Origin of the sequence: Parabacteroides goldsteinii, assembly GCF_020091425.1 — a bacterium.
Lineage (GTDB): Bacteria > Bacteroidota > Bacteroidia > Bacteroidales > Tannerellaceae > Parabacteroides > Parabacteroides goldsteinii.
This window is the reverse complement of the sequence record NZ_CP081906.1, coordinates 4,671,386-4,729,056: the sequence shown is the minus strand read 5'-3', so window position 1 is coordinate 4,729,056 and position 57,671 is coordinate 4,671,386. Positions and strand designations below refer to the sequence as shown.

General features: G+C 45.8%; 44 protein-coding genes and 3 riboswitches (2 of these 47 running past the window's edge). Of the genes, 21 read left to right on the top strand and 23 right to left on the bottom strand.

Annotated features, from left to right (window positions below):
• The 9 genes from K6V26_RS20025 to K6V26_RS19985 all read left to right on the top strand — a co-directional run.
• Positions 1-89, top strand: the final stretch of a protein-coding gene (locus K6V26_RS20025) for an IS110 family RNA-guided transposase (protein WP_010800681.1). It extends 865 nt beyond the left edge of the window; the window shows 89 of its 954 coding nt (coding positions 866-954); its start codon lies beyond the left edge, outside the window; its stop codon occupies positions 87-89.
• Positions 86-394 carry a hypothetical protein gene (locus tag K6V26_RS20020; RefSeq protein WP_007657317.1) on the top strand — a complete coding sequence of 103 codons (309 nt, stop codon included), beginning with the start codon at positions 86-88 and terminating at the stop codon, positions 392-394. The genes K6V26_RS20025 and K6V26_RS20020 overlap by 4 nt, the downstream gene beginning before the upstream one ends.
• A gap of 287 nt (positions 395-681) precedes the next feature.
• Positions 682-2,433, top strand: a complete 1,752-nt coding sequence (locus K6V26_RS20015; RefSeq protein ID WP_129697288.1) for a RagB/SusD family nutrient uptake outer membrane protein — start codon at positions 682-684, stop codon at positions 2,431-2,433.
• A gap of 137 nt (positions 2,434-2,570) precedes the next feature.
• A complete protein-coding gene (locus tag K6V26_RS20010; RefSeq protein WP_224263659.1) occupies positions 2,571-3,533 on the top strand; it encodes a tetratricopeptide repeat protein in 963 nt (320 codons plus the stop codon).
• 177 nt (positions 3,534-3,710) lie between these two features.
• Entirely contained in the window at positions 3,711-3,863 is a 153-nt protein-coding gene (gene rpmH / locus K6V26_RS20005) for a 50S ribosomal protein L34 (RefSeq protein WP_005633099.1), read from the top strand.
• A 117-nt stretch (positions 3,864-3,980) separates the two neighbouring features.
• A complete protein-coding gene (locus K6V26_RS20000; RefSeq protein WP_007655703.1) occupies positions 3,981-4,616 on the top strand; it encodes a PASTA domain-containing protein in 636 nt (211 codons plus the stop codon).
• Between the two features lie 2 nt (positions 4,617-4,618).
• Positions 4,619-5,692: an RluA family pseudouridine synthase gene (locus tag K6V26_RS19995; protein WP_224263658.1), complete on the top strand. Its 1,074-nt coding sequence runs from the start codon at positions 4,619-4,621 to the stop codon at positions 5,690-5,692.
• A 2-nt stretch (positions 5,693-5,694) separates the two neighbouring features.
• A complete protein-coding gene (locus tag K6V26_RS19990; protein ID WP_224263657.1) occupies positions 5,695-6,702 on the top strand; it encodes a D-alanine--D-alanine ligase in 1,008 nt (335 codons plus the stop codon).
• A gap of 11 nt (positions 6,703-6,713) precedes the next feature.
• Entirely contained in the window at positions 6,714-7,874 is a 1,161-nt protein-coding gene (locus K6V26_RS19985; RefSeq protein ID WP_224263656.1) for a 1-acyl-sn-glycerol-3-phosphate acyltransferase, read from the top strand.
• A gap of 766 nt (positions 7,875-8,640) precedes the next feature.
• Here K6V26_RS19985 and K6V26_RS19980 read toward each other — a convergent pair.
• Positions 8,641-12,600, bottom strand: a complete 3,960-nt coding sequence (locus tag K6V26_RS19980; protein ID WP_224263655.1) for a hybrid sensor histidine kinase/response regulator transcription factor — start codon at positions 12,598-12,600, stop codon at positions 8,641-8,643.
• Positions 12,601-12,825: 225 nt separating this feature from the next.
• On the opposite strand from K6V26_RS19980, the gene K6V26_RS19975 reads away from it, so the two are divergent.
• From K6V26_RS19975 to rocF, 3 genes are all read left to right on the top strand, one after another.
• Positions 12,826-14,061 (top strand): MFS transporter, encoded by a 1,236-nt coding sequence (locus K6V26_RS19975; RefSeq protein ID WP_007655681.1) that lies wholly within the window; start codon positions 12,826-12,828, stop codon positions 14,059-14,061.
• Between the two features lie 209 nt (positions 14,062-14,270).
• Positions 14,271-15,479, top strand: coding sequence for an ornithine--oxo-acid transaminase (gene rocD / locus K6V26_RS19970; RefSeq protein WP_224263654.1), 1,209 nt, complete (start codon positions 14,271-14,273; stop codon positions 15,477-15,479).
• Between the two features lie 23 nt (positions 15,480-15,502).
• Complete coding sequence (rocF, locus tag K6V26_RS19965; protein ID WP_007655677.1) at positions 15,503-16,399, top strand: arginase; 897 nt, start codon at positions 15,503-15,505, stop codon at positions 16,397-16,399.
• 147 nt (positions 16,400-16,546) lie between these two features.
• Here the strand turns inward: rocF and K6V26_RS19960 are convergent, their stop codons facing one another.
• Genes K6V26_RS19960 through K6V26_RS19950 form a run of 3 tightly spaced genes read right to left on the bottom strand, consistent with a single transcriptional unit; the run spans position 16,547 to position 22,264 of the window.
• Complete coding sequence (locus tag K6V26_RS19960) at positions 16,547-17,917, bottom strand: TolC family protein (protein ID WP_224263653.1); 1,371 nt, start codon at positions 17,915-17,917, stop codon at positions 16,547-16,549.
• 4 nt (positions 17,918-17,921) lie between these two features.
• Positions 17,922-21,134 carry an efflux RND transporter permease subunit gene (locus K6V26_RS19955; RefSeq protein WP_129697308.1) on the bottom strand — a complete coding sequence of 1,071 codons (3,213 nt, stop codon included), beginning with the start codon at positions 21,132-21,134 and terminating at the stop codon, positions 17,922-17,924.
• A gap of 14 nt (positions 21,135-21,148) precedes the next feature.
• Entirely contained in the window at positions 21,149-22,264 is a 1,116-nt protein-coding gene (locus tag K6V26_RS19950) for an efflux RND transporter periplasmic adaptor subunit (RefSeq protein WP_224263652.1), read from the bottom strand.
• A 296-nt stretch (positions 22,265-22,560) separates the two neighbouring features.
• Between K6V26_RS19950 and K6V26_RS19945 the strand changes: the two genes are divergently transcribed.
• Positions 22,561-23,472, top strand: coding sequence for a helix-turn-helix domain-containing protein (locus K6V26_RS19945; protein ID WP_224263651.1), 912 nt, complete (start codon positions 22,561-22,563; stop codon positions 23,470-23,472).
• 602 nt (positions 23,473-24,074) lie between these two features.
• Here the strand turns inward: K6V26_RS19945 and nrdG are convergent.
• The 5 genes from nrdG to K6V26_RS19920 form a co-directional block, all read right to left on the bottom strand.
• Positions 24,075-24,575, bottom strand: coding sequence for an anaerobic ribonucleoside-triphosphate reductase activating protein (nrdG, locus tag K6V26_RS19940; RefSeq protein ID WP_048315666.1), 501 nt, complete (start codon positions 24,573-24,575; stop codon positions 24,075-24,077).
• Positions 24,576-24,584: 9 nt separating this feature from the next.
• Entirely contained in the window at positions 24,585-26,792 is a 2,208-nt protein-coding gene (locus tag K6V26_RS19935; RefSeq protein WP_007655665.1) for an anaerobic ribonucleoside triphosphate reductase, read from the bottom strand.
• Positions 26,793-27,109: 317 nt separating this feature from the next.
• Positions 27,110-27,838, bottom strand: a complete 729-nt coding sequence (locus tag K6V26_RS19930; RefSeq protein WP_224263650.1) for a DUF6064 family protein — start codon at positions 27,836-27,838, stop codon at positions 27,110-27,112.
• Between the two features lie 24 nt (positions 27,839-27,862).
• Positions 27,863-28,351 carry a threonine/serine exporter family protein gene (locus K6V26_RS19925; RefSeq protein ID WP_007655663.1) on the bottom strand — a complete coding sequence of 163 codons (489 nt, stop codon included), beginning with the start codon at positions 28,349-28,351 and terminating at the stop codon, positions 27,863-27,865.
• Entirely contained in the window at positions 28,348-29,115 is a 768-nt protein-coding gene (locus K6V26_RS19920) for a threonine/serine exporter family protein (RefSeq protein ID WP_007655662.1), read from the bottom strand. The genes K6V26_RS19925 and K6V26_RS19920 overlap by 4 nt, the downstream gene beginning before the upstream one ends.
• 136 nt (positions 29,116-29,251) lie before the next feature.
• A riboswitch (cobalamin riboswitch) is annotated at positions 29,252-29,449 on the top strand.
• A 59-nt stretch (positions 29,450-29,508) separates the two neighbouring features.
• Here K6V26_RS19920 and K6V26_RS19915 point away from each other — a divergent pair.
• The 5 genes from K6V26_RS19915 (at position 29,509) to K6V26_RS19895 (ending at position 35,484) form a co-directional block, all read left to right on the top strand.
• On the top strand, positions 29,509-29,724 hold the full coding sequence (locus tag K6V26_RS19915) for a cysteine-rich CWC family protein (RefSeq protein ID WP_046146438.1): 216 nt from the start codon (positions 29,509-29,511) through the stop codon (positions 29,722-29,724).
• A gap of 1 nt (position 29,725) precedes the next feature.
• Positions 29,726-31,240 carry an acetyl-CoA carboxylase biotin carboxylase subunit gene (gene accC / locus K6V26_RS19910; RefSeq protein ID WP_224263649.1) on the top strand — a complete coding sequence of 505 codons (1,515 nt, stop codon included), beginning with the start codon at positions 29,726-29,728 and terminating at the stop codon, positions 31,238-31,240.
• Between the two features lie 37 nt (positions 31,241-31,277).
• Positions 31,278-31,799, top strand: coding sequence for a biotin/lipoyl-containing protein (locus K6V26_RS19905; protein ID WP_046145584.1), 522 nt, complete (start codon positions 31,278-31,280; stop codon positions 31,797-31,799).
• Position 31,800: 1 nt separating this feature from the next.
• Positions 31,801-33,333 (top strand): acyl-CoA carboxylase subunit beta, encoded by a 1,533-nt coding sequence (locus tag K6V26_RS19900; RefSeq protein ID WP_224263648.1) that lies wholly within the window; start codon positions 31,801-31,803, stop codon positions 33,331-33,333.
• Between the two features lie 155 nt (positions 33,334-33,488).
• A riboswitch (cobalamin riboswitch) is annotated at positions 33,489-33,685 on the top strand.
• A gap of 122 nt (positions 33,686-33,807) precedes the next feature.
• A complete protein-coding gene (locus K6V26_RS19895) occupies positions 33,808-35,484 on the top strand; it encodes a putative transporter (RefSeq protein WP_224263647.1) in 1,677 nt (558 codons plus the stop codon).
• A gap of 102 nt (positions 35,485-35,586) precedes the next feature.
• On the opposite strand, the gene K6V26_RS19890 is transcribed toward K6V26_RS19895, so the two are convergent.
• The 9 genes from K6V26_RS19890 to atpD are packed head-to-tail and all read right to left on the bottom strand — an operon-like array spanning position 35,587 to position 42,669.
• On the bottom strand, positions 35,587-36,444 hold the full coding sequence (locus tag K6V26_RS19890; protein ID WP_007655661.1) for a F0F1 ATP synthase subunit gamma: 858 nt from the start codon (positions 36,442-36,444) through the stop codon (positions 35,587-35,589).
• A 16-nt stretch (positions 36,445-36,460) separates the two neighbouring features.
• Positions 36,461-38,050, bottom strand: a complete 1,590-nt coding sequence (gene atpA / locus K6V26_RS19885; RefSeq protein WP_010801515.1) for a F0F1 ATP synthase subunit alpha — start codon at positions 38,048-38,050, stop codon at positions 36,461-36,463.
• A gap of 13 nt (positions 38,051-38,063) precedes the next feature.
• The gene (locus K6V26_RS19880) at positions 38,064-38,606 is read right to left on the bottom strand and encodes a F0F1 ATP synthase subunit delta (protein ID WP_007655659.1); all 543 of its coding nucleotides are present in this window, start codon (positions 38,604-38,606) and stop codon (positions 38,064-38,066) included.
• A 3-nt stretch (positions 38,607-38,609) separates the two neighbouring features.
• Complete coding sequence (atpF, locus tag K6V26_RS19875; protein WP_007655658.1) at positions 38,610-39,110, bottom strand: F0F1 ATP synthase subunit B; 501 nt, start codon at positions 39,108-39,110, stop codon at positions 38,610-38,612.
• Positions 39,111-39,123: 13 nt separating this feature from the next.
• Entirely contained in the window at positions 39,124-39,378 is a 255-nt protein-coding gene (gene atpE / locus K6V26_RS19870) for an ATP synthase F0 subunit C (protein ID WP_007655657.1), read from the bottom strand.
• 50 nt (positions 39,379-39,428) lie between these two features.
• On the bottom strand, positions 39,429-40,487 hold the full coding sequence (atpB, locus tag K6V26_RS19865) for a F0F1 ATP synthase subunit A (RefSeq protein ID WP_195586442.1): 1,059 nt from the start codon (positions 40,485-40,487) through the stop codon (positions 39,429-39,431).
• Positions 40,468-40,896 carry a hypothetical protein gene (locus K6V26_RS19860; RefSeq protein WP_007655649.1) on the bottom strand — a complete coding sequence of 143 codons (429 nt, stop codon included), beginning with the start codon at positions 40,894-40,896 and terminating at the stop codon, positions 40,468-40,470. Before K6V26_RS19860 ends, atpB begins: the two co-directional genes overlap by 20 nt.
• Positions 40,897-40,908: 12 nt before the next feature.
• Complete coding sequence (locus tag K6V26_RS19855) at positions 40,909-41,145, bottom strand: F0F1 ATP synthase subunit epsilon (RefSeq protein ID WP_007655647.1); 237 nt, start codon at positions 41,143-41,145, stop codon at positions 40,909-40,911.
• A 6-nt stretch (positions 41,146-41,151) separates the two neighbouring features.
• Entirely contained in the window at positions 41,152-42,669 is a 1,518-nt protein-coding gene (atpD, locus tag K6V26_RS19850) for a F0F1 ATP synthase subunit beta (RefSeq protein ID WP_046145577.1), read from the bottom strand.
• A 319-nt stretch (positions 42,670-42,988) separates the two neighbouring features.
• A riboswitch (cobalamin riboswitch) is annotated at positions 42,989-43,194 on the top strand.
• Between the two features lie 34 nt (positions 43,195-43,228).
• Between atpD and K6V26_RS19845 the strand changes: the two genes are divergently transcribed.
• Genes K6V26_RS19845 through K6V26_RS19835 form a run of 3 tightly spaced genes read left to right on the top strand, consistent with a single transcriptional unit; the run spans position 43,229 to position 47,467 of the window.
• Positions 43,229-45,229 carry a TonB-dependent receptor plug domain-containing protein gene (locus tag K6V26_RS19845; RefSeq protein ID WP_195586441.1) on the top strand — a complete coding sequence of 667 codons (2,001 nt, stop codon included), beginning with the start codon at positions 43,229-43,231 and terminating at the stop codon, positions 45,227-45,229.
• Positions 45,230-45,246: 17 nt separating this feature from the next.
• Positions 45,247-46,347, top strand: a complete 1,101-nt coding sequence (locus K6V26_RS19840) for a YncE family protein (RefSeq protein ID WP_195586440.1) — start codon at positions 45,247-45,249, stop codon at positions 46,345-46,347.
• 1 nt (position 46,348) lies between these two features.
• Complete coding sequence (locus K6V26_RS19835) at positions 46,349-47,467, top strand: ABC transporter substrate-binding protein (protein ID WP_224263646.1); 1,119 nt, start codon at positions 46,349-46,351, stop codon at positions 47,465-47,467.
• 327 nt (positions 47,468-47,794) lie between these two features.
• On the opposite strand, the gene K6V26_RS19830 is transcribed toward K6V26_RS19835, so the two are convergent.
• The 5 genes from K6V26_RS19830 to K6V26_RS19810 form a co-directional block, all read right to left on the bottom strand.
• Complete coding sequence (locus K6V26_RS19830) at positions 47,795-49,171, bottom strand: NAD(P)/FAD-dependent oxidoreductase (protein ID WP_224263645.1); 1,377 nt, start codon at positions 49,169-49,171, stop codon at positions 47,795-47,797.
• Positions 49,172-49,374: 203 nt separating this feature from the next.
• Positions 49,375-51,444, bottom strand: coding sequence for a ligand-binding sensor domain-containing protein (locus tag K6V26_RS19825; protein ID WP_224263644.1), 2,070 nt, complete (start codon positions 51,442-51,444; stop codon positions 49,375-49,377).
• Positions 51,445-51,530: 86 nt separating this feature from the next.
• A complete protein-coding gene (gene carB / locus K6V26_RS19820) occupies positions 51,531-54,749 on the bottom strand; it encodes a carbamoyl-phosphate synthase (glutamine-hydrolyzing) large subunit (protein ID WP_007655627.1) in 3,219 nt (1,072 codons plus the stop codon).
• 288 nt (positions 54,750-55,037) lie between these two features.
• Positions 55,038-56,867 (bottom strand): O-antigen ligase family protein, encoded by a 1,830-nt coding sequence (locus K6V26_RS19815; RefSeq protein ID WP_224263643.1) that lies wholly within the window; start codon positions 56,865-56,867, stop codon positions 55,038-55,040.
• A gap of 158 nt (positions 56,868-57,025) precedes the next feature.
• Positions 57,026-57,671, bottom strand: partial view of an efflux RND transporter permease subunit gene (locus K6V26_RS19810; RefSeq protein ID WP_224263642.1) — the final stretch only. 2,600 nt of this gene lie beyond the right edge of the window; the window shows 646 of its 3,246 coding nt (coding positions 2,601-3,246); its start codon lies off the right edge, out of view — the gene reads right to left on this strand; it ends in the stop codon at positions 57,026-57,028.

The following is a 57,671-nucleotide window of genomic DNA, read 5'->3' as shown; positions in this document are numbered from 1 at the left end:
TGGCTTCGTGGGCCGGTGTCTGTCCTGGCAATAACGAGAGCGCAGGTAAAAAAAAAGTGGTAGAACCACCCATGGCAACAAACAGTTGAAAGCCGTAATCACGGAGGCTGCGTGGGCAGCCACCCGTACCAAGAACACCTTTTACAGTGCACGTTATCACCGTTTAGCCGCCCGTCGAGGGAAAAAGAGGGCTTTAGTAGCAGTAGGACACTCGATCCTGAAATCGGTATGGCATGTACTGAAAGAGGCTTGTGAGTATAAGGAACTCGGTGCGGAATATCTCAACCAAAGGATGGAGCAGAAACGGAAAAATTACTTGAAGAAAGAGCTGGAAGCACTTGGCTATAAAGTTAAAATCAGCCGTGATGATGGTCCAATCCCAGAAGTAGGTTAAAAACATAGAGAAGGTCGATTTTTACTGGCTTGTTGTCGTAAGAAACAGCAAGAGGTCGCTCATGAAACTGATCTCAACTGCTAAGCGGTCAAGACTGCGAGTCCTTTAACGCGTGTATGAAATTTTTTTTCTTAGCTGTTGTAAAATTATAAAATGCCCAAAGATAATAGCCAACCGCATTTGTATCTATACAAGTGCTCTCTTTTGTTTTGTCTGAACTCTAAAAAAATCAATTTATTAATGGTTTAAACGGCTCTCTTGAGATAGGGAGCGCAATTTATTTACATATGAAACTAATAAATAAATTTTGCTTGTTAGGCGTATCTATTGTCTTATTAACAGGTTGTCAGAGTGACTTAATGGATTTGAATCCTTATTCTTCTATTGGTTCCGGTAATATGTGGACAACAGAGAATTTGGCTGATATGGGAGTTATGGGTATTTATAATGTGCTCCGTTCTTCAAATGTAGCTGGTGATTTGCATAAATTTGACAGTTATGGTGTGTCGGCTGACTATCGAGATGGAAATTACTCTCTGTTGATGGGGAATGCAACAACCAGCAACGAGTTGTTTTCTGATTATTGGAAGATTCATTACGAAGGAGTGAGCCGCTGTAATGATGCGATAACTAATTTACAGAAAGCTCCTTTGTCGGAATCAAAGTTGGCTCGCTTGATGGCTGAATCGAAGTTTATGCGTGCGTACTTCTATTATAAACTGAACATGGTATATAAAGGCGTTCCTCTTTATCTGGAGCCTGTCGAACTGGAAGACATGGTAAAAGGCCGAAATAGTGAAACTGAAGTATGGAACCAGGTAATTACCGATTTAACAGATGCTATCAATACTTCCGATTTCCCGGATAAATACACCAAAGGAGATGGTGATTACGGTCGTGTGACGAAAGGTGCAGCTTATGCTTTGCGTGGAAAGGTTTACATGTGGATGAACGAATGGACGAAGGCGGAAGCTGATTTTCGTAAAGTCGGTGATTTGGGTTTTGCTTTATTCCAAGGTGAATATAAACAGTTGTTTAAGGAAGAAAATGAGCAATGTGAGGAAATGATCTTTTCTTTGCAATGTATCGGTGAAAGCGGATATGGTAATAACTTTTCTTTTAGGTATGGCTCACGTGGAACCTTTGGTTCTTGTTGGAACACGTATCTGGCAAGTACGGATTTTGTGGAAACTTACGAAGATGCCGATGGCAGACCTTTTGATTGGGATAATTATATTCCGGGTTTTAATTCTATGGATGTTGCAAAAAGAGCAGTTTATTTTCTGCGTGATGGTATGACAGATGAAGAAAAATTGACTATGGAAAAAGCAGGGGCTGATTTATCCAAATATTTGGACAACGAGAATGAAGCCCGTATCAAAACTGCGTATGAACATCGCGATCCACGCCTGATGGCTACAATTATAACCCCGTATTCTGAATATGATGGAGCGGATGGTGTGACGGCTTATACCTATACGCTACGCTGGCCATACAGAGGTTCTAATACGGCCGCTCCATTTGATTTGAAGACTGATACGAATACTAAATTTTATTATTTGTTCCGTAAATTTGTTGCTGAGGGGGCTTCTGAAATTCCGAACCGTGAATATTCTCCAATCGATATTCCTATTATCCGCTATGCGGATGTGGTGCTTTCTCTGGCGGAATGTCTGAATGAACAGGGAAAGACTGATGAAGCAATAGAATGGGTGAACAAGGTGCGTGGGCGTGTAGGTGCAGCTTTATTGAATAGCAACCAGTATACTCAGGTTTCTGGGCAGGAGAATATGCGTGACCGTATCCGCAATGAACGTCGCTGGGAATTTGCTGGTGAGGGTGTGAACTTCTTTGATGAAATGCGTTGGAAAACATGGCATGAAACTAAGTTTAAGAAAAATGCCGGTCTGAAACAGATCTGGGGTATGGTAGAGTTTGCATATAGCTGGGATGGTGATCATTTATATAATTGGGCAATCCCCAGAACCGAAATTCAAAAGAATGATAATCTGACTCAGAATGATGGGTGGATTGATTGATTACAGATGAATTAAGGGGAGGTTTTCTTTGGAAGGGCTGTCATTTTGTGGCGGCCCTTTTCATGATAGGAGCTTATTACGTATGGCAAATTCAAAATAATCGGTATATTTGCCCTCTCGAACATAAACATATAACCATGGGAAATTTCTTTACATCTTTGTTCTCTTCTTCCAAAAGTGAGGATACGGCAGAAGGAAAAGCTAAAAACGATCAGAAAAACTTCGACATATTAAAATATGACGGTATCCGTGCGCAAAAAATCGGCCAGGTGGCCTATGCTATCAAATGCTTTACGGAAGCCTTGAATATACAGGAAGATTTTGAAACAATGAACCATCTGGTATCGGCCTATTCAATGGCAAACCAGACGGAAAAGGCTTTGGAAACATTGAACCGTATGGTGGAAATGGAGCCGGAGCATATCCAGACGTTGTTGACAAGAGTCAGCGTGCTCTTTATGCTGGATAAGGAAGCCGAGGTCATTGCCGACTGCCTGCGGGTGATCGAACTGGATGAGTCGAACCATCTAGCCTGGTTCCTGATGGCAAAAGCCAAAAGAACAACCGGCGACCAGTTGGGAGCCATTGCCGACCTGACGAAAGCCATTGCCTTGCAAGATGATTTCACGGATGCTTATCTGCTTCGTGCAGAGGTGTTGCTTGCCATGAAACAGGGACAGGAGGCTTTGCCCGATATCGAGAAAGCGATCTCATTGGCTCCGGAAGAAGAAACAACATATCTGGTAAGAGGTAAAATACACGAATCGCTGGGTGACCTGGATGCTGCCGCCGATGACTACCAGCAGGCGCTCGACCTGAACCCGTTCAATGAAGATGCCTGTATACTGAAAGGTTCGCTGCTGATCACTAAAAACTTGTTAGACGAAGCCATTGTCTTTTTCGATGAGGCCATTGAAATAAAGCCGGATTTTGCCAAGGCTTATGCCGAACGTGGACGCGCCAAAAACCTGAAAGGCGATAAAGAAGGTGCTTTCGAAGACCTGAAAAAATCAATCGAACTGAATCCGGAAGGAGACGAAGCCAAGAAATTTGAGGGACAACATAATTTTGATAATATGTACAAAGGTGGTATTTTTTAATACCTACATATTAGTTTGTTAGTTGATTTCTATACCGTGGATGAATTGTTCTCCTTTTGGAAAAATAGTATAATCAATTTGAAAAAAAACAGCTAACTCTTTGTTTATTAAAAAAAAGCCTCTATCTTTGCAGCCCGAATTGATATGTAAGATAATAATAAATAAATATATAGAAAGATGAAAAGAACATTCCAACCTTCCAACAGAAAAAGAAAGAACAAGCATGGCTTCCGTTCTAGAATGGCTACTGCTAATGGCCGCAGAGTATTAGCATCTCGTCGTGCTAAAGGAAGAGCTAAATTAACTGTATCTGACGAATATAACGGATAATCTCCGTTAGAAGAAATTAGTATAAGAAAGTAGAGGTTTTTGCTAAAAAGCCTTTACTTTCTTTGTTTTAACGGCTTTGTTTTCTATTTTTGATCCCGCCTACAAAAACAAACAGAGATGAATAACTTTTTTGTTAAACTGATAAAGAATCCGTACGTCTTGAACCTGCTGCTGGCAGTGGTCGTGACGTGTGGCCTGATCTATGGTGCTTTGAAATGGCTGGATCATTATACACGGCATAATGAGGCCGTTGTAGTTCCGGATGTGAAGGGACTGAAGATAGAAGAAGCCGCTGAATTCTTCAAAAATAACAACCTGCGTTATAATGTGATCGACTCGGTATTCTCTAAAGACGTGGAACCGGGAGCTATCGTCGAGCTGTCTCCATTGGCCGGCTCGAAGGTGAAAGAAGGACGTATCGTTTTTATCACCGTGAATGCTTTGACCTCGCAGATGGCAACAATTCCGGAAGTGGAAGACCTGTCATTCCGCCAGGCGTATGCGCTTTTAAAAGCCCGCGGGTTTGAAAATGTGGAGATCGAGTATGTTCCGGGTGACTTCAAGGATCTGGCAGTTTCTGTCGATCTGCGTGGACGGGCGTTGGCAAAAGGTGAGCATGTTCCGCTTACGGCACCGCTGGTGCTGAAGGTGAGCAGCGGTGAAGCCGAGATGCATCCCGACTCTTTGTCGATCGACTCCCTGTCGACGATGCCCATCGAATCATTGGATAGTGAAGAAGAAAACTGGTTTTAGCTATGGATGAATTTTTCGACGAAATGGATGATGAACAGGTTGATGACCTGTTAGAACAGAACGAGGAGGATGCTCCCCGGCTGTATGAACATTTCCGCTTCGTTGCCGATCGCGGGCAATCCTTGTTGCGGGTAGATAAATTCCTGGTAGACCGGATGATGGGCGCCACCCGTAACCGGATACAGTTGGCTGCCGATGCCGGTTGTATCATGGCAAACGGCAAGCCGGTAAAAAGTAATTACCGGGTGAAACCGGAGGATGTCGTGACTATTATGATGTCTCGTCCCCGTCGGGATTTAGCAATTATTCCTGAGAATATTCCTATAAAGATTATTTATGAAGACGATGATTTGCTGGTGGTTGATAAACCGGCAGGTCTGGTCGTGCATCCGGGCCATGGCAATTATACCGGTACGTTGGTAAATGCCTTGGCATGGTATTTAAAAGATGATCCTACTTACGATCCGAATGATCCGGCGTTAGGACTGGTTCACCGTATCGACAAAGATACTTCCGGATTACTGGTTGTTGCCAAGAAGCCGGAGGCAAAGGCGCATCTCAGTATGCAGTTTTTCAATAAGACGACTAAACGCGAATATCGTGCCCTGGTATGGGGTATCGTGAAAGACGACGAAGGCCGTATCGAAGGTAATATCGGACGCGACCTGCGCGACCGGATGCAGATGACGGTATTTCCCGAAGGAGATCAGGGAAAGACGGCTGTTACCCATTACTCCGTGTTGGAACGCCTGGGATATGTGACATTGGTGAAATGCCGCCTGGAGACGGGACGTACGCATCAGATCCGTGTGCATATGAAATATATCGGCCATACGCTTTTCAACGATGAACGTTATGGCGGAAATGAAATACTGAAAGGAACGACTTTTACAAGATATAAACAGTTCGTACAGAATTGCTTTGCTATCTGTCCCCGGCAGGCACTCCATGCCAAGACGTTGGGGTTTGTGCATCCTACTACCGGCGAGGAAATGTTTTTTGATTCCGAAATACCGGCCGATATGACACAACTGATAGAAAAGTGGCGGGTATATGCAAATACTAAAGAGATATAAAAATGAAAAAGAACATTGCTATTGTAGCCGGAGGAGACTCCTCTGAAATTGTTGTTTCATTAAAAAGTGCAGAAGGAATCTACTCTTTTATTGATAAAGACAAATATAATTTATATATTGCCATCGTTAAGAAGGGCGAATGGGCGGTAAAACTTCCTGGAGGGGAACATACACCAATAGACAAAAATGATTTTAGTTTCTGTGAGAATGGCGAAGTAAAGCATTTCGACTTTGCTTATATCACTATTCACGGTACTCCGGGTGAAGACGGACGGTTGCAGGGATATTTCGATTTGATAGGCATGCCTTATTCTTCATGCAGTCAGTTGGTGAGCGCTTTGACCTTTAATAAATTTGTTTGTAATAATTATTTGCGTAGCTTTGGCGTCAGAGTCTCTGATTCCATCCGTTTGTTCAGAGGACAGACAGTTACGGACGAAGAGGCTGTGAGCCGTTTGGGATTGCCGATATTTGTGAAACCCAACGACGGGGGAAGCAGCTTCGGTGTTACAAAGGTGAAGGATGCTTCACAATTACAACCGGCTATAGCTAAGGCTTTTGCCGAAGGAAATGAGGTCATGCTGGAGAGTTTTATTTCCGGAACAGAAGTGACCTGCGGTTGTTATAAGGTAGGCTGTGGTTCGGGAGCAACCCGGAAAGAAGTAGTTTTTCCGCTTACCGAAGTAGTTACAAAGAATGAGTTCTTTGATTTTAACGCCAAGTACAACGGGGAGTCTGACGAGATCACTCCGGCCCGTATTTCTCCCGAACTGACGGAGAAGGTACAACGCGAAGTATCAAAGATTTACGATATACTGGGCGCCAAAGGGCTTATCCGGGTGGATTTTATTATTGAGGCAGACGGTGAACCGAAAATGCTCGAAGTAAATACAACACCGGGTATGACTGCTACCAGCTTTATTCCGCAGCAGGTTCGGGCTGCCGGATTGGATATCAAAGATGTCATGACTGACATTATTGAGAACGAACTGCAAAAGGTAGGTAAATAAAATTAAACGATATGGATACAGAAGTTTCCTATAATTTTGACGACATTCGTCCGCTGAACAACAACGAGGTGAAGGATGCAATCGAGGCATTGGTAACCAACGAAGATTTCGAGCGGGCCTTCCGGTACATCAAACCGGATGTAAACTGGAAAGAGTTTTCCGAAACAATGCGTTCTTTCAAGACGAAAGAAGATTTTAAATCGAAGCTGGCTTATGAGGCAGTGATGATGGTGGCTAACAAGACAACTTTCTCGCTGACGATCTCCGGACGAAGCCGTCTGCCGAAGGATAAAAAGCCTTGTACGTTTATTTCCAATCATCGGGATATTGTATTGGATGCTTCCTTCCTGAATGTCATGTTGTATGATGTAGGTTATGGTATGACACAGGTGGCCATCGGTGATAATCTGATGATCCGTCCCTGGATAGAAACTTTGGTTCGCCTGAACAACAGTTTTATCGTGAAACGTGGTGTTTCCGTACGTCAGATGCTGGATGTAAGCCGTACATTGTCTGCTTATATCCGTCATACGATCAACGAAACGAAAGAATCGATCTGGATTGCACAGCGTGAAGGCCGTGCCAAGGATTCGAACGACCGTACACAGGGTAGCGTATTGAAAATGCTGAACATGAGCGGTGACAAGGATATCGTATCGAATATCATGGACCTGAATATCTTTCCGGTAGCTATTTCTTATGAATATGATCCGTGTGATTTCTTGAAAGCGAAAGAGTTCCAGATGAAACGCGATGATCCTAATTATGTGAAAAGTCAGCGTGACGACCTGCTGAGTATGGAAACAGGTATCCTGAACAATAAGGGCCGCGTTCATTTTACATTGACACAGCCTATCAATGATCAGCTAGCTGCTTTGGATAAGGATATGGAAAAGAATGAACTGATCGCTGCTATTGCAAACATCATAGACAAGGAAATCTATAAACATTACCGTTTCTATCCTTGTAATTACGTAGCATACGATATGTTGACAGGTACAAAGCGTTTCAGCAGTAACTACGGTTTAAGAGACAAAAAACACTTTGAAGAATATTTGCAGGGACAGTTGGATAAAATTGTATTGCCTAACAAAGATGAAGCCTTCCTGCGTACAAAGATTCTGGAAATGTATACCAACCCATTGAAGAATCACCTGGCAACTCAGGAATAAGATAGAAAGAAATCCATATAAAAATATGAATAGCAAAAGGTGTCCCGGAAAGGATGCCTTTTGTTGTTTATAAGCAGGTTTTGTTTAGGGAACCATACCCCGTTTTTCTCTATAGGGTATGGTTGAATACCCTATATTCCGCCCCTCGCTACCTTATACCCAGTTGCATGGTGGGCTATAGGGTAAATAGTTGTAAATCAGCTAATATTAAAAGATAGGGACAGAAAAGGACAAAAAGGACACCGCCACATTTTCAGAAAGTAAGGTTTCAAAAAGCGTTGTCCATGCCGCGGGCTCTCTTTTGCCGTCTGCTTCAGCTCAATGTCATTAAGTTAAGAATATAAACTTTCATGAATCAGAGTCACTTGGTCATTACAGGTTCATTTGCCGTCTGCTTCAGCTGACGGTTTAAAAGCTGTTCTCTCTTTTGGCTTCAGCCACATTTCTCTTATAAATCAATAGCTATAATCAGTAAGAAATGGGACTAAAGTCCAATGAATATATATCAATTAACTATCCGTCAGCTGAAGCAGACGGCAAACAAACCTGTAACTAAGCCCATCATTACTATTGTTTTCTTGCTTAACTTAATGACATTGAGCTGAAGCAGACGGCAAAAGAGAGCCTGCGGCATGGCAGCTTTTTGATGCCTCGTTTCTGAAAATGTGGCGGTGTCCTTTTTGTCCTTTTCTGTCCTGTTTGCTTAATAGGTATTGATTATCAATGAACTCATTTTCTTTTATCGTGCAACAGGGTGTATGTATTTTTACCTGTTTTCTTTTGCATATTTTGACGGGCTAACTCCAAACTGTTTGATAAATGCAGACCAGAAATAAGATTGCGAACTGAATCCTACTGCATCCGATATCTCATATATCTTCATATTTCCCTGTAGCAATAGTTCGGCTGCTTTCTTTAAACGGCTGATTTTGATCAGTTCATTGGGAGTAAGATCTGATATGGCACGGATTTTACGGTACAGTGTCGGGCGGCTCAGGTGCATCAGGTCGGCGATCATGTTTACATCCAGGTCCTGATTACCAATATGTTCGTTGATAATCTCGTTCAATTTTTCAAGGAAACCTTCGTCTGCTTTGGTGTAAGCCATCGATTTCATGTTGGCGATCGGTGAGTTGAAATAGAACTTACGGATATTGTCCCGGTTTGATAACAGATTTGAAATTTGTGCCATCAGCAAGCTGGTGGAGAACGGTTTGTCTATATAAGCATCTGCTCCGAGTTCCAACCCTTCCAGGCGTGACTGCATGGTATTTTTTGCTGTTAATAAAATGATCGGGATATGGCTGAATTCAATATCCGCTTTTACGTGTTGGAGGAGGGCGAAGCCATCCATTACCGGCATCATGACATCGCTTATAATAAGTTGTACACTCTGTTTTTTCAACCAGTCCAATGCCTCGGAGCCATTACCGGCCACCAATACATTATAGTTCTCATTGACCTCGTCTGCGATGAAAGCACTCATTTCCTTATTGTCTTCAACGATCAGGACGGTCGGACGCCCCTCTTCGCAGGTATAAGTTATTTTAGGAAGGGATGTCTGTGGCTGAGATTCCTCGTCTGTTGTCTTTACTGCTCCGGTTTGTTTTACCGGCAGGGTGATACGGAACATTGTCTGGTTGTTCTGGAAGTCCACCAATTCAAGTATTCCATGATGCATTTCGGCTAGCGAGCGAGCTAATGGTAATCCCAGACCGGTCCCTGGCTTGTCTTCATTCCCTTTGATACGGTAGAAAGGTTCGAATATTTTATCTCTCATATCGATAGGAACGGGAACCCCGTCGTTGATAAAGTCGATCATGAATGTTTCGTAATCGGAAGATAGATGCAAGCGCACCACGATGCTCTTGGCTGCATACTTAACGGCATTCGAAAACAGGTTGCTCATTATCTTGGTGAGAGCTTCGCGGTCAACAAAAACATATAGCTCCTGTACAGACAGATCCAGATTTAACAGGAGATTATTCTCCGTGGCTATATCCTGAAAGCGTTTGGCGGTCTCGGAAAGGAGCGAAACGACTTCCGTGCGGACAAAGTTCAGACGATAACCTTCGATCTCTGTTTTCCGGAAATCCAGCAACTGGTTGACGAGTGATAACAGGCGGGATACATTTTTATCCATCAGTGTCAGTGAGTTATTCTCTTTTTCTCCGATCTTGTCCGATTTCAGCAGGCGTTCCAGCGGATTCTTGATCAGCGTGAGCGGCGTGCGGATCTCATGTGCGATGTTGATAAAGAAGTCTATCTTTGCCTGGTAAAGTTCTTTCTCTTTCTTGCTTTCAAATATCTGCATGTTGTATGCCATATTCCTTCTTTCTTTCTTTTGCCAGGAAAAGATCAGGTAAATAATCATTACAAGGAAGAAGAAAGCATAAATTACATAGGCTGTAGTGGATGTCCACCAGGGAGGGAGTACCGTGATATGCAGTCGGGTAATATCATCCCCCCAGCTATTGGCAAGATTGGCTGCTTTTACTTCAAATGTATAGCTGCCCGGATGCAGATCGGTGAAGTAAACGATGTTACGTTCTCCGAGTGAAATCCAATCTCTGTCGAGGTTAACCATCCGGTAAGCATATTGAACCGAACCGGGAGCTATGAAGTTGAGAGCTGAGAAATTGATATTGAAAGACGATTCTTTATGATTTAGTGTAATGCTTTTGACTTCCGATACGGCTGAACTGTTGATAACTTTTCTTCCGTCCGCTCCGTTCTGTATATCCAGGGAACTGATATGTACGTCCATCTTTTCGTCTGCCGGACGTACATCCGTCGGTCTGAAGTGTATAAATCCTTTCACTGTACCAAAATAAAGGGTACCGTCTTCATCTTTGAAAGCTGAGTTATAATTGAACTGCCGGGTAACGAGGCCGTGTGCTTCCGTGTAGGTCGTGATTTCTTCGGTCTGTGTGTTAAGGCGAACCAATCCGTTTGCGGTACTGATCCAGATATGATTATTATCATCGGGGAGAATACGGAAAGCAACGTTACTCGGCATACCGTTTTTCACCGTATAATGTAATGATTCGCCGGTTTGAAAGTCATATTTGATCACTCCTTCCACCGTGGCAAACCACATATTGCCGGATTTGTCTTCACAGGCATCGTTTACTGAATTGTGGCGCTGGGTGTTCAGTTTATCATATTGGAGATACATGCCGCTATTGCTGATCGTATTGAAATAATAGCTGCGGTTGAACATACCGAGCCATATCTTTCCGACCCGGTCCTCATACAGGCAGTTGACGGCGAATGGCGGGAATTGGGTAGCATAGACAAAGCGATCGTTCAGGTAATCGTAACGGAAAATGCCGTCTTCCGTTCCGACCAGTACTTCTCCCTCACGCAGGACCTTGATACATTTGACGGTACTGTTCTTTACCGTTTGTGCATCTTTCAGCAGGTCGTAGTGTTTGATTACTTTCCGGGTCCGTATATCCATCAGGTCGATGCCGTGTATCACATGGCCTATCCACAGGTTATCCCCGGAGGCCGCCAACCCCCGGATATTGGTGTGTGAAAGACTTTTCATGCCGGGGACAGGCTGGTAGTTGGTGAAAGTCCCGGTTTTCTTTTCCAGGCAATTGATGCCGGCGTCTTCTGTCCCTACCCAGATATTCCCGTAGATGTCTGTACAAATGTCGCGTATTACTTCTCCTTTCAGCGAATGCGTTTCGTTCCAGGGATAATATACGTTGAAAGGACGGAAGGGAGAGTAGTAGTTCACACCGTTCTGGTGGAAGCATATCCAGACTCCGTCTTCGCGGTCTTTAAACAAGGCTGAGACAAAATGGCTGGATAGTGCATAGGGGTCCAACGGGTCCTGCCTGATACGTTTGCAGGTTCCGAGGTCCAGGTCATAGATGAACAGGCCCGAGTCGGTTCCGATCCAGAGTTCTTTCTGGTTTTTTTCAAGGAAACAGTTGATCAGGATAGTCAATTGATTTTTTTCCTGGATATTCAGGTCCTGATAGGTTTTTGAAAGAACGTTGAATATTTTCACGTCATCATGTTCAAATGCCACATAGATGTTGGCAGAAGAAGGGGAGGGGGATAACATGGATAACTTCCGGGAGGTAGTGGCAGGTGAATGGGCAAACAGGTTGTGCGATTCCAGACTGCCGTCTTCCGGGTTCAACAGGGAGATAAAGCCTTCCGAATCACCCAGCCAAAGGGAATTGTCTGCCATGATACAAAAGGAGGTATAGGTCTGTCCGTTATTACCGGCAAAGATATGAAACTGTCCGTCGGATACATTATATTGTATCAGTGTTCCGTCCATGAGCAACCACAGCTGATTGTTTTTATCAAACCGGAATAGGTCGATCCCTTTGTTTTTGGTGAAAGGAACATGCAGAAACGATTCTTTAGTCTCATTGTACTGGTACAGTCCGGAGAGAGTGCCTACCCATAAATTCCCGTCACGGTCGCAGTCCAGATGTGTGATCCAGTTGTTGCCGAGCGATTCCGGGACGTCCGGGTCATTCCGGAATACTTTAAATGTATAGCCGTCGAAACGGTTCAGACCGTCACGGGTCCCGATCCATATATAGCCGCTTTTATCCTGTACGCAACAGGTCACCATATTATCGCTTAACCCGTTTTCCACCTGGTAATGCCGGAAAAGGTAATTGCTTTCTTCTGCAAAAAGCCAGCAGGAACAAGACAGGAAAAGTATAGATAAGATCAACTTCAGATAGCTCATATATAAGTTTGTTGTTTGACACTGCAAGATATGCAAAATTGTATTACCAGTTTTCATTTATTGTATCACGGATTTCAAAAATCGTATCATACCGGGTGAGAATAGCACAGAATGAGATAAATAGAGGAATTAATGCAACCGGAACGAACAGACTTTTCTTTTGATAGGGAGTACTTTTGAGCAACGATTGGAAAACACAACAAGAAACCTTTTTATATTACTATCATGAGTACACTACATTTTAATACAGGAATAGGAACAAAGATTCAGCTTTGTCTGATGATGTTTTTGCAGTACATGCTGAGTGCTGTCTGGTGGGTGCCGCTGGCGGCTTATTTGTCTCACACGCTCAAGCTGGAAGTGTATCAGGTTTCTTTAGTATTAAGTGCAATGGCTATCGGTGCAATGGCCTCTTCGTTTATCGGAGCAATTGCCGACCGCTATTTTGCCGCAGAGAAGATTTTGGCAGTTTTGAATATTTTGACGGGAGTTTTCCTGCTGCTGGCTGCTCAGCAGCAGGATTTTCCTCCTCTCATGTTCTTTGTTGTAATGGCGATGCTTTGTCACATGCCGACACAGAGTCTGACAAGTACGATTGCGATGAGCCACGCTCCTTCCGAGCAGTTCCCGCGTATACGTATGTTCGGTTCGGTCGGATGGGTAGCTTCGGGGATTTTCAGCCTGGTAGCTATTCATCTGTTGGGGATGGAAGCGTTCGATGATACGAACCTGCCGATGTATTGCGGAGCGGGTGTCTGTTTCATTGCTGCTTTTGCCAACCTGACACTTCCGCATACTCCTCCGTCGGTGGCAAAGAGTACAAAGATATCGGTGATGGATATTACAGGATTCTCCGCTTTTTCTTTGATGAAAGATAAGAATTACCGTGTGTTTATGATTCTTACATTCTTGTCGATCATCCCGTTTACGCTTTACCATGTATACGGTTCCATGATTCTGGCGGACGAACAGGTACGAAATATCACAGTGACGATGAACTTCGGGCAATTGGCAGAGATGTTTTTCCTGATAATTACCACGACTATTCTGGTAAAATCGGGTATTAAGAATACATTGATATTTGGTATGGCTGCTATGCTGGTTCGTTACGGGGCCTTTTTCTTTGGAGCGGAAACAGGGCAACAATGGTTCTATTATATCGGTATCATTGTGCACGGTTTGATTTTCGGATTATTCTATGTCGGCGGACAGGTCTATACCGATAATGTGGCACCGAAAGAGATGAAGGCACAGGCGCAGGGATTACTTTTCTTCCTGGTCTGGGGGATCGGTTTCCTGATAGGAACTTTGTGGAACGGATGGTTGATCGGTCAGTTCCGTGACGGCGACAAATGTGACTGGCCGGTATTGTTCCTGATCTCTTCGGCTTGCACGGCGGTATTGCTGTTTTTATTCATATTCCTGTTTAAGCCGGTAAGCCTTAAAACTGTCGATAAATAATACGCATTTAATTCTCAAGACTATATATATTTTTTACGCCAAACATGAAAAAGGGGATGACAAAGGTCATCCCTTTTTTATTCTATGGGGGGAGTGTGTTTCTTAACATAGATCTTTCGGTGACATACTGTCACTCAAATTACTATCTTTGGCTCAAAGGCTGTATGAAACGCTTACAGTCTGACAAAAACAATTAAATCAGAAATAGTATGAGACCGGAAGATTACATCACCCGTGAGGGGAAGTTTGGTGCACACAACTATCATCCCCTGCCTGTCGTTCTCGAGAAAGGAGAAGGCGTATTTGTGTGGGACGTGGAAGGCAAACGTTATTTTGATTTCCTGTCCGGTTATTCCGCCCTGAGCCAGGGGCATTGTCATCCTAAAATCATCAAAGCATTAACCGAACAGGCGCAGAAGCTGACACTCGTATCGCGTGCATTTTACGCAGATATATTGGGTGAATATATGGAGTTTGCCTGTAAGTTCTTCGGCTACGACAAACTGTTACCGATGAATACCGGAGCAGAAGCGGTCGAGACCGCCCTGAAGCTGGCACGCCGCTGGGGATACCGCATCAAGGGTATCGCTCCCGAAAAAGCAAAGATTATTGTTTGCAGCGAGAACTTCCACGGGCGGACGATTACAATCATCTCGATGAGTACCGACCCGAGTTCCTATGAAGACTTCGGACCATACACGCCGGGTTTTATTAAAGTACAATATAATAATGTAGAAGCATTGGCAGAAGCATTGCAAGATCCCGATGTAGTCGGTCTCCTGTTGGAGCCGATACAGGGAGAGGCAGGCGTAGTTGTTCCCGATGACGGTTATCTCCGCCGGTGCTACGACCTCTGCAAACAACATAATGTCCTGTTCATTGCAGATGAGATACAGACCGGTATCGGTCGTACCGGGAAACTGTTGGCTTGCGATTATGAGAATATTCATCCGGATATCCTGATACTGGGCAAGGCTCTTTCAGGAGGTGTGACTCCTGTTTCCGCTGTACTGGCAAACGATGAGATTATGCTGACGATTGCTCCGGGCGAACATGGTTCCACTTATGGCGGAAACCCGCTGGCTGCTGCCGTCGGTATTGCTGCATTGGAGGTGGTGCGCGATGAACATCTGTCTGAAAATGCTTATGCAATGGGTGAACTTTTCCGTAGTGAAATGGAAAAGATAGACAATCCGATGGTCAAACAAGTTCGTGGTAAAGGATTACTGAATGCCGTAGTCACCGAACCGCATGACGGAAAGGTTGCCTGGGATATCTGCCTCGCACTGAAAGAAAACGGCCTGATAGCCAAGCCGACGCACGACCATATTATCCGCTTCACCCCACCTCTGATTATTACCCGTGAACAGATGATGGAGGCGGTAGGTATTATAAAGGAGACGTTTGCTCGGTTTTGATAATAATCGTAATAAATTATCATATGAAAATAAACGTAATAGGAGTCCCTCTGAACCTGGGTTGTGACCGGGAAGGCGTTGAACGGGCTCCGAACCATCTGCGTGAACGGGGACTGATGCAGGTTATCCGGAAGAATGGGCATCGTGCCTTTGATTTGGGCAACCTCTATGTCCCGCTTGTGTCGGAAGCGGATAAGTTTGCCCGGAGCAAGAGTATGAAATACCTCGATGCGATAGTGGAGGTGAACAATAACCTGGCGGAACTGGTCTATGATACGCTACGCGGAGGAGCTTTCCCGCTGGTTATCGGTGGCGATCATTCACTTGGGCTGGGGAGTGCCTCCGGGGTTGGAAAAAGTTTTGATGATTTCGGTATCATCTGGCTGGATGCACACGGCGATCTCAATACGAATGAAACTTCTCCCAGCGGAAATATCCACGGTATGCCGTTGAGTGCTTTGATGGGCATGGGTAGCGAGGAACTGGTCAATATATACGGACAAGGGAATAAGGTGAATCCGCAGAATGTTTTTCTGGTAGGTACCCGTAGTCTGGATGAAGGAGAGTTGGCATTGATAGACCGGGAACATTTAAGTGTCTACACGATGGAAACGATCCGTCTGAAAGGCATCGGCTTTGTAGCGGAAGATATTAAACGGAAACTGAAGGAAAGGAAAATACGCAACGTCCATTTCAGTATCGATGTGGACAGTATCGACCCCCGCTTTGCTCCGGGAACGGGAACGCGGGTCAGCGAAGGTCTGATCCCCGACGAGTTTAAAGATTTTGTGGAACATATGCTATCTACGAACCTGATAAAGTCGATGGACCTGGTCGAGCTGAATCCCGATCTGGATACAAATGACCTGACAACCAATCTCTGCCTCGATATTATCGATTATATAACCGCCCGGCTCTGACCGCACTGCCGGAAAGAGATAAAAAAAGGTGCCGCATCTGCTAAAAGATGCGGCACCTTTCTTGTTAACCTGGAAACTACTTTCTATCTTGCCTGGAAGCCCCTTTCTAGCCTGCCTCGAAAGGAGGTTCTAGGTAGGCTAGAATTTTTATTTTTCCTGTCCTCCTCCCAAAGCATGGTAGAGGTTGATGACACCTTGTATTTCGTCGAAGCGGTCAGCCGCCTGGGAAAGTTCGGCCTGCAACAATGATTGTTGGGCAGTCAGCACTTCCAGGTAGGTGATATTTCCGTGGTCCATCAGCAACTGCGTGCTTTTTACGGCCTTTTGCAGGGAAACGATTTGCCGGTCAGCCAGTGTGATGCGTCCGCGTGCCGTCTGCCACTGGGTCAGGGCGTTGTTCACTTCGCTACCCGCATTCAGGATGCTTTGCTGGAAAGCCAGTGAGGCTTCTTCCTGCTGCGCTTTCGCAATCTTCAGTTGGGCGATGTTGGCACCTTTGTTGAATAACGGCTGCGTCAGCGAACCGATAGCCTGCAACAACAGACCGCCGGGATTCGCGATGATGCCTCCTCCGCTGTTGGTCCATCCGACTACACCGCTCAGGTTGATGTTCGGATAGAAAGCGCTCCGTGCCCCGTTCGTTGTATAAAACGCCTGTGCCAGCGAGTATTCAGCCTGCCGTACGTCCGGACGGTTACCCAGGAGGGCGAGCGGAACGCCGGTCGACAATGTTTCGGGAAACTCCTGGCGGTCCAGGTTGCCCCGTTCCACCCGCTGCGGTACTTCTCCGAGTAGGTTGGAAAGGCTGTTTTCCATCTCATTAATCTGTTGGCGCAAGGTCAGGAGGGAGGCTTCTACGCTGAGGCTGTTCGCTTCTGACTGCGAGACGGCGGCTTCGTTTGCCAGGCCTGCCTTTTTCAATGCCTGCATGGCTTGTACATTCTCTTTCCAAAGAGAGGCCGTCCGTTCACTGATGACAAGTTGTTTGTCGAGCAATAATAAAGTGTAGTAGGAGTTGGCTATAGTGGCTATTAGCTGTGTCCGGACGGCCTGTTTGTATGATTGGGTTTGTTCGAGAGCTGCCTGCGCACTTCTTTTGGCGTTTGTCAGTCTCCCGAATATATCTATTTCCCAACTTGCTGAGGCCGCCAGCTGATAACTTTTGGCGGCTTTCGAACCGTCGAAACTGCTGATGGTACCCTGCGGAGTCAGGTTAAGAGCCGGCAGGTAAGCCAGGCGCGACGTCATCAGGGCGGCTTCGGCCTCCTGTACCCGCAGGTGGGCGGTGCGCAGGTCGGTGTTGTTTTCCAACCCTTTCTCAATTAGTGCCTGCAACTGAGGGTCTGTGAAAAGTTCCCGCCAGTCGAGATTACCGATGCTTGTCGTATCCGTAACCGGCGCCTCCTCCCTGAACAGGTTGTCAGGGACGGAGGTTTCCGGTTGGTAGGATTTGTAGATGCCGCACCCGCTCAGTAGCGAGAGGGTGGCGACAGATAATAGAATGATATTATTTTTCATCTGCTTATTTTTCTTTCTTTTTACTATCGAGATATTCTTTCCGCTCGGCAGTTACTTCTTCTACTTCTTCCTGAATCTGCCAGTCGTGTGTCGGTTCGAACTGTATCGGGCGCACTTTCTCCTGCAAATACTGGAATACAATGAACAGCGAAGGAACGACGAACAGCAGGGCGAGCGTTCCGATCAGCATACCGCCGACAGCACCTGTTCCCAACGAACTGTTACCGTTTGCACCTACACCGGTCGCTACAACTAGCGGGAGCAGACCGAAAATCATCGTCAACGCCGTCATCAGAATCGGACGCAGGCGAACTTTGGCGGCAGACAGCGCGGCCGAAGTCAGACTCATACCGGCTGCACGGCGTTCGGTTGCATATTCGGTCAGCAGGATCGCTGTCTTTGCCAGAAGTCCGATTAGCATAATCAAACCGGTTTGCAGGTAAATATTATTCTCCAACCCCATCATTCTTGCAAACAGGAAGCTCCCCATCAGGCCGAATGGTACTGAAAGGATCACGGCAAACGGGATCAGGAAGCTCTCGTAAAGCGCACTCAGGATCAGGTAGATCATCAGGATACAGATGGCGAAGATCACGGCTGTCGTATTGCTTTCCTGGTTCTCTTCGCGGGTGATACCGGCAAAGTCGTAACCGTAGCCTTTCGGCAGGCTGGTTGCCGCTACTTCTTTTACGGCATTGATGGCATCACCGGAACTATATCCCGGCGCCGGCATCGCATTAACCCCGATCGAGTTGTACATATTGAAACGGCTCAGCGATTCGGCGCCGTATACCTTTGTCAGGTTCACGAACTGGCTTAACGGCGCCATTTCGCCGTTTGCCATACGTACGAAAGTATTATCCAGTGAAGACTCATCCAGACGATAATCCGGGGAAGCCTGTATCATCACCTTATACACTTTCGAGAAGCGGTTGAAGTTAGATACATATTGTCCTCCGTAATAACCTGACAGGGTGCTCAGAACGGCATCCGGAGTGATACCGGCACGCTTACATTTAGCTGCATCTACCGTCACTTCCCACTGCGGGTAGTTGATGGAGAAGGTTGAATAAGCGGCTGCAATTTCCGGGCGTTCGCGCAAGGCTCCCAGATATTGTTGTGTCGTATTGAAGAAATCAGTCAGATCGCCTCCTTTTTTATCCTGCATATACATTTCCAGCGCATTACCCATACCGTAACCGGGGATCATACCCGGCGACATGGCGAAGACTGTTGCATCCTTGATGTCGGCAGTCCGTCCGTATACTTGGTTGATAACCGATTGTACATGGTCTTCCTTATCTGTACGTTCATCCCACGGTTTCAGTTTGATGATGAACATACCGAATGAGTTTCCTTGTCCGGATATCAGTCCGTAACCGGATACTTTGTTATATTCCTTGATCTGCGGCAGGTCTTTGATACGGTTCTCGATGTTGGTCATCACGTCGTTGGTCGTAGCCAGTGAGTTGCCGGCAGCTGTTGTAACGTTGACGAACAATACACCCTGGTCTTCGTCCGGCACCAGACTGGTCTTCGTCGTTTTCATCAGGAAGAACAACAGGACAACCGAGCAGGCCAGCATCGACCACATCAGCCATCTGCGTTTGATAAAGAAGAGTACACCCTTCTTGTATTTGGCGATTAGGACGTCGAAAGCAGTATTGAACGCTTTACGGAAACGGGAGGCAAAGTTATTCTTTTGCGAACCGTCCTCATTGATATACGGTTTCAGTATCAGTGCGCATAATGCCGGGCTCAATGTCAATGCATTGATCGCCGAGATACCTACGGCAACCGCCATCGTCAGACCGAACTGTGTATAGAATGTACCTGACGTTCCGCTCATGAACGATACCGGAATGAACACGGCCATAAACACCAGTGAAGAAGAGATAATGGCGGCACTGATCCCGCTCATGGCATCCATACTGGCCATGTACGAAGATTTATACCCGACGTCGAACCGGGCCTGTACCGCCTCGACGACGACGATGGCATCGTCGACCACCGTACCGATCACGAGAACGAGTGCAAACAAAGTAATCAGGTTGATACTGAATCCGGCAATCGACATGAATGCGAATGTACCGATCAGCGACACGATGATACCTACCAGCGGGATCAGGGTCGAACGGATATCCTGCAGGAAAATGTATACCACCAGGATAACCAGTAAGATTGCTTCGATCAATGTCTTTATCACCTCGTGGATGGAAGCGAACAGGAAGTCGTTCGAGCTCATCATCTGTACGATCTCGACACCTTTCGGCAGGTCTTTGCGTGCTTCGTCGAGGAAAGCGTCGATTTGCTGGTTTACCTCGGTCGCGTTGGAACCGGCTGTCTGGAATACCATACAGGAAACGCCGACATGCCCGCTCAGCTCACCTATGTAAGAGTAGTTTTCACGTCCCAGCTCTATTTCTGCTATATCTTTCAGTTTCAGTACTTCACCGTCTTCGGTCGAACGGATCACGATATCCCCGAATTCTTCCGGCTGTATCAGACGGCCTTTGTACTTCATCGTGTATTGGTAGGTCTCCGTAGAGTTCTCACCGAATGCACCGGTAGCCGATTCTATATTCTGTTCGGCCAGAACGGCGGTCACATCCGAAGGGATCAGGTTATATTGAGCCATCACGTCCGGTTTCATCCAGACACGCATACTGTAATCTCCACCCATTACCATCAGTTCGCCGACACCTGAGATTCGGAGGATTTCCGGTTTCAGGTTAATGCTCAGGTAGTTGGCTAGAAAGCCTTCGTCGTATGAGTCGTCCGGGCTATAAATCGAGAAGATCTGCAACATGCTGGTTTGACGCTTAGTTGTAGTGACCCCCACTTGAGTCACTTCTGCGGGTAACTGACCGGTGGCTTTGGACACACGGTTCTGTACGTTTACGGTTGCCATATCCGGATCGGTACCTTGTTTGAAGTATACCATGATGGATACCGTTCCGGCATTGGTTGCCGTAGATGTCATGTAAGTCATGTCTTCAACGCCGTTTATGGCCTCTTCCAGCGGGGCGATCACACTCTTTTGAAGTGTTTCGGCACTGGCTCCGAAATAAGTGGTACTTACCATGACGGTAGGCGGTGCGATATCGGGATATTGTTCGACGGGCAGGCTCGTCAATCCGATGATACCCATGAATACTATCACGATAGAGATAACGGCTGATAGTACCGGGCGTTCTATAAAGGTTCTTAATTTCATATTCCTTCTTTCAATTATTGTTTAACCTGAATCGGGGTTCCTTCACGCAACAAACCTACGCCTTCGGCAACAATCATGTCACCCGGCTTCAAGCCATCGTTCACGATATATTCCTGTCCGCCGTTTACACGGGTGACATTCACCTGGGCAGAGGTTGCTTTGCCGTCTACCACCTTATAGACATATACTTTGTCCTGTATCTCGAAAGTCGCCGTCTGCGGAATTACGATACTGCCGGATTTCTCGGTAGACAGGATGATGTTACCGGAGTTGCCGCTGTAAAGTATGCCGTCTTCATTCGGGAATACGGCACGCAGGCTTACGGTTCCCGTACTGCGGTCAATTACACCGCTGATGGTCTCCACTTTTCCTTTTACGGGGTAAACGGATTTATCGTTCAGTTGTAATTCCACTTCCGGCATCATTTCCAGCGCTTTCTGTTTGGAGCCGTACTGGCGGGTAAGTCCCAGCAGTTGGTTTTCCGTCAGGGAGAAGTAGACATACATGTCCGAATTGTCCGAAACCGTAGTCAACGGCTTAGGCAGACTGGCGCTGACCAGTGCTCCGACGCGGTAGGGGAGTGTTCCGACAACTCCATTCGACGGACTTTTCACCTCTGTATAGGACAGGTTATTGCGGGCATTCAGTTCCAGGGCTTTCATCTGTGCCAGTTGGGCCTTGGCACTTAGCCAGGAGTTTTCGGCAGTCTGTAGGTCGAAAGCGGAGACTACATTTTGTGCATGTAATTCTTTTTTGCTGTCTAACGTCAGTTTTGCAGTGCTTAACGCTGCTTCTGCTGCTTCCACATTGGCTTGGGCTGTCTGTAAAGCCGCCTGATAAGGCACCTGGTCGATTACAAACAATAATTGTCCTTTGCGTACAGCCTGCCCTTCTTCCACACATAATTGAGTGATAAAACCTGAAACCTGCGGATAGATGTCGATGTCCTGACGTCCGCGGATAGTGGCAGAATAGAGACTGCGCAGGGTTTTGTTGGTTGTAGACACTTTTAGTACTTTGTACTCATTGTTCACCATCATGGCCGGCTGTTCTTTACATGAGCTGGCAACAAGGCATAAGAACCCTACCCCGATGCCACCCAGGCATCTGGTAATTAAATTTTTCTTCATTTCTACGTACTTATTTTATTTATAATCCCGGCAGCCGGATTGTTCCAAAATAAAAAACATCAATAGGGTGATATTCAAGTGAGAATAGTTTGTTACTCTTTGATATTTACTGCCTTAACTAATAACCGGTGCAAATGTCCGACTTTTTCTCAAATGAAGTGTGGTTGAAAATTGAATATTGTTGTTCCAAAATTGAACAGGGAATATCACACGAAACCATTTTGCTGACGTCAGCAAAATGGTCGGGATTGCTTTCAGATATATTTTTTATCTTTGCCGTTCATAGAAAATTATTCATGGAACAATCCGTTTTGCAGTTAACTATTGAGGACTTGCTTTCTTTTGGTATGAATTCCAAGTCCTATCAGGATAAATTGATTATTGTCGAATTTAGTGGCAGCGACCATAAGAATCCGGGATTCAAGGAAGGGGCTTCCATCCGGTTGGATGCATTTTCTATTTTTCTGGTCCGGCAGGGAGAGATTGATATTACGATAGATGATTTTACCTATCATTTGTCGGATAACCTGCTGTTGGATATTATGGATATGCATTCGGTAAAGGATTTCCGTATTTCTCCTGATTTCAGGGGATACCACCTGATTATCGAGCGAAATTTGTTTTCGGAGATTATGCTGAACAGTCGCCGTATGCCCGCTGCCTATATCGCTTCCCGGCATAGCCGCCCGATACAGAAACTGAATGAGGAAGAAGGCGTCTTGCTGGAAAAGTGCCTGCACCGTATCGAACGGAATATCGAACGTACGGAACATGCCTGGCAACGGGATATTATTATGAATGAACTTCGCGGTTTTCTGTTGGAAATGAATAATATCGTTTACCAGGCCAACCGCGGAAATGTCAGTCCGAATCCTCCCAGCCGCGATTTGTTGTTGTTCCTGTTCATCCAGTTGTTGAACAAACATTGCCGGACAGAACATTCCGTCTCTTTCTATGCCGGTGAATTATGTATTACTCCCGAATATCTTTCACGCATTATGAAAAGTTTTAGTGGAAAAACAGTCAACCAATGGATTAGCGAGGCGCTGATACGTGAATCCGAGATTCTGTTGCGAAATCCGGACCTTACAATCCAACAGGTTGCAGATATGCTGAACTTTTCCGACCAGTCTTCGTTCGGAAAGTTCTTCAAAAAGCACCGGGATATTTCTCCGTTGGCATTCAAACGGCAATTTGCAAAAGACTAGGAAAGTTTTTTGCCTTTTGAGCTTTTGTCTATTGATTATCAAAATGATATTTATGTGTGGGGTGGATGGTTTGTACGGGCTGGTGGGAATGTTGGTTTGTTTTTATGAGCCTCTCGTGAGGTTTCTTTTGCTCGTTGTGTCTTGATTAGTATGAAAACATTAGCAGAATGCATCATATTGTTTATGAACTATGGCTGATCTGTTCTGTTTTCTGTTGTTATGTTGGCATATTGCTATTCGCCGCAGATGCTGGTTTTTGGTTGTTCTGGAAACAAAAACTGCCTAAAAACATGTAATTTTCTCTTTTAATAGTACTGATAGTTGTATTGCGGATGTCTTAATTAACAAATTTTTAGTCTAAAAAAGGCGCAATTTCTACTACAACAAAATTTTATCTCGTTTTAAACGAACTAAATTTTGTTTTAAACAAATTCGGACTTTATTTAAAACGAGATAAAAAGTAGCTATTGGATAGCCTATGTGTTAATAAATGTGTAATGAGTCTTTCTGGAATGACTAAATGGAAAATAAGTCTGTTTTCATTTAGGGTTATTATCTGCCATAATGTTTGTATATGTCTTATTCTTTTGTCGTTTTGCTTTTTATATAAACGGGTTATAATTATAGAAAACGACTTTATTTTCTTTCAGTGATTTTTTGACATCGATTAATCGCTGGTTACTGCTGCCTCGGAACAGGAGGCTTTCGTCGTGGAGGGCTTGTTTGAATTTGCCGTCTACCAGAACGTCTACATATTGAAGCAGTGCGGCCTGTTTCGGGTTTTCCAGTAGTTTCTCAAATGTATATCCGGTGTAACACCAGATGTTTTTCCGGCTTTTTTCTTTGATGGCTCGTGCCAGCTTGGTGAATTCTTCCGGCTGAAACATCGGGTCGCCCCCGCTGAAAGTTACATCTGCAAAATCGTCTGCGAGAACCTTTTCCAGTATCTCTTCAGTAGGAACAGGTCGGCCCTTATTGATATCCCACGATTCAGGGTTATGGCAACCCGGACACTGGTTGGGGCAGCCGGCAGCGTAGATAGCGGTCCGGAATCCCGGACCGTCTACAGTCGTATCTTCTATAATATCAATAATCGATAACATCGTATTTTTCTAATTATGAATAATTCTGTCATTCAACTCCGCTAACTTGGCATTGTTCCAGCGGTCGGTTGTACCTACCAGATAACCGGTGATGCGTTGTAGCTTGTCCAGATGTTTGCTGCCGCATTTGGGGCATTCGTCCAGATGGTTTGCTGCGTTTTCGTAGCCACAATCCAGACAGCGGTTGCGGTTATGGTTTACCGAGCCGTAGCCGATATTGTATTTATCCATCATGTCGACCACCTTCATGATCACTTCCGGGTTGTGGGTGGCGTCGCCGTCTATTTCCACATAGAAGATATGGCCGCCGCCTGTCAGTGCGTGGTAAGGGGCTTCTACTTCTGCTTTATGGCGGGCGCTACATTTGTAATATACCGGGACATGGTTGGAATTCGTGTAATAATCGCGGTCGGTAATACCGGGTAACGGTCCGAATTTTTTGCGGTCTCTAGCGGTAAACTTACCGGAAAGTCCTTCTGCCGGAGTTGCCAGTACACTGTAATTATGCTGATAACGTTCCGAGAACTGGTTTACACGGTCACGCATATAAGTCACGATCCGTAATCCCAGTTCCTGTGAGGCTGCGTCTTCGCCGTGATGTTTGCCGGTCAGGGCAACCAGGCATTCTGCCAGTCCGATGAATCCGATTCCCAGTGTGCCCTGGTTGATGACCGGGGCAATTGTATCGGTCGGTTTCAATTTCTCGCTGCCCAGCCATAAAGAGGACATCAGTAGCGGGAACTGTTTGGCATAAGCCGTTTTTTGGAATTCCATACGTTCATGAAGTTGAAGGGCCGTGGTTTCCAGCATTTCATCCAGCTTTGCGAAGAAACGGGCAATCCGCTCTTCCTTATTTTCAATGTCCATGCATTCGATTGCCAGGCGTACGATGTTGATCGTCGAGAACGACAGGTTGCCGCGTCCGATAGATGTTTTCGGTCCGAAACGGTTTTCGAATACGCGGGTACGGCATCCCATGGTTGCCACTTCGTATTTGTAACGTTCGGGATCGTCGGCTCTCCAGTCTTCATGCTGGTTGAATGTGGCATCCAGGTTCAGGAAGTTCGGGAAGAAACGGCGGGCAGTCACTTTACAGGCCAGTTCATACAGGTCATAGTTCCGGTCTTCCGGCAGATAACTTACGCCCCGTTTCTTTTTCCATATCTGGATCGGGAAAATGGCGGTTTCACCGTTGCCGACACCCCGGTATGTACTTTTCAGCAATTCACGGATAATGCAGCGGCCTTCGGCAGACGTATCCGTTCCGTAGTTGATGGAGCTGAATACCACCTGGTTACCACCACGTGAATGGATCGTGTTCATGTTGTGGATGAAAGCTTCCATGGACTGATGAACGCGGCTGACGGTTTTATTGATAGCATGCTGTACGAGCCGTTTGTCTCCGGTCAGGCCATCCAGCGGACGGGTTACATAATCGTCTATTTCTTTATTATAAAGGTGTGAATAGTCTACGCCATTCAGATCTTCCAGATTTTTGACTTCTTCGATATAGCTGTTACGCACATAAGGTGCCAGGTAAAAATCGAAAGCCGGGATCGCCTGTCCGCCATGCATCTCATTTTGTGCAGTTTCTAAAGAGATACATCCCAGGATACTTGCCGTTTCGATACGTTTGGCGGGGCGCGATTCGCCGTGTCCGGCCGAGAATCCGTATTTAAGGATGCGGTCCAGCGGATGCTGTACGCAAGTCAGGCTCTTGGTCGGGTAATAATCTTTATCATGAATATGCAGGTAATTGTTGGCAACCGCCTCTTTTACCTCTTCGCTCAACAGGTAATCGTCAACGAACGGTTTGGTTGTCTCACTGGAAAATTTCATCATCATACCTGCGGGGGTGTCTGCGTTCATATTTGCATTTTCGCGGGTAATGTCGTTCGACTTGATATTGATGATTTCCAGGAACATATCGCGGGTTTTTGCTTTACGGGCAACACTGCGCTGATTGCGGTAGGCAATGTATTTCTGAGCCACATCCTTGCGGCTACTGTTCATTAGTTCCAGTTCGACAGCGTCCTGAATCGCTTCGACTGTCATTTGCGGTTCTCCTTTGAATGAAATATGATCCGTGATCTGGCGGATCAACTGCAAATCTTCTCCATTTTCCGTATGCAGCATCGCTTTACGGATCGCCGTTACTATTTTTTCCTCATTAAATCCGACGATACGTCCATCCCTTTTGATAACTGTCTGAATCATGATAATTGTATTGGTGTATTACTTTTTATTCTCCTGCAAAGGTATACTCAATTGTTATATAGTTTTCTTTTTGGAAAACTTTTAACGGGTTAAATTATGTCAAATGACTGATAGTCATATATGTTATTTGTGAAAACGGAAAACTTTGAAGATTTTGATGATAAAAAGTTTTTCCAAAAAGGCTGCTTGGTGATAATTGGGTATAATGTGAAAGGTATCAATTGTTTATGCAGAAAAACAGAGAAAACAGGGGCGATTCCGGTCAATCGCCCTGTCTGTCGATAGTACGAAATATCTATAATTGCTTATTCGGATTGCTATTTGTCTTTCAGTAATTCGATAAACATGGTTGTCGTCAGTAATATCCCAATGGCAACGCAGACCAGGATTAGTAATAAGTTTACATATTTCGCATTCGGCTTCGAGCCGGTGTGCAGGTTGTTGGCGAAATATTCTTTGAAGAAAAGATATAACGCCGGGACGGAAGCACTGGCCAGCAGGAAATCTTCCGGGATATTGAAGTAATATGTTTTCGACAAGCCGATTAGCGACCAGTGTGTCAGAAACAGGACTATGAACATGTTGATATTCTTAGAGAAGAACAACAGGAGTCCGATGGTGAAAACAACGACCGAACAAGGCATGACCGGCGAAGTTATTTCCGGGAAAGTCAGTCCCCGTGCCATCGATATCAGCGGATAGATAAACGGCATGGCAAACAGGAAGTACGCCAACCAGTCATATTTGCGGGTACGTTCGAAAGTGGTGTATCCTGACAAGGCATCCCACCCCCATAGTATCGCCATGATCGCCCAGAATAAGGCCATCACTTCGTTGTAGCTGCGCTCGGCACAGTAGATGTAGTAATAGATGACCGATATCCACAGATAGACGGCAATCAGATAGATTTTCATTCCGTTCTTTACCCACGGCTGAGGGTTGCGGGTCAGCAGGACGGTCAATATTATCCCGATCAGGATAATTCCCAGTTGCCATTCCCAGGTTGCTGTATTGTAGAGTCCTATCGTTTTCCAGAAAATTTCCATAGAGTTATTCGTATGCTGATGATTTTATTTGCGTCGTGTTAATGAAAAAGCCTTACCCGGCAGGAGGAAGATCGGCAGTGTCGCACCGACCGTCAGCATGAAGATCGCGGTGAAGGTAACGAAACCGTTCGACATGAACATTTCAATATATTTCGCTTTCTGTACCGGTTCGTCCATCGTCTGGAGGAACATGATCAGCGAGAAAACCATGTTGTAGGCAAATTTGCCTGGGATCATCGGCAATAAAGCCGGGATATAAAGCACTGTCATCGGGCAGTAAATCCTGCCTCCCAGCCACAAACTACCGAATCCGATCACCAATGCCCCGAACAGGGAGGCGGTGGCGATATCCACACCAAAGAAAGTCATCAGGCAGAATCGGCAGGCATGGCCTACGGCAGCCAGCAAGGCAATGTAAGGAAACGCCCGCATAGGTGGGTCGGAAATCGCACCGAAACCAATACCTGCAATGGCTGCAAAAAGTCCGTCTAAAAGAATATCCAATACTATCATATCAAATTATTTTTTACCATCATTAATGTGAAAGAAAGCCCGATCGCGATACAGATAATCAGCATCAGTGCATTGACCAGCCGGGCAAAACCGGTCAGTATATACCCTTCGACAATATCGATGACCCCATTGATCAGCGGTACGCCCGGTATCAGGAACAGGACGCTCGTTGCCAGTGCAATGTCCGAGGTCGTGTCGAATATCAACGCTGTAGAGGCACAAAGCGATGCAATAAAGGCCGATACCACGAAGATTATGTAATGATTGAATTTCCGTATCTGCATCTGTTGTTTCAGGAAAAAACCGGTGATAGTCGCAGAAAAGACAATCCCCATCGAAGTAATATCTCCCCCGAACAGGCGGCAGAAAGAGGCATTGGCAAAACCTACCAGTATCAGAACGAAAAGCGGATCGATGTGCGGGCTGGCGATAATCTCCTCATATTTATCTTTTAATTCTTCCAGCGACAAATGTTTGTCATACGTTTCCCAACTCAGAGCGCTCAGTTTGGCGTTCTTCTCGAAACTTATCGGAAGGGCGGGGATATCGATCACCTCGCTGTATGTTTCTTTCGTATCATTGTCGGAGATCGTCAGAATAATATTTTTCTGAAAAATGCTGATTTTAACATCAGCGCCATATGCTTCTCCTATTCGTTTGGAACTCCGGACTACCCGGGATGTGTGTACCCCGCATCCCATCATATGGGCGGAGTACTCTGCGATGAATTTGGCTACGGGTAGCAAAGATTCATTTCTACTCATGTCGTACTTTTTATATATGAACCGGATTCTATTCCGGAATGTTTCTTTTTGCTGGCTGAAAAACGGGCGATAAACCTAAACCGGGGCGCAAAAGTATAAAAAACTTATTTTATATCATTGTTTTGTCTTTTATTTTTGTAGTTTTGCACCGAAATGGTTCTGTATTTTTGATTCTGGAAATACAGATTAAAAGGGAATCGGGTGTAAATCCCGGACAGTCCCGCTGCTGTGAAGCTCTAATAACATTCTGAAAACAACTTATGCCACTGACATGTGTCGGGAAGGCTTCAGGATGGGAGTCAGTCAGAAGACCTGCCGTTCGTTAAAGGCTCATATCCTCGTGGGTTAGGATACGGGTTCGAAATGATTGTTTATTCTAAATTTATCAGATTTATGGAGAAAGATTGTCCGCGTTGTGGGGACTCTTTTGTTTGTCGGGTAGATGATATATCCGCCTGTCATTGTGTGCCTGTGAAATTGGATGAACTCCAGCTTGCTTATGTGAAGGTCCATTATCCGGGATGTTTGTGCAACTCCTGTTTGAATGAGATCAAGAAATATTTCTATGCCTGTGAGGTGAATCCCCGTTATAAACATTTAAAGCATTGATATGATACGGAAGATATTAATTGCAAACCGTGGCGAGATCGCCGTACGTGTGATGCATTCCTGCCGGGAGATGGGAATACAGTCTGTGGCTGTTTTTTCGGAAGCCGACCGGGCAGCACGACATGTACTTTATGCTGATGAGGCCTGCCTGATAGGGCCTGCTGCATCAAAAGATAGTTATCTGGATATTGAAAAGATTATCCAAGCGGCAAAAATTCATAAAGCCGATGCCATTCATCCCGGTTATGGTTTCCTTTCGGAAAATGCAGCTTTTGCCCGCAGATGTAAAGAGGAAAATATTATTTTTATTGGCCCGGCTGCTGAGACGATGGAGGCGATGGGCGATAAGATATCAGCCCGTAAGCGGATGATCGAGGCTGGTGTGCCGGTTGTTCCGGGAACGCAACAACCGTTGCTGGATGCTGCCGAAGCCGTTCGGATATGTAAGGAAATCGGTTTCCCCGTTATGCTGAAAGCCTCTATGGGAGGCGGAGGAAAAGGGATGCGACTGATCTATAAAGAAGAAGATGTGGTGGAGGCTTATCATTCTGCCCGTTCGGAATCGTTATCGTCTTTTGGTGACGACACAGTTTATCTGGAGAAATTCGTAGAGGAACCTCATCATATCGAATTTCAGGTATTGGGTGACAATCACGGGAATGTAATCCATCTTTGCGAACGTGAATGTTCCGTTCAACGCCGTAATCAGAAAATCGTGGAGGAAAGTCCGTCTCCGTTCATCACTCCCGAGTTAAGAAAAAATATGGGTGAAAAGGCTGTTGCTGCGGCAAAAGCTGTCAACTATTCCGGTGCTGGTACCATTGAGTTTTTGGTGGACAAACATCGGAATTTTTATTTTCTGGAAATGAATACGCGTCTCCAGGTGGAGCATCCGATTACCGAGGAAGTTTTAGGCGTCGATCTGGTAAAAGAACAGATTCGGGTGGCTAACAACGAACCACTCCATATCCGCCAGGAGGAGATCGTCCAGCGCGGACATGCCATTGAATGCCGTATCTGTGCAGAAGATACAGAAGCCGGTTTTATGCCTTCTCCCGGTGTCATTAAACAATTGACAGAGCCGAACGGCATCGGTGTCCGTGTAGACAGTTATGTGTATGAAGGATATGAAATACCGGTTTATTACGACCCGATGATCGGAAAACTGATCGTTTGGGCGACAACGCGCCAATATGCGATCGAACGCATGCGGCGGGTATTGCATGAGTATAAGATTACCGGGTTGAAAACGAATATCGGTTACTTACGTCGGATTATGGATACATCCGACTTTGTGCAGGGAAAGTATGATACTTCTTTTATTGAAAAAAATGCCGGACAATTGCAACATCCCGTAGAAGAGGGTGGAACAGAGACTGAAAATATAGCTATGATCGCTGCCTATATAGATTATCTGGTCAATCTGGAGGAAAACAGATCCGGTCAGGCTTCCGACAATCGTCCGATCAGCCGCTGGCGTGAATTCGGATTACAAAAAGGAGTCCTGCGTATTTAATAATCGGCACATTAGCACTATTGAATAATTATTATTTATGGAAATACATATTGGAAAAAGAGTTGCGGATGTTTCGTTGGTCAGTAAAGATGGGAACAAAGTCCGGTTGACTATTGACGGTATCCTTTATGAAGTCGATGTCGTAATGGCCGAAAATGGCGCCTGTTCTATTTTGCACAACGGTGTTTCGTATAATGCAGAACTGATCCGCGGAGAAAGTGGTAAAAACTATACGGTGAATACCCATTTCCTCTCTTATGGTGTGGATATTGTTGATACGCAGGTGAAATATTTGCGTATGCGCAGGAATAGCGAAGAGCGGCAGGACAATAAGATTATTTCTCCGATGCCCGGCAAGGTGGTGAAGGTTGCTGTTCAGAAAGGCGACCGTCTCGAACCTGGCGATATTGTCGTAGTGATCGAAGCAATGAAGATGCAGAGTAATTATAAGGTAAGTTCGGCCTGCACGGTACGCGATGTACAGGTAAAAGAAGGGGATTCGGTGACGAGCAACCAGGTCCTTCTGACTTTGGATATAATAACAGACAAAGAGGATTAAAATGGGAAAAGAACATTTATATAAAACGTTTGAAGAACTGGATAAGGCAGCTTCATTGGGAGGCGGTATGGCACGCATAGAGAAACAGCATGAAGCCGGACGTATGACTGCCCGTGAACGTATTGACATGTTACTGGATAAGGGTACATTTGTCGAACTGGATAAGTTTGTCGTTCACCGTTGTACCAATTTCGGTATGGAAAAGAACAAAATAGCGGGTGACGGGATCGTTTCGGGGTATGGCAAGATAGACGGACGCCAAGTGTTTGTCTATGCTTATGACTTTACCGCTTACGGAGGAACATTGAGCGGAACGAATGCCGCGAAGATCGTCAAGGTGCAACAACTGGCATTGAAAAACGGAGCGCCGGTAATTGCCCTGAATGATTCGGGTGGTGCCCGTATTCAGGAAGGGGTCAGCAGTCTGGCCGGATATGCTTCCATTTTCTATCAGAATACGATGGCCTCGGGAGTGGTTCCGCAGATTTCTGCGATCCTCGGACCTTGTGCCGGAGGAGCCTGCTATTCGCCTGCGTTGACCGATTTTATTTTTATGGTGAAAGAAAAAAGCCATATGTTTATCACCGGTCCGGACGTGGTCAAGGCGGTTACCCATGAAGAAGTAGGAAAAGAAGAATTGGGTGGTGCTTATACACATAGTACTAAGAGCGGTGTTACTCATTTTATGTGTGATACGGAAGAAGAAACATTAATGAGTATCCGCGAATTACTCGGTTTTCTTCCGGGCAATAATATGGAAGATGCCCCACTTGTTCCTTGTACGGATGATATCCGCCGCGAAGAAGAATCGTTGCAGGAGGTGATTCCGGATGATCCGAATATTCCTTATGATATAAAAGATATTATTGAACCGGTGGTGGATAATCACTATTTCTTTGAGGTAATGCCGCATTTTGCAAAAAACATCGTAGTCGGTTTTGCCCGTTTAGGCGGACGTACGGTCGGTATCGTTGCCAACCAGCCGGCATTCCTGGCAGGTGTGCTGGATATCGATGCTTCGGATAAGGCGGCTCGTTTCATCCGTTTTTGCGATTGTTTCAATATTCCACTGGTTACTTTTGAAGATGTACCCGGTTTTCTTCCGGGATGTACCCAGGAGCACGACGGTATTATCCGCCACGGTGCGAAGATCGTCTATGCTTATGCGGAAGCGACCGTGCCTAAAATCACGTTGATTACCCGGAAAGCCTATGGCGGTGCTTATATCGTTATGTCGAGCAAACCGACCGGTGCCGATGTTAACCTGGCTTACCCTATGGCGGAGATTGCCGTTATGGGAGCAGAAGGGGCTGTTAATATCTTATATAGAAAAGCAACCGGGGAAGAGAAAGAGCAGGCAATGAAAGAATATGCGGAAAACTTCTCTAATCCTTACCGGGCTGCCGAGCAAGGATTTATCGACGAGATTATCATGCCGCGGCAGACTCGTTTCAAGCTGATACAGGCGTTGGAGATGGCAAAGAACAAAAGCCAGAGCAATCCGCCGAAAAAACATGGCAATATGCCATTGTAACGATTTGATTTTGTTGTTAGAATTATGAATGGTAAATCCCTGTCGACCGTGAGGCTGGCAGGGATTTCTGCTTATGTCATAGTTTTATAAATAAACAGGAACGTAAAAGTTTAAAAAACTTGTATTTATCATATTGATTTTGTCTTTTATTTTTGTAGCTTTGCCTCCGAATTGGTTTCGTGTTGTCTGTTCGGATGATACGGATTAAAAGGGAATCGGGTGTAAATCCCGGACAGTCCCGCTGCTGTGAAGCTCTAATAACATCCTGAAAACAACTTATGCCACTGACATGTGTCGGGAAGGCTTCAGGATGGGAGTCAGTCAGAAGACCTGCCGTTCGTTAAAGGCTGTTTTTCCTCGTGGGTTAGGGAAATGGTTCGAAAAGAATATTAATTCTAAAGTGTATGAAAATCATGGAGAAGCTTTGTTCGCGTTGTGGCGTGGAGTTTTGCTGTGCCTCAAAAGCGATTGACTATGGAATGGATTCATGAATTATTATGGGGAGAAGGTATCGGACATTCCATCCTTTTACTGTCTCTGGTTATTGCCATAGGGATCCAACTTGGTAAAATCAAAGTATTTGGAATTTCTCTGGGGATAACCCTGGTATTGTTTGTCGGTATTCTACTGGGACATTTTGGGTTTACAATCAATCCATCTGTTATTCATTTCTTTAAAGAGTTTGGATTGATCCTGTTTGTTTATTCAGTCGGCATGCAGGTCGGACCCGGTTTTTTCTCTTCTTTTAAGAAAGGGGGGATGACTTTGAATGGCCTGGCTTGCGGAATTGTCTTTCTCGGAGTTATGATGGCCTTGGTGATACATTTTGTGACAGGAATTCCTATTCCGACGATGGTCGGTATTTTATCGGGTGCAGTAACAAATACGCCGGGACTGGGGGCTGCTCAACAGGCATTTAGTGATATGACGGGGACTTCTGATGATACGATTGCATTGGGATATGCCGTTGCTTATCCGCTGGGGGTCGTCGGTATCATCCTTTCCATGTTGTTTGTCCGGTATATTTTTCATATAAGTTTTGACCAGGAGACGAAAAAGCTGGAAGAAGAGAATAATGTGCATAATAGTGAGGCCACACCTATATCGTTGATAGTGAAGAATCCGGCTCTTTTTGGCAGGAAGATAATGGAACTTGCCGCCCTGTTGGAGCATAGGGAATTTGTCATATCCCGTATTTGGCGTAACAAGACCAATAAAGTAGACATTGTTACCGGCAGTACGATTTTGGAAGAAGATGATAAAATATTTGTGATCACGACTGAACATGATGCAGAAACTATAAAAACCTTTATCGGTCAAGAGATAGAGATGGACCGTAAACAATGGATTCCCGCCGAAAGTGCTTTTGTCAGCCGCCGCATTTTGGTGACAAAGCCGGAACTGACGGGTACTAAACTGGGGGATTTGCAGTTACGCCGTTTGCATGGTATCAATGTAACACGTGTGAATCGTGCCGGAGTGGAACTGGTAGCAACACAAGGTTTGCAATTGCAGGTTGGTGACCGTGTAACCGTAGTCGGTAGTGAACTGGCTGTCGATAAGGTGAGTATGATATTGGGTAATTCGATGAAACGTCTGAATGAACCGAACTTGATTCCAATATTTATCGGTATCGCTTTAGGTATTATTCTGGGAAGTATTCCAATTAGTTTCCCAGGGATTCCTCAACCTATCAAGCTGGGTTTGGCAGGTGGTCCGTTGGTTGTCGCTATCCTGATCAGCCGTTTCGGATACCGTTATAAACTGGTTACTTATACTACCCAGAGTGCCAATCTGATGCTCCGGGAGATTGGTATAACTATGTTCCTTGCCTGTGTCGGGCTGAGTGCCGGGGATGGTTTTGTGGATACTATCGTGAATAAAGGCGGATTTGCCTGGATTGGTTACGGTTTTATTATAACAATGCTACCTTTATTAGTCATCGGATTGATTGGCAGGTATTTTTTTAAACTGAATTACTATACGTTGATGGGATTGCTGGCTGGCAGTACGACGGATCCTCCCGCTTTGGCTTATGCGAATGCAACGGCGGGAAATGATGCTCCGGCAGTAGGTTATGCTACAGTTTATCCGTTGACAATGTTTTTACGTGTACTAACTGCCCAATTAATGATATTATTCTTCTATTAAGTATTAGATTTGGTTGTTAGAAATTGTTCAATAATAATTTTAAAGCCAGGAGCCCCGCCGAAGTGATTCGCCGGGGCTTCGTTTATTTATCGATGTAAAAGATTATTGACCGCTTCCTCCCATAATATCCAGCAATTCATTGGTGATGGCCTGCTGGCGGTTTTTGTTGTATTGCAACGTCAGTTCCTGGATCAGGTCGTTGGCGTTGTCGTTGGCTGTCTGCATGGCAAGCATGCGGGCGGCATGCTCGGAAGTGACAGTGTCGAGCAAGGTCGTGTAGATGTTCAGATGGAGCACTTTGGGGAGCAGTAGGGCCAGCAACTGTTCGGCAGACGGCTCCAGAATATAGTTGCTCGAAGCACTTTCCGGGTCTGCTTCCGGTAAGGAAACCGGAAGGAAAACCTTTTCGGTCAGTATCTGCTCCGCCATATTCTTGAAATGATGGTAGAGTAGTTCCACCCGGTCGACCTGGGCAGAGATATACAACTCCATCAGGGCAGTTGCCAGTTGCGAAGCATCCTCGTAGGCCGGTTTGTCGCCGATCGTAAGGAAGCTGTCATTGGTCTGATAACCAGCTTTATGCAATTCGTCCGCCACCTTTTTGCCGATCGGATAAATGCGCACGGTTATACCGTCCGCCTCATACTGGTGGAGACGGACTGTTAACTCTTTCCATATGTTCGCATTGAAAGCGCCACACAACCCGCTGTTGGAGGAAAAAGCGACAATAGCCACCTGTTTGACCTCGCGAACAGCTGCGTAGGGCGAACTCATATCACTTTCAGCCGACAGCGTGCCCCTTAATATGGCGCTCAGCTTACTCTCGTATTCGAGCATATGTTCGACAATCGTCTGCGTATGATGCAGTTTGGCAGAAGACACCATCCTCATGGCGGAGGTGATCTTCTGCGTGTTTCTGATCGACGCAAGACGGATTTTTATCTCTTTCAGTGATGCCATAGTCTAATTTCTGTTATCAACCTGCTTTATATGCCCCGCTGACCTGGTGGGCTGTTTCTTCCAGGATACGGCTGACTTCATCATTTATCACACCCGATTTTAGTATATCGAGTACGTCTTTCTGATGATTGGTGATCAGAGTCTGTAAGAACGCATTCTCAAAATCGTGTACCTTATCCAGCGGAACCTCTTTCAGTAAACCTTTGGTGCCGCAATACAGGATAGCGATTTGCTGTTCCACAGGCATCGGGTTATACTGGGGTTGTATCAATAGTTGTGTATTTTTCTGTCCTTTGTCGATCGTGAAGGCGGTTACCGCATCCATATCGCCGCCGAATTTTGTGAACGATTCCAGTTCGCGGAACTGTGCCTGGTCGATTTTCAGCGTACCGGCCACCTTCTTCATCGCTTTCAACTGTGCGTTACCACCCACACGGGATACGGAAATACCCACGTTGATAGCCGGACGGTTTCCCTGGTTGAACAGGTCTGTTTCCAGAAATATCTGTCCGTCGGTGATGGAAATTACGTTGGTCGGGATATAAGCCGACACGTCGCCCGCCTGCGTCTCGATAATCGGCAGGGCAGTGAGCGAACCGCCACCTTTTACCTTATCTTTCATGCTATCGGGCAGGTCGTTCATCTGGCTGGCTACTTCCTGTTGGTTGATGATTTTCGCTGCACGTTCCAACAGGCGTGAATGCAGATAGAAAATATCACCCGGATACGCCTCGCGGCCCGAAGGACGACGAAGGATCAGGGATACCTCGCGATAAGCGACTGCCTGTTTCGACAAGTCATCATAGACAACCAATGCATGACGTCCGCTGTCGCGGAAATATTCGCCGATGGCAGCTCCGGCAAAAGGAGCGAAATATTGCATGGCAGCCGGGTCGGAAGCAGTGGCACTGACTACGATCGTGTAATCCATCGCCCCTTTTTCCTGTAAAGTGTTTACCAGAGAAGCGACTGTAGAACCTTTCTGTCCGATCGCCACATAGATACAGTAAACCGGATTACCGGCTTCATAATTACTGCGTTGATTGATGATCGTGTCGATGGCGATCGAGGTTTTACCAGTCTGACGGTCACCGATAATCAATTCACGTTGCCCGCGTCCGATAGGGATCATGGCATCTACGGCTTTGATACCAGTCTGTAAAGGTTCGTTTACCGGCTGGCGGTAAATAACGCCCGGAGCTTTTCGTTCCAGCGGCATCTGGCATTTCTTTCCGACAATCTCGCCTTTACCGTCGATCGGGTTACCCAGCGGATCGATTACACGACCGATCATGTTTTCGCTTACGTTGATGGAAGCGATGCGACGTGTACGTTTCACCGTGTCGCCCTCTTTTACCTGGTCGGTCGGGCCGAGCAATACGGCACCTACGTTGTCTTCTTCCAGGTTCATCACGATGGCTTCCATTCCGTTGTCGAATTGCAACAACTCATTGGCTTCGGCATTGTCCAGCCCGTAGATACGTGCAACACCGTCACTGACCTGAAGCACAGTGCCCACCTCTTCCAGATGGATCGTGGTGTTGATACCTTCCAGTTGTTCGCGTAAAATGGCGGAAACTTCACTTACTTTTATCTGGTCTGTCATACGTTTTTCTTTTTTAATTTTTTTCGATTAGCTGATTTCTGATTTCCCGCAGTTGCCGGGCGTAGCTGGCATCTATCCGGGTATTACCGATACGGAGCACGAAGCCACCGATCAGTTCCGGCTTGATCACTCCCATGAATTCGATGGTGTTGCCGGTTTCTTCCTTCAGCCGTTTCTTTAAATGTTCCTGTGTCGCTTCATCTACCGGAGCCGGCGTCTTGAACAACACACGGGTGATCTTTTTGTCTTTCCGGTACATATGGATATAAATATATGCCATTAGCGGTAACAAGCTCTCTCTCTTGTGCTGAAGTACCAGGCGGATAAAACGGGTGAACAACTCGCATACTTCCAGGCCGGCGGCGGTAGTCAGCAACTTTACTTTCTCCTCCAGGGGAAAGATGGGGTTGTCGAGCACCGCTTTCAGTCCCGGCTCTTGCTCGAAACTGATGGTCAGCATCTTCATGTCATCATATACCCGGTCCTCCTGCCGCTTGTCTTTTGCCAGCGAAAAGAGTGCTTTGACGTACCGGGAAGAGATTGTACCTACGTCCATATCTTATGATTTACTAAACGAAACATTGTCGAGCAGCCCGTTGATGATCTTTTCCTGTTCATCGGTACGGCTGATTTTCTCTTTCATCACTTTCTCTGCAATGGCGACTGACAGGTCGGCGATTTCGGTGCGGACTTCGCGGATGGCTTTGTCCTTTTCTTCCCCTATCCGGCGTGTCGCTTCCTCCAGTTGCAGATGTGCCTCAGCGGATGCCTTTTGCCGGGCTGCGCTGATAATCTGTTCTTTTTCGGCCAGGGCTTGTTTCAGAATCTCATTCTGCTGCTCTCTTGCCTGGGCAAGAATCTTTTCGCTTTCGGCCTGGATGCCGGCAAGTTGTTCGTTTGCCTGGCGGGCCGATTCGAGGGAATGATCGATGTATTCTTTCCGTTGTTCCACGGCTTTGATGATTACCGGGAAACCATATTTGGAAAGAATAACAAAGACGATTCCGAAAGAAAGGATCATCCAGAATAAAAGCCCTGCGTCTGGTGTGAGCAATGACATAGTTTACTTTTATTTATTGGAACAATCCTAAGAAACATACTACGATCGCAAACAGGGCAACACCTTCTACCAATGCACCCATGATAAGCATGGACGTACGGATGTCACCGGCTGCCGACGGTTGGCGGCTGATACCTTCGACGGCACCTTTACCGATCAATCCGATACCTATACCTGCACCGATAGCAGCTAATCCTGCTCCTACTGTTGCTCCAAGTTTAGCGATGCCTGCACCGGCTGCTGCTTGTAATAAAATTGCTGATAACATAACTCTCAATCTTTAAAATTAGTAATCTTATTATTAATAAATATATTTGTTCATTCCCGTACTTTGGCCAATCCGATATAGTTGGCCGACAACAGGGTGAATATATAGGCCTGAAGGCATGCCACCAGCAGTTCGAGACAGTTCATAAACACGGTGAACAATACGGATACGATTGTCATCGTGCCGTTTATGGCTGTTCCCATCGAGGCGGTGATGAATATCAGGCAAGTCAACGCCAGAATGATTGTATGTCCGGCCATGATATTGGCAAACAGACGGATCATCAGGGCGAACGGCTTGGTGAGTATGCCGAATAATTCCACGAAGGGCATGATCGGCAACGGTAACTTCAGGAAGATAGGGGCATTGGGCCAGAATATCTCCTTCCAGTATTCCTTGGTAGCGAACAGGTTCACTGCCAGGAACGTACATAAAGCGAGCATGGCGGTAATGGTGATATTACCGGTGATATTGGCTCCTCCCGGGAAAATCGGAATAATACCGATCAGGTTGTTTATCAGGATGAAGAAGAAGACCGTCAGCAGATAAGAAGAGAAAGGCTTATATTCTTTGCCGATTCCTTCCTTCACTACGCCGTCATGTATGAACATGACCGCCATCTCCATCAACCCGGTAAATCCTCCGGGGGCTTCATACGGATGCTTTTTATACCAACGGGCGGTACGCAGCACGATGAAAAGCAGTAAGCCGCAACTGAGAAGCAGGCCGCATACGTTTTTGGTAAGTGACAGGTCCCAGGGCTTTACTTCTTCGCCTCTGCTGTTTTTTTCTACCACCTTTCCGGCATGTTTCCCTTCCTTGGCGATGTAATAGTTATGATGCACATTACCATGATGCAGGTGTGAGGAGAGGAACAAGTCCCATCCGCGTTCTTCGCTTTTCAGCAGGACGGGCAGCGGTATGGAAATCTCTTTCCCGTTCCACTCCGTGATGTGCCAGGTGTAGGCATCCTTGATGTGTGAGAATACGATATCCTGCACATCTACCTCACCTTGTTTCGCATCCGTGGAGGCGTTTACCGGAAAGCTGATGCAAACCAGTAACAAGAAAGTAAACCAAAACAGGCCGTTATTTTTTATTCTGTTCATCTTTTTCTTTTTTCTCACTAATCATTCTCTTTTTCTCAAACAGATACAATGTATATGTTTCCAGTACAAGATAAATGAAATAGAACAACATCATCGTGAAGCCGAAGGCTTTCAGGTTCTGTCCGACCAAAGCGGCATAAAGCCACAGGAAAACCAGTGCGAGCGTGAATTTGCAGAGGCGGACTACCATATAAGTAACAACTGTGACGTCTCCGTGTTTCCGTTTGACATGATCCAGAAAATAGATCATTAACATACTGCTTAACCAGTAAAACACCGGTATCGACGGATACCACTCAAAATAATGCGAAGGCCAGATGGTGTATAACAAGCCTCCCAGGGAGACGCCGATAACTACATTAATAAAGGTAGTCAAGCCCATTAGCTTCATTCTTAATCTACCGCTCATGATCGTATTTTTTTATTCGATGCATACGGACAGGATATCGTCTTTTATCTCGACGAATCCGCTCTGTATTTTTATTTCTTGTTCTTTCTTTTCATCTGTCTGGTACCGGATAACGCCTTCTTCCAGGGCTGCGATCATCGGAGCGTGATGGGGCAGGACGTCGAATGAGCCTGCCGTACCCGGAAAGGATACATAATCTGTCTCTCCTTTGAATAAAACACCACCAGGGGATATGATTTCCAGTTCCATACGTTTTTAATTTGCTTGTTCTGCCAGTTTCTTTCCTTTTTCAATCACATCTTCAATCGTTCCTACATTCAGGAAGGCCTGTTCAGGGATATCGTCGGTTTCACCGTCCATGATCATATTGAATCCGCGGATGGTGTCTTCGATAGAGACCATTACGCCCGGTACGCCGGTGAATTGTTCCGCCACGGCGAAAGGCTGCGACAGGAAACGTTGTACACGGCGGGCGCGGTTAACCGTCTGGCGGTCCTCGTCCGAAAGTTCCTCCATACCCAGGATAGAGATAATATCCTGCAACTCCTTGTTACGCTGGAGTATCTGTTTCACACGCTGTGCCGTTTCGTAATGTTCCTTGCCTACGACCAGCGGGTCGAGGATACGGGATGTCGATTCCAACGGGTCGACTGCCGGATAGATACCCAGTTCGGTAATCTTACGGCTCAGCACGGTGGTAGCATCCAGGTGCGTAAAGGTCGTTGCCGGTGCCGGGTCGGTCAAGTCGTCTGCCGGCACGTAAACAGCCTGCACGGAGGTGATGGAACCTTTTTTCGTAGAGGTGATACGTTCCTGCATAGCTCCCATTTCGGTAGCCAGTGTCGGCTGATAACCTACTGCCGACGGCATACGTCCCAACAGGGCGGAAACTTCGGAACCGGCCTGCGTGAAACGGAAGATATTATCTATAAAGAACAGTATATCGCGAGTCTCGCCTTCCGGAGCCAGGTCGCGGAACGATTCGGCGATGGTCAGTCCCGATAGAGCGACCGACGAACGTGCTCCCGGCGGTTCGTTCATCTGTCCGAACACCAGTGTCGCCTGCGATTTAGCCAGTTCTTCGTGATCTATCTTCGACAGGTCCCAATGACCGGCTTCCATACTTTCCTTAAATTCTTTACCGTAACGGATTACATTCGACTGTATCATTTCGCGCAGCAGGTCGTTACCTTCACGGGTACGTTCACCCACGCCGGCGAAAACAGAAAAACCGTTATTCTTTTTGGCAATGTTATTGATCAGTTCCATGATAAGAACCGTCTTTCCGACTCCGGCGCCACCGAACAACCCGATTTTACCTCCTTTGGAATAGGGTTCCAGCAGGTCGATCACCTTGATGCCGGTGTAGAGCACCTCTTTGGTGGTTGTCAGATCTTCAAACTTCGGCGGCTCACGATGGATAGGGAGAGCTCCTTTTTTATCCAGCATTTTCATCCCGTCGATCGGATCGCCTGTCACGTTCATCAAACGCCCCTTTACCTGATCGCCGACCGGCATGGTAATGGGCGAACCGCATGATACGGCTTCCATTCCTCGTTGCAGTCCGTCTGTCGTATCCATAGCGACTGTACGGACTGTGTTTTCCCCAATGTGTTGCTGAACTTCCACGATCAGTATTTTCCCATTAGGACGGGTTATCTCCATGGCGTCATGAATACGGGGTAGCACTATTTTCTCTTCTTTTTCATTATCGAAGTGAATATCCACGACTGGACCGATAACCTGTGAAACATAACCTTTTGTTTCTCCCATACAATTCTTTTTAAACCTCGTCAATATATTTTTTCAACCGTGCAATATTACGAAAACAACCTGTCGGAAACCCGAACATATTACTTTTTTGGCTTTTTTGCATTTAGTTAAACTTTAAACTAATTTTATAGTCATTCTGAAATGAACCAATTGTTTTGTGATATGGAACAATTTGAGGAAAAATTACGCTGTTTTTTGAAGAATAAGGAGTGGCATTTTGTGTGCGGAGAGGTTTGGGGGATGGTGGTCTGATCTGTTAAATTATATTACCAGGAGTAGTATTTTAAATTATCAGGTATAGTAATTGATATTATTTGTATTTTTGTCACCGGATTATGGTGTAACGGTTTGGCTTCCGCTGACCGTTAGTAAAAGGGAATCCGGTGCAAGTCCGGAACTGTACCCGTAGCTGTAAGTTCTGCAACCCCGGCAAATCTTGTTGCCACTGAGGATTTTAGGATCCTTGGGAAGGCGGCCGATCATGGGAGAACAAGTCAGAAAACCTGCCATTATTCTATATATACAATGCCTCGGGTAAGGTGTTGATGGAACTTGATATATGCGTACATTATTTATTATAGTATTTATATGCCTGACAGGCATATTTCTGTGCGTGCCTGTTCTGCACGCACAGCAGATCGATACGACTGTTTATCACCAGCTGAAAGGTGTTGAGGTCGTGGAAAAGGCGCGTCCTTCCACAACCCGCGAAGCTACACCTTTACAAGTGATGGACCGTTCGGGTATCGAACGGCTCGGCATACAGGATTTATCGGAGGCTGTTAAACGTTTCTCCGGTGCTACCGTGAAAGATTACGGTGGGATAGGAGGACTGAAGACGGTTTCAGTCCGTAGCCTGGGAGCACAACATACGGCTGTCAGCTATGACGGCGTAACGATCACGGATGCCCAGAGCGGGCAGGTGGATATCAGCCGCTTCTCGTTGGATAATGTGGAGATGATCTCACTGTCGATCGGGCAATCGGATGATATTTTCCAGACGGCACGGATGTATGCGTCGGCAGGGGCGTTGAGTGTGAAGACACGTAAGCCTGTATTCGATGGAAAACCGATGAATCTTCAGGCGAAAGCGAAAGGTGGTTCTTTTGGCTTGTTCAACCCGATGCTTCGTTATGAACAGAAGATAAGTAACCGCTTTTCCGCTTCTTTACATGCCGACTGGCTAAGTGCAAAAGGGGAATACCCTTTTACTTTGGTAAACGGAGATGTTGTAACGGAAGAAAAAAGGAAGAACAGCGATATCCAGGCACTTCGCTTGGAAGGTAATCTGTATGGCGACCTGGGTAAGGCGGGAGCATTGACCGGTAAGGTCTATTATTACGATTCCGAACGCGGACTCCCCGGTTCGGTGATATTATATAGCAACAGTAACCGGGAACGCTTGTGGAACAATAATTTCTTTACTCAGTTGCAGTATTCCAACAAATTAACGGACAATTTATCTTTACAGGCACATGCCAAGTATAATTACTCTTTCAGCAAATACCGTGATGTAAGTAATAAATACTCAGGAGGTAAGCAAGAGGATTTGAATACCCAGGAAGAGTATTACGGTTCGGTAGGCGTACTTTATTCACCCTGGAAGAACTTCTCAACCTCTCTTACGACTGATTTAGCCCATAATATGCTGGATAATAATTTTATGAATGCCCCGCAACCCAAGCGTTTGACTTCACTGTCGGTATTATCCGCCCAATATAAGAACTCGATGTTTACAGCAACAGCCAGTTTGCTGGGCACTTATATGACCGACAAAGTAAAGGCGGGCGATAAACCGGCCGACCGCAAACGTTTGTCTCCTGCGGTTAGCGTATCGTTGAGGCCTTTTCCCGATAATGCCTTTCGTGTACGTGCCTCTTACAAAGATATTTTCCGTGTTCCGACTTTCACCGATCTGTATTATCTCCGTATGGGGAATACGAACCTGCAACCGGAAAAGGCTACACAATATAATCTGGGGCTGACCTGGAGCGGAGAAGCAGGGAATCTCTTTCGTTATCTGAGTCTTTCGGCCGATGGTTATTATAATAAGGTGAAGGACAAGATTGTTGCTATTCCGACGATGTATATATGGAAGATGATGAATATGGGAGAAGTCGATATCAAAGGTCTGGATGTGAATTTCTCATCGGAAACACCTCTGCCGGCAAAGATGACCTTACTTCTTTCTGCCACCTATAGTTTTCAGAAAGCAATCGATATAACTGATCCCGACGCAAAAAATTACAAAGATCAGATACCTTATACTCCGAAGCATTCGGGAAATGCGTCGCTAACCTTGGAGAATCCGTGGGTCAACGTCTCTTATAGCTTGACTGCGGCGGGTGATAGGTATGCTTTGCCTCAAAACATAGAAAGCAACCTGATTGCCGGATATGTAGAACAGGGAATATCCCTTAACCGTGAGTTTGTGGTAAAAAAATGTAAGTTGCGTTTGCAGGGAGAAGTGATTAACCTGGGTGACAAAACATATGATATTATTCAATACTATCCAATGCCGGGACGTTCTTGGCGTTTGAGTGTGAGTATAGTTTATTAATGATAAATAAATAAGTGATGAAAAAGAAAAATTTGCTGTATGTATCTGCACTTTGTGCTTGTATGTCTTTCTCCTTTATGGGTTGTAGTGATGATGATGATAAACAGGAAATCCCATCTCTTCCGGAACAGATTTCTTTGAATGGAGTCTATGTGTTGAATAGTGGAAACAAAGGGAATAATAACTCTTCGTTGTCATTTTATGATTTCGAGACCAAAAAGGTAGAAGCGGATATCTTTAAGAAAGTCAATGGACGCGGATTGGGAGATACAGCCAACGATATCCTGGTTTATGGCTCAAAGGCTTATATAGCTGTCACTAATTCTAATACAATAGAGGTGATAGACTTACAAGGAAAGTCTTTGAAACAAATTGTTTCCGATGGCGATCCGTTACAGCCGCGTTTCTTTTCTTGTTATAATGGAAAAGTGTATGTATCATTGTATGGTGGTTATGTAGCTCGTTTGGATACAACTTCGCTCACAATTGAAAGTAAGGTGAAAGTAGGACGTAATCCGGAACAGATGGCTATAGCTAATAACAAATTGTATGTAGCAAACTCTGGTGGTGCGGATTTTAACACCGCTGTGGGATATGATAAAACTGTCTCTGTCGTTGACCTTCCTACTTTTAAAGAAAAGACTAAAATAGAAGTTGTTACTAATCCGGTGAATATGCTGGCTGATAGTCAGGGTGACGTTTATTTGGTTTCTATGGGTAACTACGGGGATATACCTAATACATTTCAGAGAATTGATTCTAAAACAGATGAAGTGACAACAATTACGGAAACGAATGCAACGGAATTTGCAGCTGTAGGCGATAAACTTTACATCATTTATTCACAGTATGATGCTAACTGGAATCAGACTATTTCTTATCTCTGTTATGATGCAATAAACGAAAAGGTAATCAGCACTGACTTTATTACGGATGGAACGGATATTAAAAAGCCTTATAAAATAGGTGCTGATACCCCGTCAAACTATGTTTTTGTGACTGAGTCTAATTATTCTACAAATGGAGATGTGTACACATTTAATCCAGCCGGTAAGTTACAGTTTAAATTTGAAGCAGGTCTGAATCCTATAAAAGTGATTTCGGCTGGTAATAAATAAGATGAAGTTTTTTATATCCACCCTCTTTCTACTTTGCTTCACACTCAGTTGTAGTGTGAAGCAGAGTTCTTCTGAAGATCAGTCGTTTTCTTCTGATACTATCCGTTACGCCCGTGGTTTCACCATACAGCACTTCACTGACTATACATCGGTAGAGGTCCGCGACCCTTGGGACAGCACCCGCATCCTGCAACGTTATCTGTTGGTGGACCGCGGTGCGTCGATGCCCGGTGATTTGCCTAAGGGGACAGTTGTACGGACACCGGTGAAGAATATCGTGGTTTATACCTCCGTTCATGCGGCTATTATTGACCAGTTGGGGGAAGCGGATAAGGTGATCGGCGTGTGTGAACCCCGGTATATGGATACGCCTTCCATTCAAGAGGGTTTGCGTGCCGGAAAGATTGCCGATCTGGGAGAGGCGACGGCGCCGAATATCGAAAAGATTATAGATATAGGGGCAGAGATCATTATAGCTTCTCCTTTTCAGAATGCAGGATACGGACCTGCCGAGAAACTGGGTATTCCTATCATTGAGGCCGCCGATTACATGGAGTCGTTGCCGTTGGGACGGACTGAATGGATACGTTTCTATGGCTTGTTATTCGGTAAGGAAGCGATGGCGGATTCAATCTTCCGGGAAACGAAAGGCCGTTATCTGGAACTGAAAGAGCTGGCAAAGACAGTCACTAACCGTCCGACCGTCATCTCCGAAAAGAAATTCGGTTCTTCCTGGTATATGCCGGCAGGCGATAGCTATGTCGCCCATCTCTACAACGATGCCGGAGCCGATTATATCTTCAAAGACCTTCCCGGAGCGGGCAGTACCCCTTTGGCTTTTGAAACCGTACTCGACAAGGCGATCCATGCCAATATGTGGCTGATCAAATATAATCAAACAAACGACATGACCTATAAAGACCTTCGTACCGAGTATACGCCCTATGAAAACTTTGATGCCTTTAAGAACCGCCGGATTTATACCTGTAATACGGGAATAGTACCCTATTACGAGGAATTTCCGATACATCCCGATTACCTCCTGAAAGACCTTGTATGGGTATTCCATCCGGAGTTATTGCCGGGTTATACGCCCCGGTATTATCGGAAGATGGAGTAATCCTACTAATTATTAAGACTAACCTATGGACTAACTAATTCAAGGGTTACGACTCAGTGTTTTCAGGGTGTACACCGTAGTTGATTATGGTGTACAGGATAACTAGCCAAGGTGTACAGGGTAATCCACTAGCCTGTACACCCTGATAGTAGTGGGTAAGGACTTTCGTTCTAGTGAGTAAGGAGTTTCGACTTAATAAGTGGTAGCCTTCCTTTTAGTTGGAGGGTGGGTAGGGGATAATAAAACAAAATCCCCGGCTCAGAGATTGAGGCCGGGGATTTTCTGTAGTTTGGCATTTGAATTATAGGGAGTTGTTATTTTGGTCCGTTATGCGTAACCGTTCAGCATTCCGTAGAAATACATCGGTTTCAACATGTAAACTTTCAGTAACCAGGCCGCCCATTGTTCCTTGGATGTGTCCAGCATGCTGAACGGGAACGAGTGAACCGGCTTTTTATCATAGTCGAACTCGCACAACAGTACGTGTCCATAGTCTGTTACGATCGGGCAGGCAGCATATCCGTTGTATTTCTCAACAGGTTCTTTGCCTTCCATCAACGAGATCAGGTTTTTGGCAGCGATCGGCACTTGCATGCGTACTGCCGCAGATGTTTTACTGGTCGGTATCCCGGCAACATCTCCCAGGGAGACGATGTTCGGATAAGTTTTGTGAACCAGTGTCGCTTTATCAACCATCACCCAGGCATCGGCAGCCAGTTTGCCTTCCGTCCATCCCAGACCGGCCTCGCGAACGAAATCGGGAGCCGACATAGGCGGAGTGAAATGAAGGAAATCGTAATCTTCCACGAATGGAGTATATACTTTCTCTTCTCCGACTGTTTCAACCTTTTCAAAATGTACCTGTTTGGCTGCCGTATCGACACCTTTCACGCGAACATTGAGATTGATGGGAATATTACGTTCCTTGTAAATCTCCAGCAGACGGGGAGTATAAAACGGAATATCGTACAGCTCTTTCGCTGCTGTGAAGTAATCCAGTTTCAAATTGTCCCGTGTGCCTTGTTTGCGGCTGTAATCTTCTGTCAGCAAACAAATCTTTTTCGGTGCTCCGCCACATTTATGCTTTGTGTATGTATCTGTGTAGATACCACGGCCGCCTGTCTTTGCGAATTCCTGAAGCGCTTTCCAGGTTTTTTGTGCACCTTCGTAATCATATATACAGTGAGCATTTCCTGCTCCTAATGTATCGTGTGTAATCCCTTCCACCTTTTCCCAGTTAATCTGTATGCCTGGTGTCAGGACTAAAAAGTCGTAAGCGACTTTTCCATTGTTGTTCGTCGTTACCAGGTTCATGACCGGGTCAACGGAGGCAACAGAATCTTTAATCCATTTTACGCCGTCGGGAATGCAATCTTCCTGCTTCTTCCATACTTCGTCCGGTTTATAAACACCGGAGGCGATCAATGTAAAGCCGGGTTGGTAGAACTGTCGGTCGCTGGGGTCTATCAATGTAATGTCCGGGCTATCCAACCAGTGCATCAAACGTGCAGCCATACTAATTCCGGCAGCCCCTCCACCGATTATCAGGATTTTCCCTTTTGCATTGCTAGAGAATGCATGAGCTTTTTGTGTACCCACAGCAGTTATAACTCCTGCTGCTGTTAATATTTTGAGGAAATGGCGGCGACTGATACCCTGCCTTTCCAACTCTTCCAGTTGTTCTTCCAAATCGTGCTTCATCATGTCTATAGAAATTAAGATTCAATTGCACTGGCAAAGGAAACACATTTAGAAACATAACGATTAAAAAGTACTACTACACTACTTGCGCAAATGTTTTGTGTGAGAGGAAATACTACATCAAGCCTTTCTCATGTCTACTACAGTAGCGGGTAATTAATTGTATAATAGCAGTTTGGAGGAATACTGATTCTAGAAAATACTTTTTAGAAATTCATGAGGAAATCAATGAGATTCGTATCGCTGTCGAGTGACAGGCGCTTTCTTAACCGGTACCGTCGTAATTCTATCGCACGGACTGATACGTTTAACAATGATGCGATTTCTTTGGTGGAAAGATTCATGCGGAGCAGGCAACAGATACGTAAGTCGCCGGTGGTAATGTCGGAGTATTGTTGGCGTAACCGGTCAATGAAATTCTGATGGGCGCTGTTGAAATGCGTCTCAAACAACAACCAGTCCGCCTGGTCGTTCAACGATTCTTCCATCAGGTTTTTCATCCGGGTGTACAGTTTGTTCGGATACCGGTCGCCCAATGTCTCTTTCTGTTGCTCCAGTTCGTCAAGCAGTTTCTGTACCGCCTGGTTTCTTTTTACCAGGGCGGAGGTTTGCAGGGTCAGTTCGTTATTCTTGTTTTGCAGCTCGGCTTCCAGCATCCGGCTTTTCATCTGCTGGATTTTCTGTTCTTCCGCCTGCCTTTTTGCATCCAGCTTGCTCTTTTCTTCCCGTTGCAGGTTTTTCAGATGGTAGCTGAGTGTGTATTTGCCTATTACGGCGATGGCGATGATATAGATCAGCCACGCCCATATCGTGTTGTACCAGGCCGGGCGGACGGTGATCGGAATGGCGATTTCAAGGTACGGCCCTTTTACTACATATTTGCGGATCTTGAGTACGTATTTTCCTTCCGGAAGTTGCAGGAAAGAGATCTCCCCGCCTTTTTGCCAGGGCGACCAGTTTGAAGAAACACCCTCTATCATATAACTGATCTGATGGTTCGGGGTAAAGATCGTGCTTCCTACATAGACGGAAAGTTCCTGAAAATTATGGGGGAGAGTGATCTTTTCCGAATTGACCGGCAAGTTGTGTACGCCATCTTTGTCGATATACTTTATTTCGGATATTTGCAGGGGCGTGGCAGGGCCGAGGCTCCCCTCTATCAGGTCGCGTATATTGACCAGCAAGGCTCCCTGCATGGCCGAGATCAGGTGAAGCGTGTCATTCAAAGGATATATCCTTCGGTCTCTGCTCACCATATTCATATTGTAGTTATTGAGCAGAATGCGGCATTTCAGTGTCCCTTTCCCGTTATCGTTATGGAACAGGCCGGCTTCGTTTTTGGCACAAAGCCAATAGGTGTTATCGCCGATAGGATAGATCTGTTCCGCATGGGCAAACTCTCCCAATGATTCGGTGTCGTAGAATACATTGCTGACACGGAGCGAGTCGTACACACTGTTCTGTGGCAGGAGGTGGAATGTCTCTTTCTTTATATCGACCGGTTCAAAATGATCACCGGCGTCTAATGTCCTTTTGAAATATCCGATATTCGTCTGGATATATAATGTGTCGTTGAAGAGCGTAGCATTTTTCAGTTTTCCTATCTGGCTTCGCTTCCCCAGCAAAGTGATCGAGGGGTCGAATGTTATCTGTGAGATGCCGTTGTCGAAAGCCAGCCATATCTGTTGCGCATCCTGGATGCAGATGGCGCGCACGATATTGTCGGGTAATGACTGGTCGTGGGTTGACAGATGGCGCAGGATAATCCCTTCCGGGCTTGTTATATATAATCCGTTGTTGGTGGTACCGATAAAATACAGGTCGTTTATAGTCGTAAAGACAGAGGGTTGTGCATGCAGTATCTCATCGGGCAGGATGAACGGAATGGGAGCGGGCGGTTCTTTAAACTTGACTTCTGCCGGTATCGTGGAGAGCTTATGGTAACGCATAACACCTAAATGGTCGAGGGTCCATCCTCCGAAAGAACCTTCACTGATGGTATAGATCGTGTCGTTGAGGAATGTTACGCCGTTTATAACCGATTTATCGGGTGTTTCATAAAGCTTCCAGGTGTTTCCGTCAAATGTGAGCAGTCCGGAATTATTGGCTACATAGAGCACGCCGTCGGAGGCTACCGACAGTCCCCAGTTCTGACAACTGGCTTTATAATCATCTACCGAGAAGTTTTTTACGAATAAATTAGGGACGACTACCGATGCATGCGCGACCATGAATGTCACCATGAATGTCAGGAATAATAACGGTAGTCTGTACATGGGCATGATTTAAAATTAAACAGGTAGAGACAAGGTAATACCCTGTCTCTACGTATTATGGTCACAAATATAATAAAAATATTTGCTTATTTGTAATCTTGCCAGTCTTTGATCTGGATATCTTTTACATCCATCGTGCAGAATGCTTCGATAAATGCGCTAGCCAGACGAGCGTTGGTGATCAATGGAATGTTATGATCGATCGCAGCACGACGGATCTTGTAACCGTTGGTCAGCTCGCGTTTGCTATGATCTTTCGGGATGTTTACAACCAGTTCGAATACGTGATTGCTGAACATATCCATGATATTCAGGTCGCCCTGTTCATCCGGCCAGCATACGGCAGTCGCTTCGATTCCGTTCTCATTCAGGAACTTGGCGGTTCCGGCAGTACCATAGATCTTGTATCCCTTTGTGCTCAGCAGGCGGCAGGGTTCCAGCAAATCTACTTTGCTCTTGGCTGCTCCCGAAGAAACCAGGATATTCTTTTTAGGAATGTTGTTGCCAACAGCGATCATGGCAGACAGCAATGCTTCGTTGAAGTCGTCGCCGATACAACCTACTTCACCGGTCGAGCTCATATCCACACCCAGTACCGGGTCGGCTTTATGCAGACGGGCGAATGAGAACTGAGATGCTTTTACACCGATCCAGTCGATATCGAAAGCGCTCTTGTCCGGTTTGGTATAAGGAGCATCCAGCATGATGCGTGTAGCCGTTTCGATGAAGTTGCGTTTCAGCACTTTGGATACGAACGGGAAGCTACGTGATGCACGCAGGTTACATTCGATTACCTTCACGTCGTTGTTCTTAGCCAGGAACTGGATATTGAACGGACCACTGATGTTCAGCTCTTTGGCGATCATCTTGCTCACCTTCTTGATGCGGCGCGCTGTTTCGAAATAGATTTTCTGGGCCGGGAATACCAGTGTAGCGTCACCTGAGTGAACACCGGCAAACTCGATATGTTCGGAGATTGCATATTCAACCACTTCGCCGTTCATGGCTACAGCGTCGAATTCAACTTCTTTCGCTCCTTGCAGGAATTCGGATACGACAACCGGATATTCTTTGGATACCTTGGCGGCCAGATCCAGGAATTCGATCATCTGTTCCTTGTTGTGGCAAACGTTCATCGCAGCTCCTGAAAGTACATATGACGGACGGATCAGGATCGGGAATCCTACCTTTTCGATAAATCCGTCGATCTCTTCCATACTGGTCAACTCTGCCCAACGCGGCTGGTCGATGCCCAGTGTATCCAGCATCGCGGAGAATTTGTGACGGTTCTCAGCGCGGTCGATCGACAGCGGAGAAGTACCCAGCACCGGAACATTCTGGCGATACAGTTTCATTGCCAGGTTGTTCGGAATCTGACCTCCCACGGATACGATTACACCCTTCGGCATTTCCAGGTCCATTACATCGAGTACACGTTCGAAAGAAAGTTCGTCGAAGTACAGACGGTCGCACATATCGTAGTCGGTAGAAACCGTTTCCGGGTTATAGTTGATCATGATCGACTTGTAACCCAACTTGCGGGCTGTCTGGGCTGCATTGACCGAACACCAGTCGAACTCTACGGAAGAACCGATGCGGTAAGCACCTGAACCCAGGATAACCACGCTCTTGTCGTTCTTGTAGTAAGGAATATCATGTTCGCTGCCATCGTATGTCATGTACAGGTAGTTTGTCAGTTCCGGATGTTCGGAAGCGATTGTGTTGATACGTTTTACGCTCGGCAGAACGCCCAGTTTCTTACGCAGGTTACGTACACGGATGTTTTCTTTTTCCATGTTTCCTTCCGGATTTTCAACGTAACGAGCGATCTGGAAGTCAGAGAAACCTAAACGTTTCGCTTCTTTCAGTACATCTTCGGGCAGATCTTCGATCTTATTGTATTGAGACAATACTTTCGCATAGTCTACGATATTTTTCAAACCGTTCAGGAACCACGGAGTGATCTTTGACAGTTCGTGGATACGTTCTACGGTATACCCTTCTTCCAGCGCTTTTGCTACGGCGAAGATACGCAGGTCGGTCGGGTTTGCCAAGGCGTCGTCCAGGTTGTCGAATTCCAGGTCGTTGTTTCCTACGAAACCGTGCATGCCCTGTCCGATCATACGCAGACCTTTCTGCATGATCTCTTCGAAGCTCTTACCGATCGACATGATTTCGCCGACAGACTTCATGCTTGAACCGATCAGGCGGCTTACGCCAACGAACTTAGTTAAGTCCCAACGTGGGATCTTCACGATCATATAATCAACTTCCGGAGCTTTGTATGCCGAGTTCGGAGTACCCATTTCGCCGATTTGATCGAGGCTGTAACCCAATGCCAGTTTAGCGGCAACGAAAGCCAGAGGATAACCGCTTGCTTTGGATGCCAGGGCGGAAGAACGGCTCAGACGAGCATTCACTTCGATCACACGGTAGTCGCAAGTATCTGAATTGAATGCGTACTGGATGTTACATTCACCTACGATACCCAGGTGGCGGATCGTCTTGGTAGACAGTTCTTTCAGCAGATCCAGCTCCTTGTCGGTCAGTGAGCAGGTAGGGGCAACCACAATACTTTCACCGGTATGTACACCCAGCGGGTCGACGTTTTCCATGCTTACAACCGTGAAGCAATGGTCGTTTTTATCGCGGATTACTTCGAATTCAATTTCTTTCCAGCCTTTCAGCGATTCTTCCACCAGGATCTGTGAAGAATAAGCGAAAGCGCTTTCTGCCAGTGTGCGCAGTTCTGCTTCATCCTTGCAGATACCGCTACCCATACCGCCCAGTGCATAGGCAGAACGGATCATTACCGGGAAACCGATCTTGTAAGCAGCTTTCACTGCATCTTCCATCGTTTCAACAGCCTGGCTGATCGGAGTTTTTACGTCGATTTCATTCAGTTTCTTTACAAACAGGTCGCGGTCTTCTGTGTACATGATAGCTTCAACAGAAGTTCCCAGTACCTTTACGCCATATTTGGCAAGTGTGCCGCTGGTGTATAACTGAGTACCGCAGTTCAGGGCAGTCTGGCCACCAAAAGCCAGCAGGATTCCGTCCGGTTGTTCTTTTTTGATTACTTCTTCAACAAAATACGGAGTGATAGGCAGGAAATACACCTTGTCTGCTACCCCTTCCGATGTTTGGATAGTTGCAATGTTCGGATTCAGCAAAACGGTACTGATACCTTCTTCTTTCAGTGCCTTCAATGCTTGTGAACCGGAATAGTCAAACTCTCCGGCCTGTCCGATCTTCAGGGCACCCGAGCCCAGAACAATCACCTTTTTGATTCCAATCTTCGACATAGTAATTGGGTTGTTTTGTTTATTAATATATTATAGAATGTTATATCTTACTTAATCGCCACTTGCGGGACACAAAAAAAATGCGTTAGTAAAAATAACCAACGCATCTTATATAAAGAAATTATTATCCCGTAAATTAAAAAAATGAGCTTCGATATCCGGCGTTGAACCGGAAATAAACATCGGATTACAAGTATGTATCTTATTCGTCATGAAACTCTTCCTTCCAAAATTTCGGCAAAGATAGGGGATATAATTTAAATGTGCAATAAAAACAAAGGGATTGTTCTATTTACTGTTTGCCATTTGTTGTAAAAGAAGTTGATAGACTTCTTCTTTCATCTGCCTGGCGGGTTTGAAGCAGGTGTCCGGCTGTTTGGTCAACACGGAATGGGCAGCCAGCCTGAGCTTGTCCGGGTGGTAGTAGTTTGTTTCCGCATATAATTTGGTTAGCAGATAATAAGTATCTATCTGTTCCGGAAGAATATGCAGGCATTGCAGTAAATATTTCTCAGCCAGCTTATAAAGTCCGAGTTGCTGGTGGCTTTGGGCAAGGATATAGTAGAATTCGGGATCAGCACTTAACCGGATGGCCCGACGACTCCAGATGATGGCATTCGAATACTGTCCGGATTGTTGCAGGCACCGGGCGCCTTCCAGCAGGAACTCGGCCCGGTGGGAGAGGCGCGGGTACAAGCTCATATATCCTTGTGCGGCAACTTTCTGTTCTTCCTTTTCTACCAGGATCCGCAAAGTCTTCCATTCTTTGTACGGTTCGTAATAACTTCGCTGTCCGAAAAACAGGATACAGGCGACTAAGGCAGCGAATGTCCCGATATAAGGAAAACTTTTCACGGACGATTTCTGTTGTTTTTCCGTCCGGGTGACACACATTGCCGAGAAGAAAATAAGCAGAACCCAGAATGACGGTAGTTGCAACGGGTAGGAATACATGGAGAAGAAAAGTAACGAAAGGATACCTCCCGTTGCCCCGACCTGTTTGTTTTTCAGCCCGTAATAGAGGCAGAAAGCGATCCATAACGCAAAGAGAAGCAGTCCGGCGATACCGAATTCGAGTCCTATCTGCAAATAATCGTTGAAGGCGAAAGGGGGACAGGTCGCAGCCATCCGTTCCGTATCGGAGGCCTTCGTCGATGCGAGGTAGTTGGCCTGTGTCTGGGCGAATGAGACGGGGAAACCTCCCAGCCCAGTGCCGGTGACAGGCTTGTTCAGTATGGCCTGGGTCGTTACGTTCCACATCAGCATCCGGTTGGCGGATTTCTCGGTGCTGAAAACACTGCCCAATGTCGGCAATCCGGAAATAACGATAAATAAGACAATGCAGCTGACAATCACAGTTTTGTTATGCTTTATAACCCTTTTCTTCAATAACTGCCACCCTGATTTCCGGAGATAGAAGACCCAGCAGCATGAGATTCCGGCTGCCAGCCATGCCGAATAGCTTTTCCCGCCGGGAAGTCCTATCAGGATGAGTATGATCGTGAATGCCGACAGGTAGAATAGCATCGTCCTTGTTTCCCACCAGGCCAGTTTGTCGCAATCGCGAAACCGTAAAGCCAGGTTCAGGCATACGGGGAGTACGATTGCCAGATAACCGGAGAAGGGGCCGGGGCTGAAAATAAGTCCGTCACCTTTGAGTAGCGGATGGTTTGTCGATGCTCCCCCGTACAGTTGCCCCATTCCCCAGGCCGCTTCGAAGATACCTGTACATATAATAATGGACAGGAAGAAAAGCCTGAGTTCCGGGTGGGCTTGCAACGTGGCTCGCAGCATAAACCATAAGGTCGTAATTTGTCCGACGAAAAGAAGTCTTTCCGGTTCCGGGTCCAGCTCATAGTTGTAATTTAGCAAGGCCAGACCGGCAAAAAGTAATAAAAGTCCGTCGGGTAATGAGAAGGTAAAATTGCTTTTTTTCACTGTGGCTTCCATAAACAATACACTGAATGCAAGTAATAAAATAGAGAAATGAAACCAGAATACTTTACCTGTGATGGTTCCTTCAGCAATTTCGGGGTTTGCAGCAAATACAATGCACAAAAGTAACGCTCCGCTCGTAGAGAGGGATAATAGTCGTAGATACTTAAATAAAACTTTCATCTTTAAATTATTTTTAGGGTGATATCGGACTTTCAACTTCTGCAACTTTTCTGCTCCTGCATAAAACATTTAAGACGTAAGAAGGGTTTGGATAATTAACAAATCGTCCAAGAATATCACAAAATTAGGAAAGAAAAACAGTTATTGGCGGTTAAGTTTTAACAAGATGATTGTTTCTTCAAAGTAAAAATAGGCAGGTATATGAAGATGCCGAGGATCGACATGGTCAATCCGCCGATGGTCCCGGCTGCCAGCGGAAACCAGAAGGCTTCTTTATCGGGACCTAACATAAACGGAATAAATCCGAGTATGGTAGAGATCACGGTCAGGAAGATCGGTGTGATCTTGGCATTCCATGCTTTCAGGTAAAGGCGCCAGGCGGGCATTTTGGGGCTGGCTTCGCGAAGTTGGTTATATTCGTTTAATATATAGATACTTGCATTTACCGTGATACCGCATAGCAGGACAAACGACGCAAATCCTCCCTGGTCGAAATTCAGCTTGAACCAGTAGAATGTCAGGAACACCCCGATATAGGAGATAGGGATGACGAAGATAACAGCCAGCGGTTGTTTCAGCGAATTGAACAGAATACTGGTCGTAAAGAAAATAATGGCAATGATCAGCAGCAATAACAGATACTGTTTATTGTCTTTGGTGTTCCAACTCCAGTAATTACTATCCGATTTGGCAGTGTATCCCATCGGTAACGATGCGTTGAATTCTTTCAATACACGTTCCTGTATCTTGGTCCCCTGATTGGATGCACCGATATATTCATATTGAAGGCACAGGCGGTATTGC

Excerpts from the sequence above, each read along its gene's own strand:
- carB (WP_007655627.1), bottom strand. The coding sequence starts at position 54,749 with ATGTCGAAGATTGGAATCAAAAAGGTGATTGTTCTGGGCTCGGGTGCC.
- rocD (WP_224263654.1), top strand. The coding sequence starts at position 14,271 with ATGAGACCGGAAGATTACATCACCCGTGAGGGGAAGTTTGGTGCACAC.
- K6V26_RS19895 (WP_224263647.1), top strand. The coding sequence starts at position 33,808 with ATGGAATGGATTCATGAATTATTATGGGGAGAAGGTATCGGACATTCC.
- K6V26_RS19960 (WP_224263653.1), bottom strand. The coding sequence starts at position 17,917 with ATGAAAAATAATATCATTCTATTATCTGTCGCCACCCTCTCGCTACTG.
- K6V26_RS19845 (WP_195586441.1), top strand. The coding sequence starts at position 43,229 with ATGCGTACATTATTTATTATAGTATTTATATGCCTGACAGGCATATTT.
- K6V26_RS19935 (WP_007655665.1), bottom strand. The coding sequence starts at position 26,792 with ATGATTCAGACAGTTATCAAAAGGGATGGACGTATCGTCGGATTTAAT.
- atpA (WP_010801515.1), bottom strand. The coding sequence starts at position 38,050 with ATGACAGACCAGATAAAAGTAAGTGAAGTTTCCGCCATTTTACGCGAA.
- K6V26_RS19930 (WP_224263650.1), bottom strand. The coding sequence starts at position 27,838 with ATGGAAATTTTCTGGAAAACGATAGGACTCTACAATACAGCAACCTGG.
- atpB (WP_195586442.1), bottom strand. The coding sequence starts at position 40,487 with ATGAACAGAATAAAAAATAACGGCCTGTTTTGGTTTACTTTCTTGTTA.
- K6V26_RS19900 (WP_224263648.1), top strand. The coding sequence starts at position 31,801 with ATGGGAAAAGAACATTTATATAAAACGTTTGAAGAACTGGATAAGGCA.
- K6V26_RS19995 (WP_224263658.1), top strand. The coding sequence starts at position 4,619 with ATGGATGAATTTTTCGACGAAATGGATGATGAACAGGTTGATGACCTG.
- K6V26_RS20000 (WP_007655703.1), top strand. The coding sequence starts at position 3,981 with ATGAATAACTTTTTTGTTAAACTGATAAAGAATCCGTACGTCTTGAAC.
- K6V26_RS19985 (WP_224263656.1), top strand. The coding sequence starts at position 6,714 with ATGGATACAGAAGTTTCCTATAATTTTGACGACATTCGTCCGCTGAAC.
- K6V26_RS19990 (WP_224263657.1), top strand. The coding sequence starts at position 5,695 with ATGAAAAAGAACATTGCTATTGTAGCCGGAGGAGACTCCTCTGAAATT.
- K6V26_RS20010 (WP_224263659.1), top strand. The coding sequence starts at position 2,571 with ATGGGAAATTTCTTTACATCTTTGTTCTCTTCTTCCAAAAGTGAGGAT.
- K6V26_RS19855 (WP_007655647.1), bottom strand. The coding sequence starts at position 41,145 with ATGGAACTGGAAATCATATCCCCTGGTGGTGTTTTATTCAAAGGAGAG.
- K6V26_RS19955 (WP_129697308.1), bottom strand. The coding sequence starts at position 21,134 with ATGAAATTAAGAACCTTTATAGAACGCCCGGTACTATCAGCCGTTATC.
- K6V26_RS19950 (WP_224263652.1), bottom strand. The coding sequence starts at position 22,264 with ATGAAGAAAAATTTAATTACCAGATGCCTGGGTGGCATCGGGGTAGGG.
- K6V26_RS19945 (WP_224263651.1), top strand. The coding sequence starts at position 22,561 with ATGGAACAATCCGTTTTGCAGTTAACTATTGAGGACTTGCTTTCTTTT.
- atpF (WP_007655658.1), bottom strand. The coding sequence starts at position 39,110 with ATGTCATTGCTCACACCAGACGCAGGGCTTTTATTCTGGATGATCCTT.
- K6V26_RS19880 (WP_007655659.1), bottom strand. The coding sequence starts at position 38,606 with ATGGACGTAGGTACAATCTCTTCCCGGTACGTCAAAGCACTCTTTTCG.
- K6V26_RS19905 (WP_046145584.1), top strand. The coding sequence starts at position 31,278 with ATGGAAATACATATTGGAAAAAGAGTTGCGGATGTTTCGTTGGTCAGT.
- K6V26_RS19825 (WP_224263644.1), bottom strand. The coding sequence starts at position 51,444 with ATGTACAGACTACCGTTATTATTCCTGACATTCATGGTGACATTCATG.
- K6V26_RS19860 (WP_007655649.1), bottom strand. The coding sequence starts at position 40,896 with ATGAGCGGTAGATTAAGAATGAAGCTAATGGGCTTGACTACCTTTATT.
- K6V26_RS19920 (WP_007655662.1), bottom strand. The coding sequence starts at position 29,115 with ATGAGTAGAAATGAATCTTTGCTACCCGTAGCCAAATTCATCGCAGAG.
- K6V26_RS19915 (WP_046146438.1), top strand. The coding sequence starts at position 29,509 with ATGGAGAAAGATTGTCCGCGTTGTGGGGACTCTTTTGTTTGTCGGGTA.
- nrdG (WP_048315666.1), bottom strand. The coding sequence starts at position 24,575 with ATGTTATCGATTATTGATATTATAGAAGATACGACTGTAGACGGTCCG.
- K6V26_RS19925 (WP_007655663.1), bottom strand. The coding sequence starts at position 28,351 with ATGATAGTATTGGATATTCTTTTAGACGGACTTTTTGCAGCCATTGCA.
- rpmH (WP_005633099.1), top strand. The coding sequence starts at position 3,711 with ATGAAAAGAACATTCCAACCTTCCAACAGAAAAAGAAAGAACAAGCAT.
- atpD (WP_046145577.1), bottom strand. The coding sequence starts at position 42,669 with ATGGGAGAAACAAAAGGTTATGTTTCACAGGTTATCGGTCCAGTCGTG.
- K6V26_RS20015 (WP_129697288.1), top strand. The coding sequence starts at position 682 with ATGAAACTAATAAATAAATTTTGCTTGTTAGGCGTATCTATTGTCTTA.
- K6V26_RS19830 (WP_224263645.1), bottom strand. The coding sequence starts at position 49,171 with ATGATGAAGCACGATTTGGAAGAACAACTGGAAGAGTTGGAAAGGCAG.
- rocF (WP_007655677.1), top strand. The coding sequence starts at position 15,503 with ATGAAAATAAACGTAATAGGAGTCCCTCTGAACCTGGGTTGTGACCGG.
- K6V26_RS19890 (WP_007655661.1), bottom strand. The coding sequence starts at position 36,444 with ATGGCATCACTGAAAGAGATAAAAATCCGTCTTGCGTCGATCAGAAAC.
- K6V26_RS19815 (WP_224263643.1), bottom strand. The coding sequence starts at position 56,867 with ATGAAAGTTTTATTTAAGTATCTACGACTATTATCCCTCTCTACGAGC.
- K6V26_RS19840 (WP_195586440.1), top strand. The coding sequence starts at position 45,247 with ATGAAAAAGAAAAATTTGCTGTATGTATCTGCACTTTGTGCTTGTATG.
- K6V26_RS19975 (WP_007655681.1), top strand. The coding sequence starts at position 12,826 with ATGAGTACACTACATTTTAATACAGGAATAGGAACAAAGATTCAGCTT.
- atpE (WP_007655657.1), bottom strand. The coding sequence starts at position 39,378 with ATGTTATCAGCAATTTTATTACAAGCAGCAGCCGGTGCAGGCATCGCT.
- K6V26_RS19835 (WP_224263646.1), top strand. The coding sequence starts at position 46,349 with ATGAAGTTTTTTATATCCACCCTCTTTCTACTTTGCTTCACACTCAGT.
- accC (WP_224263649.1), top strand. The coding sequence starts at position 29,726 with ATGATACGGAAGATATTAATTGCAAACCGTGGCGAGATCGCCGTACGT.
- K6V26_RS19980 (WP_224263655.1), bottom strand. The coding sequence starts at position 12,600 with ATGAGCTATCTGAAGTTGATCTTATCTATACTTTTCCTGTCTTGTTCC.